The 54,335-nt window shown below is 39.4% G+C and carries 70 protein-coding genes, 3 tRNA genes and 5 pseudogenes (2 of these 78 cut by a window edge); 25 read left to right on the top strand and 53 right to left on the bottom strand.

Annotated elements, in window-relative coordinates; genetic code table 11:
* The 29 genes and pseudogenes from C228_RS0107340 to C228_RS0107210 all read right to left on the bottom strand — a co-directional run.
* A protein-coding gene (locus C228_RS0107340; protein WP_018652013.1) for a phage head morphogenesis protein crosses the window boundary here: on the bottom strand, window positions 1-925 show its 5' portion. The gene continues 419 nt to the left of window position 1, outside the view; only the first 925 of its 1,344 coding nucleotides appear in the window; the start codon lies at window positions 923-925; its stop codon lies beyond the left edge, outside the window.
* Window positions 912-2,491 (bottom strand): annotated as a pseudogene (locus C228_RS13440) (DUF935 domain-containing protein). The gene C228_RS0107340 and the pseudogene C228_RS13440 overlap by 14 nt, the downstream one beginning before the upstream one ends.
* 9 nt (window positions 2,492-2,500) lie before the next feature.
* Window positions 2,501-4,059, bottom strand: a pseudogene (locus C228_RS13435) (terminase large subunit domain-containing protein).
* Window positions 4,056-4,628 (bottom strand): DUF3486 family protein, encoded by a 573-nt coding sequence (locus C228_RS0107325; RefSeq protein WP_018652012.1) that lies wholly within the window; start codon window positions 4,626-4,628, stop codon window positions 4,056-4,058. Before C228_RS0107325 ends, C228_RS13435 begins: the two are co-directional and overlap by 4 nt.
* A gap of 33 nt (window positions 4,629-4,661) precedes the next feature.
* The gene (locus C228_RS0107320; RefSeq protein WP_018652011.1) at window positions 4,662-4,955 is read right to left on the bottom strand and encodes a VpaChn25_0724 family phage protein; all 294 of its coding nucleotides are present in this window, start codon (window positions 4,953-4,955) and stop codon (window positions 4,662-4,664) included.
* A 5-nt stretch (window positions 4,956-4,960) separates the two neighbouring features.
* On the bottom strand, window positions 4,961-5,290 hold the full coding sequence (locus C228_RS0107315; protein WP_245552757.1) for a DUF2730 domain-containing protein: 330 nt from the start codon (window positions 5,288-5,290) through the stop codon (window positions 4,961-4,963).
* The gene (locus C228_RS0107310; RefSeq protein ID WP_018652009.1) at window positions 5,287-5,514 is read right to left on the bottom strand and encodes a TraR/DksA family transcriptional regulator; all 228 of its coding nucleotides are present in this window, start codon (window positions 5,512-5,514) and stop codon (window positions 5,287-5,289) included. Before C228_RS0107310 ends, C228_RS0107315 begins: the two co-directional genes overlap by 4 nt.
* Window positions 5,514-5,651 carry a hypothetical protein gene (locus C228_RS13430; RefSeq protein ID WP_018652008.1) on the bottom strand — a complete coding sequence of 46 codons (138 nt, stop codon included), beginning with the start codon at window positions 5,649-5,651 and terminating at the stop codon, window positions 5,514-5,516. The genes C228_RS0107310 and C228_RS13430 overlap by 1 nt, the downstream gene beginning before the upstream one ends.
* Entirely contained in the window at window positions 5,644-5,910 is a 267-nt protein-coding gene (locus tag C228_RS0107300; protein WP_018652007.1) for a DUF2681 domain-containing protein, read from the bottom strand. The genes C228_RS13430 and C228_RS0107300 overlap by 8 nt, the downstream gene beginning before the upstream one ends.
* A complete protein-coding gene (locus C228_RS0107295) occupies window positions 5,910-6,131 on the bottom strand; it encodes a DUF2644 domain-containing protein (protein WP_018652006.1) in 222 nt (73 codons plus the stop codon). Before C228_RS0107295 ends, C228_RS0107300 begins: the two co-directional genes overlap by 1 nt.
* A 6-nt stretch (window positions 6,132-6,137) precedes the next feature.
* Window positions 6,138-6,683, bottom strand: coding sequence for an N-acetylmuramoyl-L-alanine amidase (locus C228_RS0107290; protein WP_018652005.1), 546 nt, complete (start codon window positions 6,681-6,683; stop codon window positions 6,138-6,140).
* A gap of 81 nt (window positions 6,684-6,764) precedes the next feature.
* Window positions 6,765-7,184 (bottom strand): Mor transcription activator family protein, encoded by a 420-nt coding sequence (locus C228_RS0107285; RefSeq protein WP_018652004.1) that lies wholly within the window; start codon window positions 7,182-7,184, stop codon window positions 6,765-6,767.
* Entirely contained in the window at window positions 7,181-7,651 is a 471-nt protein-coding gene (locus C228_RS0107280; RefSeq protein WP_026313234.1) for a gp16 family protein, read from the bottom strand. The genes C228_RS0107285 and C228_RS0107280 overlap by 4 nt, the downstream gene beginning before the upstream one ends.
* A complete protein-coding gene (locus C228_RS0107275; protein WP_018652002.1) occupies window positions 7,623-7,997 on the bottom strand; it encodes a hypothetical protein in 375 nt (124 codons plus the stop codon). The genes C228_RS0107280 and C228_RS0107275 overlap by 29 nt, the downstream gene beginning before the upstream one ends.
* Window positions 7,979-8,263, bottom strand: coding sequence for a hypothetical protein (locus C228_RS14820; RefSeq protein WP_245552756.1), 285 nt, complete (start codon window positions 8,261-8,263; stop codon window positions 7,979-7,981). Before C228_RS14820 ends, C228_RS0107275 begins: the two co-directional genes overlap by 19 nt.
* A 22-nt stretch (window positions 8,264-8,285) precedes the next feature.
* Window positions 8,286-8,441, bottom strand: coding sequence for a hypothetical protein (locus tag C228_RS14815; RefSeq protein ID WP_245552755.1), 156 nt, complete (start codon window positions 8,439-8,441; stop codon window positions 8,286-8,288).
* Between the two features lie 67 nt (window positions 8,442-8,508).
* On the bottom strand, window positions 8,509-8,778 hold the full coding sequence (locus C228_RS0107265; protein ID WP_018652001.1) for a DUF551 domain-containing protein: 270 nt from the start codon (window positions 8,776-8,778) through the stop codon (window positions 8,509-8,511).
* A 9-nt stretch (window positions 8,779-8,787) separates the two neighbouring features.
* Window positions 8,788-8,991, bottom strand: a complete 204-nt coding sequence (locus C228_RS0107260) for a hypothetical protein (RefSeq protein WP_018652000.1) — start codon at window positions 8,989-8,991, stop codon at window positions 8,788-8,790.
* Window positions 8,988-9,281 (bottom strand): hypothetical protein, encoded by a 294-nt coding sequence (locus tag C228_RS0107255; RefSeq protein ID WP_018651999.1) that lies wholly within the window; start codon window positions 9,279-9,281, stop codon window positions 8,988-8,990. Before C228_RS0107255 ends, C228_RS0107260 begins: the two co-directional genes overlap by 4 nt.
* 8 nt (window positions 9,282-9,289) lie before the next feature.
* Window positions 9,290-9,442 carry a hypothetical protein gene (locus C228_RS14335; RefSeq protein ID WP_018651998.1) on the bottom strand — a complete coding sequence of 51 codons (153 nt, stop codon included), beginning with the start codon at window positions 9,440-9,442 and terminating at the stop codon, window positions 9,290-9,292.
* Window positions 9,443-9,452: 10 nt separating this feature from the next.
* Window positions 9,453-9,665 (bottom strand): hypothetical protein, encoded by a 213-nt coding sequence (locus tag C228_RS0107245; protein ID WP_018651997.1) that lies wholly within the window; start codon window positions 9,663-9,665, stop codon window positions 9,453-9,455.
* A gap of 71 nt (window positions 9,666-9,736) precedes the next feature.
* Entirely contained in the window at window positions 9,737-10,354 is a 618-nt protein-coding gene (locus tag C228_RS0107240; RefSeq protein WP_018651996.1) for a DUF3164 family protein, read from the bottom strand.
* Window positions 10,355-10,363: 9 nt separating this feature from the next.
* Window positions 10,364-10,588, bottom strand: a complete 225-nt coding sequence (locus C228_RS14125; protein WP_081618472.1) for a hypothetical protein — start codon at window positions 10,586-10,588, stop codon at window positions 10,364-10,366.
* The gene (locus tag C228_RS0107235; RefSeq protein WP_018651995.1) at window positions 10,560-10,847 is read right to left on the bottom strand and encodes a hypothetical protein; all 288 of its coding nucleotides are present in this window, start codon (window positions 10,845-10,847) and stop codon (window positions 10,560-10,562) included. The genes C228_RS14125 and C228_RS0107235 overlap by 29 nt, the downstream gene beginning before the upstream one ends.
* Before the next feature lie 25 nt (window positions 10,848-10,872).
* Window positions 10,873-11,169 carry a hypothetical protein gene (locus tag C228_RS0107230; protein WP_018651994.1) on the bottom strand — a complete coding sequence of 99 codons (297 nt, stop codon included), beginning with the start codon at window positions 11,167-11,169 and terminating at the stop codon, window positions 10,873-10,875.
* On the bottom strand, window positions 11,169-12,086 hold the full coding sequence (locus C228_RS0107225; RefSeq protein WP_018651993.1) for an AAA family ATPase: 918 nt from the start codon (window positions 12,084-12,086) through the stop codon (window positions 11,169-11,171). The genes C228_RS0107230 and C228_RS0107225 overlap by 1 nt, the downstream gene beginning before the upstream one ends.
* The gene (locus C228_RS0107220) at window positions 12,083-12,289 is read right to left on the bottom strand and encodes a DNA-binding domain-containing protein (RefSeq protein ID WP_018651992.1); all 207 of its coding nucleotides are present in this window, start codon (window positions 12,287-12,289) and stop codon (window positions 12,083-12,085) included. Before C228_RS0107220 ends, C228_RS0107225 begins: the two co-directional genes overlap by 4 nt.
* Window positions 12,290-12,323: 34 nt before the next feature.
* Window positions 12,324-14,327, bottom strand: a complete 2,004-nt coding sequence (locus C228_RS0107215) for a transposase domain-containing protein (protein ID WP_018651991.1) — start codon at window positions 14,325-14,327, stop codon at window positions 12,324-12,326.
* A gap of 13 nt (window positions 14,328-14,340) precedes the next feature.
* The gene (locus C228_RS0107210; protein WP_018651990.1) at window positions 14,341-14,556 is read right to left on the bottom strand and encodes a helix-turn-helix domain-containing protein; all 216 of its coding nucleotides are present in this window, start codon (window positions 14,554-14,556) and stop codon (window positions 14,341-14,343) included.
* A gap of 182 nt (window positions 14,557-14,738) precedes the next feature.
* On the opposite strand from C228_RS0107210, the gene C228_RS0107205 reads away from it, so the two are divergent.
* The 4 genes from C228_RS0107205 to C228_RS0107190 all read left to right on the top strand — a co-directional run bounded on the left by C228_RS0107205 (window position 14,739) and on the right by C228_RS0107190 (window position 18,680).
* Entirely contained in the window at window positions 14,739-15,245 is a 507-nt protein-coding gene (locus tag C228_RS0107205; protein ID WP_018651989.1) for a DNA-binding protein, read from the top strand.
* Window positions 15,246-15,681: 436 nt separating this feature from the next.
* A complete protein-coding gene (locus tag C228_RS0107200) occupies window positions 15,682-16,227 on the top strand; it encodes a hypothetical protein (RefSeq protein WP_018651988.1) in 546 nt (181 codons plus the stop codon).
* Between the two features lie 38 nt (window positions 16,228-16,265).
* The gene (locus C228_RS0107195) at window positions 16,266-17,162 is read left to right on the top strand and encodes a hypothetical protein (RefSeq protein ID WP_018651987.1); all 897 of its coding nucleotides are present in this window, start codon (window positions 16,266-16,268) and stop codon (window positions 17,160-17,162) included.
* A 15-nt stretch (window positions 17,163-17,177) separates the two neighbouring features.
* Window positions 17,178-18,680: a lipase family protein gene (locus C228_RS0107190; RefSeq protein ID WP_018651986.1), complete on the top strand. Its 1,503-nt coding sequence runs from the start codon at window positions 17,178-17,180 to the stop codon at window positions 18,678-18,680.
* Window positions 18,681-18,932: 252 nt separating this feature from the next.
* On the opposite strand, the gene C228_RS13420 is transcribed toward C228_RS0107190, so the two are convergent.
* From C228_RS13420 to C228_RS0107170, 4 genes are all read right to left on the bottom strand, one after another.
* Complete coding sequence (locus C228_RS13420; RefSeq protein ID WP_018651985.1) at window positions 18,933-19,619, bottom strand: ParA family protein; 687 nt, start codon at window positions 19,617-19,619, stop codon at window positions 18,933-18,935.
* 67 nt (window positions 19,620-19,686) lie between these two features.
* A tRNA-Leu gene (locus C228_RS0107180) sits at window positions 19,687-19,772 on the bottom strand.
* 340 nt (window positions 19,773-20,112) lie between these two features.
* Window positions 20,113-21,666, bottom strand: a complete 1,554-nt coding sequence (gene xseA / locus C228_RS0107175) for an exodeoxyribonuclease VII large subunit (protein WP_018651984.1) — start codon at window positions 21,664-21,666, stop codon at window positions 20,113-20,115.
* Between the two features lie 34 nt (window positions 21,667-21,700).
* Window positions 21,701-21,777 (bottom strand) — tRNA-Met (locus C228_RS0107170).
* Window positions 21,778-21,990: 213 nt separating this feature from the next.
* Here C228_RS0107170 and mltA point away from each other — a divergent pair.
* Window positions 21,991-23,097 (top strand): murein transglycosylase A, encoded by a 1,107-nt coding sequence (gene mltA / locus C228_RS0107165; RefSeq protein WP_018651983.1) that lies wholly within the window; start codon window positions 21,991-21,993, stop codon window positions 23,095-23,097.
* Between the two features lie 95 nt (window positions 23,098-23,192).
* Here the strand turns inward: mltA and C228_RS13415 are convergent.
* Window positions 23,193-23,498: pseudogene (locus tag C228_RS13415) on the bottom strand (hypothetical protein).
* 146 nt (window positions 23,499-23,644) lie between these two features.
* Window positions 23,645-24,607 (bottom strand): tRNA 5-methoxyuridine(34)/uridine 5-oxyacetic acid(34) synthase CmoB, encoded by a 963-nt coding sequence (gene cmoB, locus C228_RS0107155; protein ID WP_018651981.1) that lies wholly within the window; start codon window positions 24,605-24,607, stop codon window positions 23,645-23,647.
* Window positions 24,608-24,810: 203 nt separating this feature from the next.
* Here cmoB and C228_RS15080 point away from each other — a divergent pair.
* The 3 genes and pseudogenes from C228_RS15080 to C228_RS15170 all read left to right on the top strand — a co-directional run.
* Window positions 24,811-25,255: pseudogene (locus C228_RS15080) on the top strand (site-specific DNA-methyltransferase); the annotation flags it as partial.
* A 324-nt stretch (window positions 25,256-25,579) separates the two neighbouring features.
* Entirely contained in the window at window positions 25,580-25,786 is a 207-nt protein-coding gene (locus tag C228_RS14805; protein WP_018651979.1) for a phage protein GemA/Gp16 family protein, read from the top strand.
* 186 nt (window positions 25,787-25,972) lie between these two features.
* A complete protein-coding gene (locus C228_RS15170; protein WP_245552759.1) occupies window positions 25,973-26,089 on the top strand; it encodes a Mor transcription activator family protein in 117 nt (38 codons plus the stop codon).
* 102 nt (window positions 26,090-26,191) lie between these two features.
* Here C228_RS15170 and C228_RS13400 read toward each other — a convergent pair.
* Window positions 26,192-27,181, bottom strand: a pseudogene (locus C228_RS13400) (alkaline phosphatase); the annotation flags it as partial.
* A gap of 167 nt (window positions 27,182-27,348) precedes the next feature.
* Between C228_RS13400 and C228_RS0107125 the strand changes: the two are divergent.
* From C228_RS0107125 to C228_RS0107115, 3 genes are all read left to right on the top strand, one after another.
* Complete coding sequence (locus tag C228_RS0107125; protein WP_026313232.1) at window positions 27,349-29,265, top strand: DNA topoisomerase III; 1,917 nt, start codon at window positions 27,349-27,351, stop codon at window positions 29,263-29,265.
* A 127-nt stretch (window positions 29,266-29,392) separates the two neighbouring features.
* A complete protein-coding gene (gene secG / locus C228_RS0107120) occupies window positions 29,393-29,719 on the top strand; it encodes a preprotein translocase subunit SecG (RefSeq protein ID WP_018651976.1) in 327 nt (108 codons plus the stop codon).
* A 22-nt stretch (window positions 29,720-29,741) separates the two neighbouring features.
* Window positions 29,742-29,827 (top strand) — tRNA-Leu (locus C228_RS0107115).
* Window positions 29,828-29,925: 98 nt separating this feature from the next.
* Here the strand turns inward: C228_RS0107115 and C228_RS0107110 are convergent.
* Window positions 29,926-30,111 (bottom strand): hypothetical protein, encoded by a 186-nt coding sequence (locus C228_RS0107110; RefSeq protein WP_018651975.1) that lies wholly within the window; start codon window positions 30,109-30,111, stop codon window positions 29,926-29,928.
* A 313-nt stretch (window positions 30,112-30,424) separates the two neighbouring features.
* Here C228_RS0107110 and degS point away from each other — a divergent pair, with 313 nt between their 5' ends.
* The 8 genes from degS to yciH all read left to right on the top strand — a co-directional run bounded on the left by degS (window position 30,425) and on the right by yciH (window position 36,937).
* Complete coding sequence (gene degS / locus C228_RS0107105) at window positions 30,425-31,453, top strand: outer membrane-stress sensor serine endopeptidase DegS (protein WP_018651974.1); 1,029 nt, start codon at window positions 30,425-30,427, stop codon at window positions 31,451-31,453.
* Window positions 31,454-31,483: 30 nt separating this feature from the next.
* A complete protein-coding gene (gene cmk / locus C228_RS0107100; RefSeq protein ID WP_018651973.1) occupies window positions 31,484-32,158 on the top strand; it encodes a (d)CMP kinase in 675 nt (224 codons plus the stop codon).
* Between the two features lie 98 nt (window positions 32,159-32,256).
* A complete protein-coding gene (gene rpsA / locus C228_RS0107095; RefSeq protein ID WP_018651972.1) occupies window positions 32,257-33,924 on the top strand; it encodes a 30S ribosomal protein S1 in 1,668 nt (555 codons plus the stop codon).
* 71 nt (window positions 33,925-33,995) lie between these two features.
* Window positions 33,996-34,277 carry an integration host factor subunit beta gene (locus C228_RS0107090; protein ID WP_005622991.1) on the top strand — a complete coding sequence of 94 codons (282 nt, stop codon included), beginning with the start codon at window positions 33,996-33,998 and terminating at the stop codon, window positions 34,275-34,277.
* Between the two features lie 52 nt (window positions 34,278-34,329).
* Window positions 34,330-34,620: a LapA family protein gene (locus C228_RS0107085; RefSeq protein WP_014991418.1), complete on the top strand. Its 291-nt coding sequence runs from the start codon at window positions 34,330-34,332 to the stop codon at window positions 34,618-34,620.
* The gene (gene lapB / locus C228_RS0107080; protein ID WP_018651971.1) at window positions 34,620-35,804 is read left to right on the top strand and encodes a lipopolysaccharide assembly protein LapB; all 1,185 of its coding nucleotides are present in this window, start codon (window positions 34,620-34,622) and stop codon (window positions 35,802-35,804) included. The genes C228_RS0107085 and lapB overlap by 1 nt, the downstream gene beginning before the upstream one ends.
* Window positions 35,805-35,853: 49 nt before the next feature.
* Complete coding sequence (gene pyrF, locus C228_RS0107075) at window positions 35,854-36,546, top strand: orotidine-5'-phosphate decarboxylase (protein ID WP_014991420.1); 693 nt, start codon at window positions 35,854-35,856, stop codon at window positions 36,544-36,546.
* Between the two features lie 79 nt (window positions 36,547-36,625).
* Entirely contained in the window at window positions 36,626-36,937 is a 312-nt protein-coding gene (gene yciH / locus C228_RS0107070; protein ID WP_018651970.1) for a stress response translation initiation inhibitor YciH, read from the top strand.
* A gap of 80 nt (window positions 36,938-37,017) precedes the next feature.
* Here yciH and C228_RS0107065 read toward each other — a convergent pair whose 3' ends face one another.
* The 5 genes from C228_RS0107065 to yjgA all read right to left on the bottom strand — a co-directional run bounded on the left by C228_RS0107065 (window position 37,018) and on the right by yjgA (window position 39,806).
* Window positions 37,018-37,458 (bottom strand): PNPOx family protein, encoded by a 441-nt coding sequence (locus C228_RS0107065; RefSeq protein ID WP_018651969.1) that lies wholly within the window; start codon window positions 37,456-37,458, stop codon window positions 37,018-37,020.
* A 49-nt stretch (window positions 37,459-37,507) separates the two neighbouring features.
* Window positions 37,508-38,221 (bottom strand): DUF554 domain-containing protein, encoded by a 714-nt coding sequence (locus tag C228_RS0107060; protein WP_018651968.1) that lies wholly within the window; start codon window positions 38,219-38,221, stop codon window positions 37,508-37,510.
* 2 nt (window positions 38,222-38,223) lie between these two features.
* On the bottom strand, window positions 38,224-38,796 hold the full coding sequence (locus C228_RS13395) for a UbiX family flavin prenyltransferase (protein ID WP_018651967.1): 573 nt from the start codon (window positions 38,794-38,796) through the stop codon (window positions 38,224-38,226).
* A 61-nt stretch (window positions 38,797-38,857) separates the two neighbouring features.
* Window positions 38,858-39,229, bottom strand: a complete 372-nt coding sequence (locus C228_RS0107050) for a SirB2 family protein (RefSeq protein WP_018651966.1) — start codon at window positions 39,227-39,229, stop codon at window positions 38,858-38,860.
* 46 nt (window positions 39,230-39,275) lie between these two features.
* Window positions 39,276-39,806, bottom strand: a complete 531-nt coding sequence (gene yjgA / locus C228_RS0107045; protein WP_018651965.1) for a ribosome biogenesis factor YjgA — start codon at window positions 39,804-39,806, stop codon at window positions 39,276-39,278.
* Window positions 39,807-39,912: 106 nt separating this feature from the next.
* Between yjgA and pmbA the strand changes: the two genes are divergently transcribed.
* Window positions 39,913-41,262: a metalloprotease PmbA gene (gene pmbA / locus C228_RS0107040; RefSeq protein WP_018651964.1), complete on the top strand. Its 1,350-nt coding sequence runs from the start codon at window positions 39,913-39,915 to the stop codon at window positions 41,260-41,262.
* Between the two features lie 278 nt (window positions 41,263-41,540).
* Here the strand turns inward: pmbA and ilvN are convergent, their stop codons facing one another.
* The 3 genes from ilvN to can all read right to left on the bottom strand — a co-directional run bounded on the left by ilvN (window position 41,541) and on the right by can (window position 44,777).
* Window positions 41,541-42,032, bottom strand: coding sequence for an acetolactate synthase small subunit (ilvN, locus tag C228_RS0107035; RefSeq protein WP_005622980.1), 492 nt, complete (start codon window positions 42,030-42,032; stop codon window positions 41,541-41,543).
* Complete coding sequence (locus C228_RS0107030; RefSeq protein WP_018651963.1) at window positions 42,025-43,749, bottom strand: acetolactate synthase 3 large subunit; 1,725 nt, start codon at window positions 43,747-43,749, stop codon at window positions 42,025-42,027. Before C228_RS0107030 ends, ilvN begins: the two co-directional genes overlap by 8 nt.
* Window positions 43,750-44,060: 311 nt before the next feature.
* Window positions 44,061-44,777, bottom strand: a complete 717-nt coding sequence (gene can, locus C228_RS0107025; RefSeq protein WP_018651962.1) for a carbonate dehydratase — start codon at window positions 44,775-44,777, stop codon at window positions 44,061-44,063.
* 466 nt (window positions 44,778-45,243) lie between these two features.
* Between can and C228_RS0107020 the strand changes: the two genes are divergently transcribed.
* Complete coding sequence (locus tag C228_RS0107020) at window positions 45,244-45,456, top strand: hypothetical protein (protein ID WP_155877783.1); 213 nt, start codon at window positions 45,244-45,246, stop codon at window positions 45,454-45,456.
* A 304-nt stretch (window positions 45,457-45,760) separates the two neighbouring features.
* On the opposite strand, the gene cspD is transcribed toward C228_RS0107020, so the two are convergent.
* Window positions 45,761-45,967, bottom strand: coding sequence for a cold shock domain-containing protein CspD (gene cspD / locus C228_RS0107010; protein WP_018651959.1), 207 nt, complete (start codon window positions 45,965-45,967; stop codon window positions 45,761-45,763).
* 107 nt (window positions 45,968-46,074) lie between these two features.
* Entirely contained in the window at window positions 46,075-46,647 is a 573-nt protein-coding gene (locus C228_RS0107005; RefSeq protein WP_018651958.1) for a YceB family lipoprotein, read from the bottom strand.
* A gap of 116 nt (window positions 46,648-46,763) precedes the next feature.
* Between C228_RS0107005 and C228_RS15000 the strand changes: the two genes are divergently transcribed.
* The 4 genes from C228_RS15000 to C228_RS14110 all read left to right on the top strand — a co-directional run bounded on the left by C228_RS15000 (window position 46,764) and on the right by C228_RS14110 (window position 48,949).
* Entirely contained in the window at window positions 46,764-46,898 is a 135-nt protein-coding gene (locus tag C228_RS15000) for a hypothetical protein (RefSeq protein ID WP_018651957.1), read from the top strand.
* Between the two features lie 71 nt (window positions 46,899-46,969).
* Complete coding sequence (gene tgt, locus C228_RS0106995; protein ID WP_018651956.1) at window positions 46,970-48,118, top strand: tRNA guanosine(34) transglycosylase Tgt; 1,149 nt, start codon at window positions 46,970-46,972, stop codon at window positions 48,116-48,118.
* Window positions 48,119-48,188: 70 nt separating this feature from the next.
* Window positions 48,189-48,707 carry a hemerythrin domain-containing protein gene (locus C228_RS0106990; RefSeq protein WP_018651955.1) on the top strand — a complete coding sequence of 173 codons (519 nt, stop codon included), beginning with the start codon at window positions 48,189-48,191 and terminating at the stop codon, window positions 48,705-48,707.
* A gap of 20 nt (window positions 48,708-48,727) precedes the next feature.
* A complete protein-coding gene (locus C228_RS14110; protein ID WP_081618471.1) occupies window positions 48,728-48,949 on the top strand; it encodes a sulfurtransferase TusA family protein in 222 nt (73 codons plus the stop codon).
* A 64-nt stretch (window positions 48,950-49,013) separates the two neighbouring features.
* Here C228_RS14110 and C228_RS0106985 read toward each other — a convergent pair whose 3' ends face one another.
* From C228_RS0106985 to C228_RS0106960, 6 genes are all read right to left on the bottom strand, one after another.
* A complete protein-coding gene (locus tag C228_RS0106985; protein ID WP_018651954.1) occupies window positions 49,014-49,619 on the bottom strand; it encodes a TIGR04211 family SH3 domain-containing protein in 606 nt (201 codons plus the stop codon).
* Between the two features lie 67 nt (window positions 49,620-49,686).
* The gene (locus C228_RS0106980; RefSeq protein WP_018651953.1) at window positions 49,687-50,949 is read right to left on the bottom strand and encodes an inorganic phosphate transporter; all 1,263 of its coding nucleotides are present in this window, start codon (window positions 50,947-50,949) and stop codon (window positions 49,687-49,689) included.
* Between the two features lie 16 nt (window positions 50,950-50,965).
* On the bottom strand, window positions 50,966-51,646 hold the full coding sequence (locus C228_RS0106975; RefSeq protein ID WP_014991437.1) for a TIGR00153 family protein: 681 nt from the start codon (window positions 51,644-51,646) through the stop codon (window positions 50,966-50,968).
* A 172-nt stretch (window positions 51,647-51,818) separates the two neighbouring features.
* The gene (locus tag C228_RS0106970) at window positions 51,819-52,577 is read right to left on the bottom strand and encodes an iron ABC transporter ATP-binding protein (RefSeq protein WP_018651952.1); all 759 of its coding nucleotides are present in this window, start codon (window positions 52,575-52,577) and stop codon (window positions 51,819-51,821) included.
* Between the two features lie 2 nt (window positions 52,578-52,579).
* Complete coding sequence (locus C228_RS0106965; protein ID WP_018651951.1) at window positions 52,580-53,527, bottom strand: iron chelate uptake ABC transporter family permease subunit; 948 nt, start codon at window positions 53,525-53,527, stop codon at window positions 52,580-52,582.
* Window positions 53,520-54,335, bottom strand: the 3' portion of a protein-coding gene (locus C228_RS0106960) for an ABC transporter permease (RefSeq protein WP_018651950.1). 138 nt of this gene lie beyond the right edge of the window; 816 of the gene's 954 nt are visible here — the last part of the coding sequence; its start codon lies beyond the right edge, outside the window; its stop codon occupies window positions 53,520-53,522. The genes C228_RS0106965 and C228_RS0106960 overlap by 8 nt, the downstream gene beginning before the upstream one ends.

The following is a 54,335-nucleotide window of genomic DNA, read 5'->3' as shown; positions in this document are numbered from 1 at the left end:
AACGGTTACTTGCACCGTGTTTGCCGAGATTCGTGTATACCCAATTCTCAAATGCTTTATGCCGCGCTTCGCTATTATTAATAGCCTGTATTGTTTGGCTACGTAAATCACGATTTTTTGCATCTAAAATTTTACGCACTAACGCCACATCACTGCCAAGCGCACTTTTGCCGACATTATGGCTCCAGCCGGGGTCAGTCTTTATCGTACCTTTGTCTGTCGTCAAATGATAGATTTTTGCGTGCGTTTCTTCGCCGGTCGCTTTATCAATGCCGGCAAGCGCCCAACTTTGCTTGATCTTGCCGTTAGATTGGCTGACTTCAAGCCCTTGTTTTTTAAGCCGTCTCTCGCTTAATGCGCGCACTCGACAGCGACAATGCCAACCGTTAGGCGGATACATCACCTCCCAAATCGGATCGTCATAGCGATAGACTTTCTCGTGCAACGCCAAATGGCTTGCACGGGTGCGACTATCTTTAATCGCTAGATATTGCCAATAAGGTTGTTCGTCAGAATTGGCGAGTTGTTCGGCGTAGCGTGCAGCATGATAAGCGGTAATTTTATTGGTACGCAAAATCGTTTTTAAGCGACGTGGGCTGCCAAGCTGTATAATTTGTTCAGTGCCGTTTAAATTTGATATTTTCGTTTTTCCCCACCAGCCTAAGGCTTCCAACTTTGGACGTAGATCGTTGATATATTCGCGCTCCGGTATACCTTTTTCTATCGCCTCTACGGTTGCCGTGCGAATTGTCTCTAAAATATCCATACGAGTGACTTTCGCGACAGTAAATGCGCGAGCATGCGCATCTTCTAACGCTTCCTGCCAATTCCAAGTAATAGCGTATCCTTTAGCTTTAATATAATCGACCGCAACTTTAGGCTCCATGTGTAAAAGTGCACGCATATTAAGATCATTGGTTGGCATATAGGCGTCCTATTAAGTCACTCACAAAAATTGCACGAGTTAGCATTTTTTCCAGCTCCTCATCGTCCAAATCATCATAAAGTTCGGTAAGTCGTTCTTGCGCAAATTCATAGCCGCCGGTTCTGATGGCATCTACAATTGGCTTTAACATCGGGTCGATAACTGATTCGTATTCTTGCGCCGTCGGTTCTAACTGGTCAATCATATCATCTGGGTCACGACGGATAGCATGAATATTAAGCGCACTTAATACCGCATTGTTCTCTTCCGGTTTCGGTTTATCCGTTTCTAGCGGTTTAAGCGTATCTCGACTTAAAATTGCTTCGTTGTCGCTGGCAATCGGGATTTGTACTTTGTCATGGCCCATTGCACCGGGATTTTAAAGCCGATGTCGACCAGTTTATTTAAGCCTTCGCTAAAGCGGTTAATGTCTTCGATTTCGGATAAATCAAACTCAAATTTAGGTATACGGCGCGCATTATTAAATGATTTCGCGTTAAGTGCGTAAAGCGGATAGACTAAATCGCGCGTAAGTGTGGCTTGTAGCCGTTTTAAATCGCTGTCGCGTAATTCTTGGCGAACCTCGTCGTGCACTTTGCCGAGAGCGTTTGTTGAGCTTTGACCGTCGGCTTGAGAGGTGAGCGTACCGCCTAAAATAGCTTTAGACATGGATTTTTCCGCCCACTCAATCATGGTCATAAAGGCTTTACTATCGCCTTCCGCCGCTTTTTCAAATTCTATTTCCATGCCACGGGGGATAATGCCACCAGCATTGTGACCGATACTCATCACTGCACGGAGTAATGTTTGTTTTTCGTTATTGGTTGCGCCTTCCGGGTATTTACCAAGGCGTAATGGCAAGCCGTAAATTTCTAAAAATTCAGCGAAATCACGCGCCGAATAATTTTTATAAATAAACGGAAAAATCAAGGTACGCACAAGTCCGGTGCGTGATAAGTAGCCGGTTTTCGCTTTAGCGATATGAGTAATCCAGCCGAATTTTGCTAATGCAATGCCGTCTACTGAGCCGTCGCGTAAACGTAGCGTATTGCGAGCGTGAACTGGTGTCATAAACCATGCTGGGTCACGCCATTGCACGTTGCGAATTAATTTTAACCCGCCAACTAAATTCGGTTCCCATTCGATTTCTTGACAAGCGAAACCCTTTAAAATAGCGTCGGATGCGTCAAAAATACAATCGTCTAGCCATACTGCATCGCGCAGGATTTCCTCTAACATTTCGGCGTCGCGTTGTTCTGCGCGACTCGCATTCGGCGGTGGTTGGATTTGCCAATCTACTGTTAATAATGCGGCTCGGCGTTTGCCGAGTTCCGATTGTAAATGCGCATCTTTCTCTTCCATATCTTCGGCAAGTTCGCTTTGTGCGACTAAATCGCCGAGTTCAGCAGCTCGCATAATACTTGCCGCTTTATTGGGAGTCAGTCCGCTTGCTGGATGATCGCTTACATGATTTTTTAAGTATCCCAGACGCGCCTCATTCTCTGTTTGCGGTGTATCGTCAAACACAAACGGATTGCCGTGAATGTCAACAATCTTGCTTTTCATAAAAAGTCCTTAAATATTATCCCAATCCGAGCCAAACGCAGCAGTTAAGTCTTCCATTTCGCTGTTTGAGTAATTAAAACTATAGCCGTTCGGCGTATCCGTATGTTTTGCAGGCAGCGGGATAAAATCAATTTCACCACCGGTCATATAACTTGCTCTAACAGCCATACAGTACGCTACTGCAGAGTCGCCATGACGTTTACCGCTTTTACCTTGTGAGCGTGATTTGTCAATTTTCGGCACACCGTTGATCACCACAATGTGCCCTTGGTCTAGAATAGTTTCCTCATCCTTTGGAATACGGATAAGGTCAGATTCATATAAAGCTTTATATTTAGGCATCCATTCACGGTACCATTTATCATTAAGTTGTACGGTTTCTACCATAGACGAACCGTAACGCAACAAGGCACTTTCGGCTAAATAGCCACCGTTGCCCGTTGCATCAAAGGCTGCGCCGATAAAACGGGGGAGCTTCGACAATACAAACAGCATAATTTGCTTTTGTTGGTCGTAAGGGCAGTTGCGGATTTCAAGGGTTAATTCAATATGGCGAGCGGTATTAGGCAAACAGGCACAAACACTAAATACACTTAAGTCGCCACTTCTTGCAAAGTCCACACCAAAACTGTGTCGGTAGTCTTTGTTTAGGCTTTCAAGCTGTGGCAATACGTCTTTTAATAACCATTCTGCGGTCATCACTTCACGTTCAGTTTCTGAATACGTGATAAATTTGTCATCACATTCAAAGCGTAAAATGACTTTGCTTTCATCGGCTGCACGATCAATTAAAGGACGAGGGATGTAGCCACCGGAACTACGTTTCGGCACGCAGTAATATTCTTCTAGAGCGTCTTCTTCAGAAGCTGTATTTTTTAATAAATCCGCTTATATAGACCATCTGCGCACGCATCATCAATTGTGATAGTATGTACAGAGTAGTCTTTTCTGCCAGCTCGACTATCAAGAATAAGTTGATTAAATAAATTATCTACTCCGTTGTGCGTTGAGATAATCCTGACTTTAGAACCCCACATAGTTAAAGCAAGAGCCGCTTTAATCAAAGCAGCTAAATCATCGTGGAAGGCAGCTTCATCAATCACAACAATGCCTTGCATACCACGTAAATTTGATGGTCGGCTAGATAATGCTTTAACCTTAAAACCTGATGCAAAATGAATTACAAAAGTGAGAATATCTTTCCCTTCTTTTTCATCAGTTAATACTTCTTCTTGTGTTTCGCTTGCAGCATAATTAAATGCTTTTGACCACATTGCAGCCGCATCAATGTATTCTCGTGCCATCTCTTTATTTGAGCCCACATAAAAAACATTATCGCCCCCATCTCTACGCATTGTACTAGAGACTAAAGCATTGTCAGCGGCTTCTGCCCACGTTAATCCACATCGCCGAGTTTTCTCAGCTATTTTTAGTTGACTATTGTCTGCAATCCATTTTTTTTGATAAAAAAGTAATAATTCTTTCGGATCAAATAAATGAAGATTATCTAAAAAGTCTTGACATTCTTTCGATAATTCATTTAAGGGGCGTTCATTCATTAATGTCATAATGCGATGCCTAAAATTTGTTCCTTAATCGTTTTGACTGTTTCTGCTGATAACCCAGCTTGTACCACAACTTTCTCAGCTGTTTCAGCCGCCTGCTGGGCAACTTCTTTACGGACTTTGCGTTCGCGTTCTTCAGATATGCTTTGAGCTTGTTCAATACGATTCGCAATCAAAGCAAGCTGATTCAAAAATTTAGGGTCTTTCGCTACTTTTTCATCAGCAGTAATGGTTAAATCAAATGCCATGGTTTTAACAGCTTCCATTAGTAGCTTACCAATATCTGACTGTGGTGCTTCGCCGAGTTGCTTTGTCCATACTTCAGCGACTTCACGTGCTTGACGAATTTTTGTCCCCATTTTTTCCATACGGGAAGCATAGCGGTTTAGTCCAGTTTTGCTTAGTTGCATTTCATTTGGTAAACCACAGTCAATAATCAGATTATTGATTTCTTCTAATATTTCAGCCTGTGAGAATTGTTTGTCTCGTAACATTGCTGCTAGCTGTGTCTTAATATTCGGTGGCAACAAATCAACTTTGCTGGCACGTCCACGTGTTGTTTTATCGCTCATTTAAACGCTCCTTAAATTTTGTTTAAAAACCGTTTAAATTTTTGGACGTGGGCGTTTTACACCGTCCACAAAAGCACGTCCCTGTGACACATCTAAACCACGTTGAGTAATGGTTGCGACCATATAGCCATCTTGTAAACGTTGCACTTTCACCAGACCTTGTTCTTCCAGCCAGTTCAAATGATTACGCACTAAATCACGGCTAATATCATGACCGTACAAGTCTAAGCAATCGCTAATAATCGATTCGTTTGCGTCATAACCTGCGTCCGCAAGAGAGCGCAAAATAACTAAGCGTTGGTCTTGCGTTAATAAATCTTTTAACATTCTTACTATTCCTTTAATTTAGCCTCTAGTAAAAGTCCAAGCTGATGACTGACTGCATCCATCTGACGGCTTGTTGCTTTGGTGTCGCCTTTAACATCAGTCACTAATGTTTTTAAACGTTCCACATCAACCGCCGTGGGTAAGTTTTCTACTTGTTTTTCCAGCATAGCAATACGGCTGTCGTGATTTTTAGCCACTTCTAGCAACTGTCCAATATCGTTTTTTTTCGCATATTTACTGTCAAGTTTCAGCCAAAATGCTCCAGCGACCACAGCGGCAACGGTGGAAATGACACCGAAATTGGCTCGTACAAATTCAAATAAATCATTCATCATCGTCCTGACTCCCAATCCTCTTGGCAACTAATGCAGCGATGAGCCGTAGGCTCTGCACGCAAACGAGCTACTGGAATCGGTAAACCGCATTCGCTACATTGACGCCCGGCTTGTGCGATAGCGTCAATTTCGTCATCTGATAACTCTGTCTCTAAATGCGGTGCGAGTTGCATTTCTAAAATCTGTTCTTCACATTCAGAAATGCGATCTAATAAATCTGGCATTACTCATCCTTTTGTTCTGCGTCTTTACAGATTTGGCGATAGGTGGTGTTATGCACTAAAATTTGTGCTAACGTTTCGGTCGTATCTTTACGGCTTGCTTTAATGACTGAAAAGCCCGCACAAGACGTATTAGTCACGTAAGTCACCGTCGGTGTGCAAGCGGTCAATAACCCCGTCACGGCTAGTGCTACTAATGTTTTCTTCATTTTGCTTTCTCACTTCAAAATTCTTTACTTTGGTTTCAGCTACCGCTTTAGCAGCTTTTAACTGTTCATTTTTCTGCAATAGCGCTTGATTTTTCTTTTTTTCTCGGCTGACTTGTACGCTTTTAAATACGCCCCAGCCTCCAAGTAATGCTACTGCTGATACAATAGCGGCAAGTTGAGTTGTAAACATTATTCTTCCTCCGAACGAGAACGTTTAAATGCGCTCACTGCGCCTTTCGTTGCGGCTGTGCCAACACATGCAAATAAAAACGTGCTAAACAGCTCGGGAACATAAGGCTTATCCATATATACGCAATAAATCATGATGATCAGGCTTGCTAAAAAGCCGAAAAATTGGATTGTTGCAGTCGTTGATAAGCGACCATCTCCGTTTGAAATCAAATCTTTCATGCTGTTTTAATCCTTATATAAGTGTTCTAAATTCACGACTTGCTCAGAATCAAGCCAAGACCATACGTCAAAACACGGGCAGTCTTTTAGCCATTCGTTTTTAGTGATCTTGCCATCGTTATTTAAGTCTGGAGATAAGTCACGATGACCATAGATTTTTGCTTTTGGATGCTTGGCTTCTAGTTCACGTAACAGCTTATGTAATGATTGCCACTGTGCTTCAGTATATTCAGCGTGATTTTTACCACTTGCACTAATGCCACCGATTAAACAGATACCAACAGAATTGCTGTTATGACCTTTTACGTGAGCGCCGATTTCGCCGACTTGACGACCTGTTTCAATAGAACCATCAATATCAATTACAAAGTGATAGCCAATATGTTTGAGATGAGCGTTAAAATTTTTTACCGCTACTGCTGAACGCTTATAGCCACGTTCTTTATGCCAGCTATCAATGACTTGAGCAGATGTTTTGTCTGCTTGTTTTAGTGATTTACCGTTCTGCGTTGCAGAGCAATGCACAACGATTTTGAAAATAGGTAAGGACATAAAAAAAACTCCCTTTAACAATTTAAAGGGAGTGTAAATCAATAAGGAGATAGGTTGGGTTTGTGGTGTATCAAACAAAAACTAATAAGACAACTCAGGCTGGAGTCGTTTTTTAATCAGTTTCCGCTGTTTACGGATAATCGCATAAATATGTGGTTCGGACAAGTTAAATCGTTTACTTAATTCCGGCATATTTTTACCGTTAAACTGATCAAAAATTGTATAATCACGTAATGCTTCTTTTAATCGATCACCACGCGGCAGATAGATAGCCTGCCCGCCTAAATAATGGGACATAACAAGCACGATCTTTTCGATGGTTTTATCATCAAAGCTTTTGCCTTGACGACGCAGTTCCGTCTTAATGACCGAGACTAAATCAGCAAGCACGCTTCCCCAATACTTACTTAATTCATCGTCAGGGATATTATCCAATTTATCAAACAACTGTCCGACTAGTTCGTGGTCGTCGGCAAATAAGTCTTGTTGATTGTCGTTCATTTTGTCATTCTCCCTTGCCATTTTTTCAGCATTTCGAGTAGTTGCGTTGCCTCTCGGTTATCTAAACTTTGTACATTAAGCTTAATTAATGCATGCTTTTGTCTTACTTGACCTTTAAACAATGATTTGTGCATAAATTTATTGAGTGCTTGCTCCGAGCCATCTTTGATAATGCCGCTTTTGTACATATCAATCCACACAGCACGGATTTTGTGCGCAATGTTAGATTTTACTCTGGCATTTTCTGTCACCGGTGACAGTCCTTTTTTCGGTTGTACTTTAAAGCCCTTCTTTTTCATGTGGTCGTACACCCGCATTAATTCGGCAATACCCATTTGACGGCAGCTGGTTTTACCGGTTAACTTTTCGAGCATAATTCGGTAGCTCGACTCATCCATCATAAGCTTTGTTTTCGCGACGTGGATGAGCTGAATGAGCTTAGGTCTTGTTAGGTTTAATTTCGACATGTACACCTCTTAACATTTGCTTGATTTGCTTAATATGATGCTCTGCTATTTGCGGGTCGATTTGCTGTTCGATTTTTAACGACTCCGGTACCACTCGACGCGGTAGTGCTTCAAACAATTCTTTTGGTGTTGGAAACCATTCACAGGTTTGCGCTAGTCTAATAAATGCCTCGTTAAATCTCGGTTCGTCTATTGCTTGCACAAACCGTTTTTTATAAGTGATCACCCTAAACCATGCTTCCATCGTGTGAGCGATTTCGTCTTCCTTCGGCGCATTTTTAAGTTTAAGCAACACCAACATGCTAAAGCCGTTAGCAATCGTCTTTTTTAACCATTGTTCGCCCATGCTTGTATCCCTTTTATCGTACTCAACGTTTTGCTGTGCGTCGGCGTTTTAGCCATGATTTGTCCTGCCGCTTGACCTTGCCAACAGCTGATCACTTCAAATAAATAGCCGTGATTCTTCATCGGCAGTTTTAAGTGATGACGGTTTGCCAGCATACTGTTTATCGCATAAATCCATGCATCAATCGGCGCAGGGTAGACCTTACCATCGCGTTTGATTTGTTGTGCCTGCACACAAGGTAGTAATTCGTTTAAAATCGCTGCCACACGGTCAAAACTCAGTGCTGACTTAGCCGGACGGAAATAGTCCCAAATAGCCGATTAACGCTTTACCTAGTTCACCGTTAAACGATAACGCAAGGCTAACTGCTTCGCTGGCTTTATCATGTGCAATAAGCGCGTCAAGCGAGTTAACCGCTCCACACACGGGACATTTACATTTCATGTTTAAACCTCGTTTAAAATCCATTATTCAGCCCACTTAATGGTGGTTAAATGGGCTGTAAATAAGCTTACTTGATAGGTGGTTTTGGCAAGGGTTGCCAGTGAGTTACTTTGTAACATTCACCGTTTTCGCTGTAAAAACGATTCCCATGTATCATATAGCCGATAAATTGATGCGGGATATCGTCTTGCTCTTCCAATCCATACAATAAACAATCGCCTGTTTTCTCAAAAAACTCATAAATAGGATTAATTTCTGGTAGCGAATCTTTAACTGATATCCAGTTATTATTTTTCTTGATTCGTATTCTTTCAACAAGATGCTTTTCTGCTTCCATTAATGTTATTTACAGATCCTCATTTTTTTGTTCTACATCTTTAATACCAAATAGTCCACAAGATGGCTCATACCATTCTTTAATTACCGAATGATGTTCGTGGTGTTCAACTGTTCTTCTTTTCACACCAATACAACGGTAACGATCTTTGGCTCCTTTACTTCGGCTTTTACGTTCAACAACGTCGCCACCACAGTTTGGACATCTAATCATTCTTCATCCTCATTTTCCCAATCTTCTTCCTCGTAAAGATCACTCAATGTTTTATTAATTGCTTTTTGCATACGTACTTTATAAGTCTCTTTACTATTTAAAAAAGCTAATTGCATTGAGGTTATTAATTCTTCATAACGTTCTAAAATATCAAAGCTATTTCCATTAAAATCCACTCTTGCAATACGTCCACCAAGCACGTCTGTTTTTGCATTAATCTCAACTTGGTTTAAGCCATTTTCATCTTTGAAAATTACTTCTAAGCAGATTTTGTATTCTTGTTCGATCATATTACCCCTTATTCAGTTCGCCAATCTTCTTCCGGCATTAAGTCTGTTACATCTTCTTTTGCCCACATATTTAAATAACGGCGAAAACCATAGGTTCTTGGGCGTTTTGCCGAGTAAACTCGATTCACTTCAAGATCTTGTTCTGTTAGTTTTTTAATCACTAAATACCTCCTAGTTAATCACTTTTTGAATTTCATTAAATCGCTGTTTAGATTCTTGTGTTGTAATCTTCGCTTTGAGTTCAAACGCTAATTTTCTGCCGTTATCCCAAAGTACGCCAGCGCCTTTAAAATCGCCTTCGTAAACGTACTTCATCGCTTCTTCAAAAAGCTCAATACAGTTCGCCATTTCTTGGCGAAGGTCTTGATTTTCTGTGATTGTCATTTTATTTCTCCTGTTTAAAACACATTATTAAGCCCCCTTTAAATTTGGTTTAAAGAGGCTTTAAATATGCTTTAAGCTGCCGCTACATCTAATGCAATCGGCACATATTTGCCATCTTGGTTTCGTTTATAAAAACGCACATAATCTTTACTACCGACGACTTGTACACTATCTGAAATAGCAGTCATTGCTTGATTCCAACGTTCATCATCAATTTCTACACGGCGGAGTGATAAAATCTTAGCGGTTGATAGGTTGCCTTCTTTATTCACTTCAAACGCATCTTCAATTAATGCTTTTAGCTCTGGCTTTGCCCCCTCTGACCAGTCGTGCAAACATTCATCAATCAAGGCTTTAGCTGCGTGGATACGTTCATCAAAGCGGATATGGTCTTGCACGGCTAACTGCATTTTGTACTCGCCATCATAAGTAAATAGGCTTACGTTGCCTTTCGCCCCACCGATTTTTACACCGTATTTTTCTGCCGAAAGGCTGATAAACGCACCAACATCATCAAATACTGAACGCTTAAATTTTGCTAATGCCGTGCTTTGCTCAATCGCTTTTTGTGCAAAATTACGCACTAATTCATCACGCACTTTATCGACTTCTTTTACTAAATTGTCCGGCTTTAAATTACCGTTTGCGTCTTTCCAATAAAGCTCGCCACCGATTTCTACTTTGCTCATTTCTAACTCCTAATGTTTTAATTTCGGGCAAGTGTAAGGGTAATGTTCTGCATTGATTTTCGGGGTAATGCTACCTTCTTTATGTCCGCTATAAACTAAGTAGATAACGCCATCAATACAAACCTCCCTAATTTGGTTGTAGTTATAAAACTTTAGACCGTTTTCTAATTGTCCAGATTTCTCACAACTAGCTAAACACATCACACTAATCAATATTGCTGCCATTTTTCGCATTTTTACCTCCCAGATACTCTAATGCTTCAATAAATTCACCAGCTTCAACCGTGTTATCAAACACTCGCCCTGATTTTGTTAACACAAAGTAATAACGGTTGGATTTGTCGATTGTTTGCATTTTTACGCACCAGTCGCCAGCATCCGTGGTATCAATAACTGCGTATTCTTTGCCATCTTCGACTTCTTCCCAAAGTAGCGGTGGTACTACGGCATAACTGCCGACTAATACGCTGCCTTGTTCGTTACTTGCTCTCATATTTAACTCCTATTATTAAGGTTGATTAATTTAAATAGCTGCGCCAAATCACTTTAATGCCTTCAACTATCATCTGATATTCAGCAAAATAGACACCGTCATTACCGTGCAAATACGCAATGGCTTGACCGGTTCTTTGCAGCTTTTCCGTATACATGTTCGCCTGTACACGCACACGCGGTTTAATTTTGTTAAAGTCGATACTTAATACGTATAGCCCCATTTTATTTAGTTCGGCTATGCATTTTTGCGTTTGGGATAAGTAGCCGAGCGCAATATTGTTACAACCGCCGTACACCGGGTGGGATTTTGCTTTTTGCATTAGTTCACTCCTTTCATTTGTGCTTGAGCCTGTAAAATCAGCTCTAAGGTAATTAAAGTGCCTTGCCCTTTGGCTGTCATGCCTGCAAGGCGTAAATATTGGGTTAAAGCACGTAAGCCGCCTGCTTTACCGCCGATGTCATAAAGCACGGTCATTAAATCTTTGTCGGTAATATCTAAGCCCCACGCCTGTGCAATCGCTTTAATATCACCTTTTGTACTGGCTTTAATCGGAGTGTTATTGCCTAATCGGTTCCATAACCGTGCATATTCGTGCGCTTGATTAACACCGCCTTGCATTTTGGTGTACACTTTGTCATTGCCGATTAAAGCAAAACCGATATCGGCTTTTTCTTGCAAATAACGTAATTCTTCAATGGCGTCATAAGTCAAATGATCGCTTTCATCTACAATGATTAATCCTTCTGTTCCTTTTATTTTTTCGTAAATCAGGCGACTTAGGGTATCTTTACGACGAGGGGCATCTTTAATACCCAGTTCTAATGCTAATTCATATAAGAATGCACTAAGACCAGCTCGGCTTGGGCTAATGGTCACCATCCACACATTTTGGTAACGCTTGGTATATTCTTGACAGGCTTTGGTTTTGCCTACACCGCTTGCGCCATAAATCGGTACGATGGTTTTACAGATTCGCGCTGCATCTAGAGCAAAAAACACTCGCTTCGCTGTCGGCATTTCAATAAAATGCGGGGCTTCTACAAATACTTTTTCTTTCTTCTCACACGTAGCAAGCCAGTTCTGTAAAGCATTTTCAACATTCTCCACCGTGCCGGCATATGTGCCTTTTAAATAAGTACTTAACGCCGCAGTCGAAATGCCGGACTGTGCAGCGATTTCACGCTGGGTGTAAATTTGGTTGTCTAAAAGTTGTTTGATTTGGTTGATTAATGTCATAATAAGGTGTCCTTTTTCTTTTGATCAAATGTGCGGTTTAACCACTCCAACATCTCTTCAAAGGTTGGTACTTGCCAACCTTCTTTTTTCCCTCTTGCGACAAGACGCTGGTAACATTCTTCAGCGGTTGGTTGGCTTTTTCGTAAATAATCGTGCATAAAATAGCAATACACATTGGCTTGGATTGGCTGTAATGTCTTCATTTTTAATACTCCTTAAAGTAGGATTTATGGCGATTTAAAGCCCTTTTGCTTTCTTCATTCTTGCCAGCTCGGTTTGCCAGCCTTGCTCAAACTCGCTAAGTTCATCGTCTTCAAGTAAGGTTTCAGGCTGGAGAGCATTGTTGCCACTAACCAACTGCCCCCAGCTAAACTCGATTTTTTCCATCGGTGCCACAAAATCCGCTTCCGGTTCGTCAAACTGTTTGCGATATTGTGTCATTTGGTGGTCGTTAAGTTTCTCGTGATTTTCCACCATATTTTTCGCAATACGGCGGTTTTGAGTTTCTAATCGGCGTTGGATACGTGCGCCTTCTTCACTGTCAAAGGCGGTTTTCTCTACACATTCTGCATCGCATAAATACACGCCGTTTAGGTCGTAGATATGGACGGTGCCGTGCAGGTTGTCCGGGTCATAGCGCACAATCACGCTGCCGACGTTGCCGCCAATTAATGCCGGCGCTTCGTAAATATTTTTTTGGTTGTTCAACGTATAACCGGCTTTTAGGGTAAATCTGCCGTGTTTATCTACTTTGGTGCTTTCGCCTAACATCATCAATTGGCGTAACTGTTCGTCGGTAGCAAACACTTGAGCAGTTTGCGCATAATCCCGCTCCCATAGCTGATTTGCGCTATAAATACCTTGCCCGAGTTCGGTTTCACGGTCGGCTTTATCGTTCCACAGGCGCACGCCTTGCTCTAAAATCTCTAAAAAGAGGGCTTTTGATACGCCTTTTTTAAATTGATAATCTTCGGTTTTCTCTGTGACCGACCAACCGGTAAAATACTTCTCTAGGCGTACATCGCCGTCAACATAAGCCGGCAAGCTATCCCGTTTAAAGGCACGCTCTATCGGTTTTGCTCGCCCGTTGCCGCGACCTTTAAACACTAAAGTACGAATCACCTTTATCCCTAGTCGGTCAAACATGCCGTCAATCACAATACCGTCTTGCTTTTGTTTACCGCGCTTGCGTTGCTGCGTGGTTTGCTTATCGGATGCGGCTCGGGTGTTATCCATTAAGATTTTCTTCGGGATGCCGTATTGTTTAATCATTCTTAATGTCGCTTGGCGAATTTGGTCGCCGTTTTCACTATCATCCGTGCAGTAAGCCAAAATGCGGCGGGTACGGACGTCTTGCCAAAACCAAGTTTTAGGGCGGATAGGGCGGCTGCTGTCTTCATACCAATCCACGAAGACGTTGTGCTGATAGCCATCGCCGTTGACGATTTCGTAAGCGTCCAAATGTTCAACGGTGCGAATTTGCGGTGCCGTCAGTTCCCTTAACTCGTGTTCACCTCCACGTGCGAGGGCAAGTTCGGCTGCGGTAAACTCCCGTTTAAGTTTGCGCTTGAACGTTTGTAAACTTGGGATGTCCCAGCCGTTTTCTTCGGCGGCAAGCGTCAATCGGTAATAACATGCGCTAAATTTAGGCTGGCTTTTACGTAAGTAATCTTTCAAAAAGAACTGCCACGCTAACTCCGGCACTTCTGCAAATCGGCTTTCCACCTCCAGTCCGGAGCGGTCGAGCAACATCGGCAGCCAATCCCGTTGTGGGAAGTTTTTCACTTTATACCACCAGCGTTTTAAACTGCCTTTGCTGATTTTTTCCGCCGTTTGCTCACTATTTTCAGCGTAAAACTCAACGACTTTGTCCATTGCGATCATCAGTGGTGCGCCGTTTTCAATCAGCCGAGCCAACTTCAACACCGCATTAAACCGCCGTTCCGCCCGTTTTTCCTGCTCAAAAGTCGCAGAGGACATGACGTTCCATGCGCTTTCACTCATTTGGGCTTGAGCAGTAGTTTTGTCTTCTGCTTTGTTCTCTGATTGAGTTTTCAATAGAATCTCGGCTTGGACTTCTTGAGGCAGAGAGGTGAAGGCGTATTCGTATCCAACTCCCCTTTTTCCTGCCACTTGGCGTTTTTCCCAGTTTTCAATCCTTGCCCTTTTATTTATTCCTTGAGGTGTATTAGGTAGACCGCCAAACTCAATAAGTTCTTGAGGGGAAAACCATTTATTCATATTCCCTTTCTCCCTAATCTGAGTAACGAGACGGCCATATTTCTTGTGGTTGAACACCTATAAAATCAGCAATGATTTTTTCACCTTTTGGATATTTTCTATCTAATGCGTTTCCCAATGTCCTAGGATGTAATCCAGCATCAATAGAGAGCTGTGCTAAAGTCCCACCTTTTTCCCTAATTGCGGCAACAATGAAAGCACGATGCATATCTTTTTTACTCTTTCTCATTATGTGATACCCTTACTTATTAAATTAAATCTCAAGAGTTACTCTTTAGAAACTAAACGCTTAAATTTTTAGAAACTCAAGCAGTTTCTGAAAAATTTTTAAAGAATTTCTCAAAGGTGTTTTATATCAATCAGTTAAATTAATTTATTTTTAGAAACTTCAAGTTTCTTAAAAGGTGATTTATGGGAAACTCAAAAGAATGGTTTTCAGCAGGTGAGTTATTAGGAATTGGTGAATTGCCAACTTCACCACAAGGGGTTAATAAAAAAGCCCGATCAGAGAACTGGAAAAAACGAAAAAAAGCAGGGGTTCAAGGAAATGCTGTTGAATACTATGTCGGCGATATGCCGGAAAACGTGCAAAGGGCATTGGGGTTTAAACCGACACAAAAAGAAACAGCACAAGAACCCTCATTAGAAAGTCAAGTGAATGAAAGGCTCAAAACCATAGATAAAATTATGGCGGCAGTAAGCACGCTTGAGCAAAAAGTAAAAGAGTTAGAAGAACCAACGCTAGACAGCCTGCCTGATACACTAGACAATGCGGAGAAGCGGCTTATACGCTGGTTTAGGCAATGTAATAAGGATAGACAAGCAATGTTACTTTCATCTGCGGAAGTGTTAGCTGATATGACTTTAAATGAACAAAAAGAGAGCGAGGAGCCATCTAAGGCTCGTGAAGTAGCTTAATGTTTTTCGGATAAAACCAAACTAGGGCAAAAAAAGCTATTTTTTTGCCCTACAGGTCTGTGGTCTAATGATAGGTCTGTTTTTTCCTTACCTCAAATCTTTTTCTTGATATTTCTCAAAAAAATTGCTTTTATTTAATAAATTTAAACGTTTTTAAACAGCTGTTAAACACTGTTTTTAATTTCTCATTTTATGTGGTTAAAATTGGATTTTTCACCAAAATTTTCCCATTCTATTTGTTCTTTTCTTTTTCTATATAAAAAGAGGCTGATATTCAATCAACCCCCATTCCATAAGGTTTTGACCCGCTTAATTCAATTTATTACAACATAGTTCCTGATTTCTCATTCTTAGTGGTTGGGTTCAGTCAGTTATATTACGCTGTTATACACCAATCGTATTAAATGATTGGCTGATTGCGTTACAGCAAGAGCGATTGGTACATCCCGCATTAGGTTTATGCTCTGCGATATTGTATATTACAAATTGCCCGAATCAACTGATTCATTGCCATTTTCAACAAGAGCAAAGGGGCGAATCTCCTCGTTTTGTTAAAATTCAACAGGACTTAATAACAGGTAAAGAAATAACGTCCACGGAAGCGCTTCAATTTATCCCGTCGAATGAGAATAAAGTGGAAAGCCAATGGCTGATTACCGAAAGACAAAAGAGTGGCTTATCTCGAGCAAGAGTAAATTATTGGATACATCGCCTTTGCCAAGTGTGGTTACCTCATCTAAACATAAGAAATAGTAATGATTGGATTGAGGGATATAAACAAATAGAAAGATTGGTCAATCTCTCTTTTCAATCTAACGTGACAACAGCGCATTTAATCGAAACATTCGTTAATTTATATTTTGAACATCATCATGGTTGGAAACGGAGTGAAACTAAAATGCTAGAGATTTTAAACAATAACCGAAGTGAGCATGAGAAGTTAGAGAATATAGCGAATGTTTTAATTGAAAATGAAAGGTAAATACAGTCATTGTATGGAATTTAAGAGGAAAATAGTTAATGGGGTTATTTAAATTAAGCAAGGGTCGAATAACACTTCTACTCTTTTTGGCGTTAATGGGTTATGGAGTTTATTGGTATTTTTTTGAAAGTTCATTTTACGTAGGTGAACCCGATTACAGTAAAACGCAATGGCGAACGTTTTACGGTAAAAAGACCCCGGGTTATTTACCTGAATATTGGACGACCTATTTTACCGATAAGAGAGCCCCGAATTGCCAAGAATCATTCAACATAACCTTTGAAGGTGAGCCAGTGGCAAGAAAGCAATATCGGGAATTTGTTGCGGAAGAGCAAGATGACGGAAAAACATATGTTATTCGCTATCCAGATAATTATTGGATAGGAAACTGTGAATACCGTAGTTATAGTGGACAGTTTTATGTGGAAGAGAAAAGTGATGATCCGAGATTAAGACAGGAACCGTACAACAATAAAAATCAATATTATCGATTTACGTTAATTCGAGGTGGGAAGATAGCAGATTTTTCTTTACGCCATGATAGCTATTTAGAAGAGAGAAGTCCTGACAGAGAATCAAAGACTTATCTTAACCAACCTAACTATGATGTGTTTTGTTTTAAGTGGTTATCTACGAGTATGGTAGATCAAAGCAAAGATAAATATGGAGTGAGTTGTGAATCTTATGAAAATCCTAAGAAGCATACCTTTAAGCCATTTGTTTTTTATACCCCAACTTATTGGAAAGAACATCCTGATATTGAGCTGAACTTAAAAATAAGTAATAAAACTTATTGCTGGGTAACATTAGAAGGAGAACAGCAATGCAGGGAGAGTCAAAATGCTACTTTGCCGAAAAGTCGTTTTGACTGGAAAATAAAAAAAGAGTGGTTTGAAGATTTTTATAATGAACAACCAAATAGTGATATTCCCTAAACTAGGAGAGTAAAAATGAATCATCTATGGAAAAATGTTCCGGTAATGAATGATTGCCGCAAAGTAGAGCATACATTATGGTTAAAATATACGGACAAATATAACTATATCAATGCCTATAATTTAGGCTATTTAGCTAAATTAGCCTATAGTCGGGTTGTTTTAGATAATACCAAACCTGCTAATTTAGATTTTCAACATTTTATAGATAAAGCTAGAGAGACGTTTAGAGATTGTGAAACACCTGATTTAAATAAAGTCAAACTCACTCAAATCAAAAATGAAAAAGGTGAAATCAGTTCGGGATTAATTCCGTTTATTACCCTAGTTGAGCCTGAAAAAGGTATTCAAGAGGATGAAACTGGATATGTTGAGGATAAAAGTGTCAGTGTGTCGGCTTTATTTTATATGGATGAAACCAGTGCGGTGATTGCGGTACGTGGCACGCAAGAAAGCAAAGATATTGGGATTGATGCCGATGCACTACAGGTTAAACCAGCGCATAATATCAAAGGAGAAGTGCATCAAGGTTTTTATCAGCAGGCTAATGCAATTATAAAAAATGAAAATTTTGATAGATTTATGAAACAATTTAAAGCCCAAAATAAAGACCTCTACATCACAGGACACAGTCTAGGCGGAGCGGTTGCCACGATTTTAAGTGCCTATTTGGTTGAACAGGGATTTAGACCTTTGCTTTATACTTTCGGCTCGCCACGGGTGGGTAATACTACGTTTGTGAAATATTACAACAATAAATTTACTCACTTTCGCCACGTCAATGATTTTGATGTAGTGCCAGTACTACCAGGTAGGGTGCTTGACGGCAATATTGATAAAATCATTAAGAATGCTATAAAAGCAGGATTAAAAGGGGAAGCAAGCCCTTTAATGGCAGGCGTGATGTCGATTTTCAATTGGCAAGGTGACAGTTACACTCATCACGGTAATTTATGCCAAATTATCGGTGACGGTGATGTAAAGATAATGTTGCCGTTTTCGTTACACGAAATCAGCCAGCTAAGAATGGCAGATATGAATGAAGAGCAGTTTAAGAAAAAAGAAGACAGGGTGCATTTAACCAAGCTAAATATTAGTTATCACAGTATGGATACCTATCTTTCTAATTTAGAACAAATTATCAAAGACCTTTATCATTTCTATAAAGTAGATAATCGTTGTAAGAGAGAAACTATCGAAAACTGTGCAGCCCATTCGTTACATTATTTTATACAGAGAAGTAAGACGAAATTAAATAATCGAATTAATGCATTGCAGGGGAAAATAGATAAAATAAATCAAGAAGTACAAGCTATTATAAAGAAAACGGGACATACTATTCCTCTTCCCACAAGTACTTTTAGAATACAGGAAAAGGAAATTAAATTATGCAGAGAGTTATTAAAGAAATTAGAACAAATAGAAAAAATTAAAATTGACCAATATGAACTTTATTCTCTGTATGTAGGACACCCAGATGTAGCCAAACAGTTAAATAGATTAGTGGGGGTGAAATAGATGATAAGCCCGTGTATAAAATTATTTTTCACTCAATAGACAAGCGGTGTGATTTGATGAAAGTTTTGCAAATTTTTCATTAAATCACACCGCTTGTTGATTTCTTAGCATTTACCGAGCTTCCTATCGGCAAATTATTTAAAAACCATGACGGATGTTGAAACGGCATTATCGTCACCGATTGCAGTTAAAGCGGGAGAAGAGCTAGGTTTAATGGGCGAATATAATCAAGCAGGGGAAAGCCAGCAAAAGTTACTTCATCTTGAAGTATTTAGCTATGATGATATAGAGGCATTCAGAACCAAAGTGTAAATGTTCTGAAACAAATTTCACATCATTAGTATGATCAACACAATTAATGACAGCTTTCAATGGAGGGAGGGTGAACCCAAAATTTGCAAAAGTCTGCAAATCTTGATACATCCCAATCGTGCCGCGAATAAATTCTTTTGCAGACAAAATATGTGGAAGGATAGGGCAAAAAAGAACATCCGCAGCTAATACAGACATATCTACGGTAATATCGCGAGTACCACGAGTATCTACAATGACTACATCGTATCCATCAATTTTACTTAGAAGTAAGCTAAAGCGAAGTGCACCATCTGGCGAATCTCGTAGCATAGGACTAATTTTATTTGATGGGTCGTTTGACTGAATCAAGTCAAGGTTAGGAATTTGTGTTTTGGAAATAATATGTGATGGTTCTACATCTCTAAAATGTAGAAATTCATAAGTACCACCAGGAGCCTGATAATCCAATGCATAATAAGAACTTAATGTCGGTTGGGTATCAGTATCAATGAGAAGAGTTTTTAAGCCATGTTCAGCGCAAAATGCACCAATATTTGCTGCATTTGTACTTTTTGCTGAGCCGCCTTTAGTTGAAGCTACAGTAATAACAAAGGGCTTATTTGAAGCGTTTTGTAATAAATTCATAATTTACTCACTTAACAAAGAAATTAACGTTAAGGAGTATTGGCTTTAAAAGGAAGGGTTTTAGGTATGGTGCCTGAGGTCGGACTCGAACCGACATGGTTATTCACCGGCGGATTTTGAATCCGCTACGTCTACCAATTTCGTCACTCAGGCTAAGAGTGGTTTTCTAGATTTTACCAAATTTTTTAGTGGTTCTACGCAAAGGATTTTGAACCCGCTGCGTCTACCAATTTCGCCACCCAGGCAAGGATGAATTCAGTGAATTTCTCAGAACTGAGAACGGATAGGATTATAGGGAAATTAGTCCGCTTATGCAAGGGATAAAAACGTATAAAACATTGTTTGCATTAAAAAGCAACACTTATTTTAACTTGAAAAACGAAGTTATTCACACAACTTGTGGATAACTTCGTGAACAACAATGCACTAGAACAAATAACACTTTGATTTGGCAAAGAAAATATTAATTAGAATAATGTAGATTATATTTTAATCAATTAATTTTAATGATTTCACTCACAATTTCACCTTGCGAAAGTTTGGTGGTGATTTGAGTTCCTATCTCAAGGTTTTTGGTTGAACGAAGAATTTTACCCTGTGATATTTGGGTTACAGAGTAGCCTCTCGCCAAAATTTTTAGCGGGCTTAAACCATCTATTTTTGTACAAAGCTCTTGGAATTTCTGCTGTTCTTTTGCTAATTTCTTTTCAATCGCAAACTGAAGTCGTTGTGCTAATTGTGCATACTGCTGATTTTTCTTTTCTATATAGTATGGCAACGGATTACGTTTCACTTGTTCAGTAACATGTTTCCACTGGTTTTGTTTGCGGATTAATGTTTGTGCTATCGCTTGAATTAGGCGATAGTTTACTTGTTTTAATTGTACTTGCTGCTGTTTTAACTGACGCTGTGGGTGCCGATTGGTTAAACGTAGCAACAATTGTGCGAGTTTCTGTTTTTCGGTTAAATAAGTTTTGTGTATTGCATTTTCTAAGCGATAACTAAATTGGGCTAATCGTTGCTGCTGCATTTGTACCTGACGAGCAGGATGTTGAGCATTTAAACGTAGTTTTAAACGCTCGAAATGTGCTTGTTTATCTGTCCACAAGCGGTCAAAAGCAAGACTTAATTTGTCAAATTGATGTTGTAGTTGGCGGATTAACTCTTGTTGATCTCGGCTAACCAATTCTGCTGCAGCAGAGGGGGTAGGTGCTCTTAGATCCGCAACAAAATCGGCAATCGTCACATCGGTTTCGTGACCTACCGCACTAATAACCGGAATATCCGAACGGAAAATAGCATGAGCGACCGCTTCTTCGTTAAAACACCATAAATCTTCTAGCGAACCGCCACCTCGTCCAACAATTAATACATCACATTCTCGGCGCCGATTAGCTAAATCAATCGTATTTACAATATCTTGTGTCGCTTCTTTACCTTGTACTAGAGTCGGATAAATAATGATCGCCAAGCTCGGATCACGGCGTTTTAGAATATTTAGAATATCCTGTAATGCTGCACCGCTTGAAGAAGTAATAATGCCGACCCGTTTGGCAAAAGGCGGAATGGCTTTTTTCTTTTCTTGTGCAAAAAGCCCTTCGGCAGCCAGTTTCATTTTTAGTTGTTCAAATTGTTGTTGTAACAAGCCGCCACCGGCAGGTTGCATACTTTCAATAATGATTTGATAGTCACCGCGAGGCTCATATAAACTAACGCTGGCACGCACCAGTACTTGCATACCGTTTTGCGGGCGAAAAGTGACTCGTTGGTTTTTCATTCTGAACATCGCACCACGCACTTGAGCATTTTCGTCTTTAAGCGTGAGATACCAATGTCCGGAAACTGGTTGGCTAAAATTGGAAATTTCACCGGTAAGCCAAACTTGTCCTAATTCCATTTCAAGTAAATTGCGTACAGAGTAGTTAAGTTGTGTGATGGTAAGAATATTGTTCATATCTAGAAAGCTGCCAAGGATTTTGGGAAAGTCTACTGGTAAAAGAAGATAAGGTGCAAGCGGTAAATTTTCATTTATTTTTTGCAGATACAAAAAAGCCCCCGATATTATCGGGGGCTAGGAATCCTGGTTGCGGGGGCCGGATTTGAACCGACGACCTTCGGGTTATGAGCCCGACGAGCTACCAAGCTGCTCCACCCCGCGTCTGTATGCGGTCTATAATACTCGTTTTTAGCATCATTGCAAGCATAATTTATCGAAATTAGTTTGTTTGACTGAATTTGAAACAGAAATAGCATAAAATATCGTAAATTAAGGCTGTGTAAAGGATAAAAATTTAGTATCGTTTTAACGGGAATTTTGATACGCTAACCTCTTTTCTATTAATCTGTTATCAATCATTACTTAAGGTTTTTTATGAATTGGAAAGCATATAAAACGTGGGCAAAAGTAACAGCGGTTGCACTTTTGGTTGCAAGCTGTTCTTCAGATAATGTAAACAAAGGGCAGCGTGGGCAGCGTGCTTATCAAGCCGAATACGCAAGGTTTGGTGCGGTATATAAAGGTCGTCAATATATTCCGCATAATTTTGTCAGCACACCGAAGGTAGAGGCAAATGGATCTATTGTTAATTTCCAAGACTTCTTAAAACAGCTAAATAATGTACGTGCGTATGCCGGCGGTATTACCGGTCGTTATGCAGGCACTTATGGCAAAGTTTCCTCATGGATCGCTTCGGGCGGTAAAGTATCGGATTTAGCCCGTTATAATATTCATGCGTTACAAATGCGTGGTGAAGATGGTTTTCAAAACGTGCTAATGACCGGCTACTATTCTCCCGTTATTCACGCACGCCGTACACCTCAGGGTAAATATCAACACCCAATTTATGCGATGCCAAGCCAAAAACGCTTCACTCGTTCACAAATTTATGACGGCGCATTGGAAGGCAAAGGTTTAGAACTTGCTTACAGCGATTCAATGTTAGATAACTTCTTACTTGGCGTGCAGGGTAGCGGTTATGTTGATTTCGGTGACGGTCGTTTAAATTATTTCGCTTATGCAGGTCAAAACGGCTTTAAATATACAAGTGTTGGTCGTTTGTTAGTTGAAGATGGTGAGATTCCAAAAGAGAAAATGTCTATTCAAGCAATTCGTGAATGGGGAGAGCGTAATCCGCATCGTGTACAAGGTTTATTAGAACGTAACCCGTCTTATGTTTTCTTTAAAAATGACCCGACCGGTCAAGTAAAAGGTTCGGCAGGTGTACCATTAGTCGCATTAGCATCGGTGGCTTCGGATAAAAGCCTTGTGCCGTCAGGCAGCGTGTTATTGGTTGAAACGCCGTTAATCGATCATGCCGGTAACTGGACTGGCAAACACGAATTACGTTTAATGGTGGCATTAGATGTCGGTGGTGCGGTAAAAGGTCATCACTTTGACTTATACCAAGGTATTGGTGATGAAGCAGGCCATAAAGCCGGTTTGATGAAACACTACGGACGTGTTTGGGTATTAAACTAATCTCTCATTGTAACAAGCGGTTGATTTTTGCAAAAAATTTGCAAATTTTGACCGCTTATTAGCTTTTAGATATAGCCTCCGCAACTGCTACAACACTAGTCCTCTTTATTTACTGCTTGATAAGAATAGCGAATAATCTCTTCCTCTAATCGCCCATCTTGTTTGATAAAACAATCACTTCACTATTCAATATTTTCCACAATCCAATCGTCTTCATCCAAGCCTTCTAAATAAAGCTCATCATCCAGAACCATATAGTTATAAATCCCTTTTGTGACCATATCTTCATCTTGACATTCTTTCGGAAGAATGAGTTCTCTGCCGTTATAATGAATGATCCAATGACCCAAACACATAACTTGTTGTTTACGGCTCCAAGCGACAGTAAAAGGGTTCGACATAATTTATACTCCATTCGTTTTTTAAAATTTTAAAACTGACGAAAATAGGGGGATATACAAAAAATGGGGTAAATTGGAACGAGTTTGATTTAGTTCAAAAGAATAAAGCCTCAGCAATGTGAGGCTTTAGCAGCTAGGTATATGTGTTAGGCATTGGCTAAAATCACCGCACGTTTCGGTGCAGGATAGCCTTCAATGGTTTTACTATGATCATTTGGATCGAGGAAATCGACCAAACTCTCATTCTCTAACCAATCGGTTTTGCGTTGTTCTTCCTGTGTAGTAACAGCTTGATCAACACAACGGACATTTTTAAAACCAACCTTTTCTAACCAATTAATTAGGCAAGCTACCGATGGAATAAAATAAACATTTTTCATTTTGGCATAGCGATCGGCAGGCACAAGACAAGTATTCACATCGCCATCAATTACTAACGTTTCCAACACCAATTCACCGCCTTTCACCAGTTGTGCTTTAAGCTGTGAAAGATGATCTAACGGTGATTTACGATGATAAAGTACCCCCATTGAGAAAACCGTATCAAAAGCGGCTAACGGTTGCATTTGCTCAATTCCAAGCGGAATTAGATTTGCTCGGCGGTCATTACCGAGTAACTTACGCACCACTTCAAATTGGCAAAGGAATAATTCGGTTGGGTCAATTCCTACCACCATTTTTGCGCCTTCGCCAATCATACGCCACATATGGTAACCACTACCACAACCAACATCTAAAATGGTACGGTCTTTCAGTGGGGCAAGGTGTGGAAGGACACGATCCCATTTGAAATCGGAACGCCACTCGGTATCAATATGAATCCCATGCAAATGATAAGGACCTTTACGCCAAGGCATCAGCTGTTTTAAATGATGAGTAAGCCGTTTGGTTTCGCCAACGGAAAGCGGAATGTGCGGAATAGATTCCACTTTATCTTTCAAATTAATACAAGCGGTTGAATTCGGCATAAAATCGACAATTTTTGCCCACTTTGCATAATCACTATGCGTAGTTTTTTCCCATTGTTTTAATTGTAAAGGCAAAGTTTCCAGCCAAGCGGAAAGAGGAGTTGTAGCGATTTGTTGATAAAAAGGACGAAAGTCAATCATAGAAATTTTTGTGTCATTAAAATAAAGCCGACATTCTAGCAAAATTTGCAAAAAAATCTAAAAATTTAACCGCTTACTCTTTGTTTAAAAGAATTTGTAGAATAAGCTTTTGAATTTTTTCAAAGGGACATCATAATGTCTAATAGCACAGCCTTGCCAACTTTTCGCTTAAAGATCAATAACTTTCTCAATTAAAAGCGCTTGTGTCTGAAATTTTTAGCGAGGGCAAAATTGATTTTGATAAGTTTCAACAGATTTTCTCTGACAACATTTCTACCGAACCTGACCGCTATCATCTCAATTACAAATACTAACACAAAAAACACTCACACCTTGTATAGAAGAGAGTGCGAATTTCGAACAAATGCAAAATATCTTTATTGAAGGCGAAAATCTTGAAGTATAGAAAGCCTTACAAAAATCCTATTTCAATTCGATCAAAATGATCTACATCGCCTCACCTTATAACACAGGTAATGACTTCGTTTACAACGATAATTTCGCCCAAAGCCAAGCTGACTATCAAGCTCAAACTGGCGAAGCAGGCGAAGATGGTTTGTTCAAAAAGCCTTTCGCAAAAATGCCAAAGAGAATGGGCATTTCCATAGCAACTGGCTGAATATGATGCTCTCTCGTTTGCATCTTGCCTGAAATCTACTCAAAGATGACAGCGTGATTTTATCACCCATTGATGAAGTGATTGGTTCTTGATGCCTAAGCAGTTGCTGGAAACCTTGCCGTGGCGTGAATATCCTGAGTTGCTACCGTCACCGCTGAAAACAGCGGAGGAATTAGCCGAAGAACAGGCGCAAATGGTACGTAATGCGTAGCGATTAAAAGAAATTTTAAGAGGTAAACGATGAGAAAACGATTATTGCAGCTGGTGTATATTGCTAAAAGTTAGTTGAAGTAAGCTATTCAGATTTAGTAAAACTGGTCCAAATACTGCAGTAAAAAGGTGCAAAAATTCTCTTGCCGAATGGCACTTCAGCACTTTCAGCTTTGCAGCGAAATTTATGGGCAGTGTGGAAAACGGGCGTGAAGGAAAGTACGTCAGCAGCGTTGAATGCGTATGTGAAGCGGTATTATGCTGAGGTCGATTGGTGTGAGCTGGATGGTGAGCAGACGGCTTCGATAATTGAGCAGCTTAAACAGTGGAAAAAACGAGTAGGTAAATGATGATAGATACCAAATTTGATAATAATGACTTTCAAACCAAAACCTCCGCTTTATTGGCAGATATTTGTAAAATATACGGTAACGGCGGTGCGTGAGTGCTTTCCTGATATTGATACTGATGGTATGATTGTAGCGTTGAAAACAGGGTATAGCTGAGGTGGATGGAATGTGTATGTGCCGAAATCAATGTCACTTTTCACCTGTGAGCGCGAGAAGCAAATTTTCAACGAGTTCACCGGTAATAATCACACCCATCTTGCCAAAAATACAGGCTTTCTTTGCCGTAGATTTACAAAACTGTGAAACGTGTGCAGAAAGAAGAAATTGCAAAAAGACAGTTTGATATGTTCGCCCAATACCTAAAAACAAACCCAGTGGTCGTAAAAAGTCGCTGGGTTTTCTTTTTTCTGTATGTGTGAAGAAGCCTTTATCATTTTTACTCACGACATTTAACGCGCCTAAGATCGTAGTGGCTAAATCCGGTTGATTTTCAAGTAAATTTCCTGTAGTAACGCCATCTTGATTAAATTGTAATGTTGCATTATTTGGTGCGGTACCGAGAATTTTTTGTTTACCGTTAAAATCTAATTTACCTTCAGCAAGCGCAGCAAAATCTGCTTTACTGTTAACTAATTTGTAATCGGTTTTGCCTGCTACTAAATTTTCCCAAGTTTCTTTACCGCCAACAAAACGGAAGTCCTTTTCAGATTTAGGTTGAATAGCTTTACCATTTTGATCGAAATAAGGGTGACCTGCGCCCATAATGACGGATGCTCGTCCGGATTTAACCGCTTCTTGAGCGATCTCAGCGTAATTATTGCGGTTTACATTATGTGATAAGAATTCTGTCGGTGTCGCGTGACTCCATTGTACTGAGCGGATTACCCCGAGCGAACGGCCTGATTCCACTACATCTTCACCAATATTTTTAATACGCGTGTCGTTATTCGACCAGTTAATCGCATTGTTATAGGTTTTTTGTCCGCTAGCGAGCGTAGTAGCTGCTGCAGCGCTGTCGGTAAAGTCGGTTTGAGCATATTCGTATCCGCTGAAATGGCTGGTGTAGTTAGTGAGATTACCTTTGTGCTGATAAGCGGATTTATCTTTGTTCCAAAGACTTTTCGGATCGAATTTAACTGAGTTTTTAAGTAAATGGGTCGGTTTGGTGGAAGTGTTTAGCGGGTAAGTTGAAGCAAATAATTCCACATCAAATTTATCATAAACTTCTTTACCTAATGCACCATGGCGAAAATGACTTGCCGCTTTCCAAGTATTAATGCCAGTACCATCACTGATCAATAAAATCACATTTTTTGCAGAGTTAGGTGATACTTGTTCTGCTTGTGCAACAGCACTTGCTGCAATAAAAACAAAAGCGATTTTTGATAGCTTCATAAAAACTCCTTAAGGTTGCTATATAATTCGGCACGAAGTTTACTGAGGAAATATGACAATTTGAGAAATGGGGGCAGATACAGATCTTGTCCAACCTATTGCTTTTTAAAAAGAAAAATCAGACAATTTTGCCTAATAAAAGCAGAATGATGTTAGAGAAAAGAACTTTGAGAGTATTTTTAGCGGAAAAACCAAGTTTAGCAAGGGCAATCGCAGATGTGTTGCCTAAGCCACATACCCGTGGAGACGGTTATATTCAATGTGGCGAAAACGATGTGGTAACTTGGTGTATCGGTCATTTATTAGAACAAGCAGAACCGGATGCTTATGATGAGCGTTTTAAAATGTGGCGTATGGAACATTTACCGATTATTCCGCAACAATGGAAATTAGTGCCGAAAAAAGAAACATTGAAGCAGCTACAAGTGGTCGAAAAATTGGTAAAAAAAGCAGATGTATTGGTAAATGCTGGCGATCCGGATAGAGAAGGGCAGCTACTCGTTGATGAAGTGTTTAGCTACTTGAATATTGCGCCAGAAAAACGTAATCAGATTCAACGTTGTTTGGTTAGCGATCTCAACCCGAGTGCAGTAAAAAAAGCGATTGATAAATTGCAAAATAATCGTGATTTTATACCGCTTGCAACTTCTGCCTTGGCACGTGCAAGAGCTGATTGGTTATATGGCATTAATATGACACGTGCTTATACCTTACAAGGCCGTTGGGCAGGTTATCAGGGTGTATTATCGGTCGGACGTGTGCAAACTCCAGTGTTAGGTTTGATTGTGCGCCGAGATCTGGAAATTGAACATTTCGTACCGAAAGACTATTTTGAAGTATTAGCCCATATTATTGTACCGGAAACCCAAGAACGTTTTACCGCACAATGGCAACCAAGTAAGGCTTGTGAAGATTACCAAGATGAAGATGGTCGTGTGTTATCCAAAAGTTTGGCGGAAAATGTGGTTAAACGCATTACCGACCAAGCCGCATTGGTAATGGACTATCAAGATAAAATTGAAACTGAAACCGCTCCATTACCTTATTCATTATCGGTGTTACAAATTGATGCGGCACGTCGTTATGGGCTGTCGGCACAGGCGGTGTTGGATATTTGTCAGAAACTATACGAAACGCATAAGTTGATTACTTATCCCCGTTCGGATAACCGTTATCTACCGAATGAACATTATGCCGAGCGTTTTAAAGTGATGGCGGCAATTGCACATCATCTGAATGAGTATAAAGAAAAACCAGAGGTAGTTGATCCTGAAATTCGTAATCGCTGTTGGAATGATAAAAAGGTTGAAGCGCACCACGCAATTATCCCGACAGCTCGTCAAGGCTCGGTACAACTAACAGAAAACGAAAAGCGTATTTATCAATTGATTGCCCGTCAATACTTAATGCAATTTTGTCCAGATGCAGAATATCGCAAAGGTAAAATTATGTTGGAGATCGCTGGTGGAACCTTTAGTGCGCAAGCTCGAAATTTAATTATTGCTGGTTGGAAAGCATTACTAGGCAAAGAAGACAGTGACGAAGTATTAGAGCCGTTGTTGCCAGTTGTAAAAAAAGGGCAGCAATTACACTGTGAAAAAGGCGAGATTGTCAGTAAAAAAACTCAGCCGCCTCGCTATTTTACCGATGCAAGTTTATTATCAGCCATGACCGGTATTGCGCGTTTTGTACAAGACAAACAGCTTAAAAGAGTATTGCGTGAAACAGATGGTTTAGGGACAGAAGCCACACGTGCCGGTATCATCGAATTGCTGTTCAAACGGGGGTTTTTAGTTAAAAAAGGACGTAATATTCATAGTACAGAAGCTGGGAGAATTTTAATTAGTGCGTTGCCGGATGAAGCAACTCAGCCGGATATGACCGCACATTGGGAAATGCAATTGACGGACATTAGTAAAAAGCAAGCGAGTTATCAGCAATTTATGGTTGAGTTAACGAGCAAGCTGCCGGAGCTGTTGCACACGGAAAAACAGAAATTGCAAAATTTGAGTCGAATTCAACCACCTGTATCTTATCGCAAGCGGTCAAATTTTAAGAAAAATTCACAAGCTGCTGAAAAATAAGGCAAATGTATAATTGAAATAAAAAAATCGCTTGCAAGAAGTTTGCTAGATCTATATTATGTACACCATCGCAAGTTGATTTTAATCTTAAAATCTTAAATTTATCGCGGAAAAATAGAGAGTTTAAATGTTAAACGTACTAACAATTATTTATCTCGTTGTTGCAATTGCATTAATTGGATTTATTTTAATGCAACAAGGTAAAGGTGCTGATGCAGGCGCTTCTTTTGGGTCAGGTGCTGCTGGAACAGTTTTTGGTTCAGCAGGTTCAGCAAATTTCTTATCAAGAACAACAGCGATTTTAGCAATTATCTTTTTTAGCATTAGCTTACTTATCGGTAATTTAAATTCACATCAAGTGGTGCCAAAAAGTCAATTTGAAGATTTAAGTGGTGTTCATCAAAAAATAGAGCAGCCTGCAAAAGTAGAAACCCAAAATAACGATATTCCTTAATAATTTTGGAATAGAATGAAAAGCTCTGGTGGTGGAATTGGTAGACACGCTATCTTGAGGGGGTAGTGTCCATAGGATGTGCGAGTTCGAGTCTCGCCCAGAGCACCAAATATAAGAGCCTAATCGAAAGATTAGGTCTCTTTATATCCTAAAAGAATAGCCTGTTTATTACAGGCTATTTTGGTTTATAGGTATATTGTAATTTTTTAAATCGATTGATTATCTTCTACTTTCTCAACTAATTTCTCACCTTTGCCAGTAAGAGCAAATAAAATACATAATAAACCTAAAGTAAATGCAGCCCAGCCGAAAATGATGGCATTCCATCCTTCCGCCACATAGCTAATTGCCGCACAGCTTATCGTTAATAAAGCCGTTATAAATGTTCGCATTACAGCTCCGATACATTTGTTATTTTTATAAATAGTTAAATAAGACCTAAGGAGTATAGAGTTACTCCACAAAAGATTCAGCATTAAATTATGATCGTTTAATAACTGATCAGACGCCCTTGAAAGGGCGCACCATTATAACGATTTTTTGAGAATGCACAATTAAAAGTACACAAAAGTAGCAAATATAATCAGATTTATCTTCTCTCTCTGAGAGAGAATGTACGATAAAGGTAAGGAATGACTTGTTCTAAACAAGAAAATTCTTATATAATATCAAGTTCATTATGTTAGGATAATTAAAGGACTGAGAATGAAGAAAAAAGCAATGCAGGCAGTGGGTTTCGGACTTTTTTGTGCGTTTTTAATTCTCTATATTGCTCCTTTAGTCAATAATAAGATTCACGCTATAGGGCAATCAAATATTGCTATTGCCAGTTATCATGATGCGGTGAAGTTAGCCTCTCCAGCTGTAGTTAACGTATACAATCGTTCCCCAAGCCAAAATGGCGAAAATTTCGAGGTGAAAAATTTAGGTTCAGGTGTAATTATGACCGCTGATGGTTATATTTTGACAAACAAGCATGTTATTCAAAATGCGGCGCAAATCATTGTCGCATTACAAACAGGTAAAATTTACGATGCAGTCTTGGTCGGAGACGATACGCTCACCGATTTGGCTGTGCTGAAAATTAAAGCGGAGAATTTGCCGACAATTCCTCAGAATGACGAACGTCCGATTCGTATTGGTGATATAGTGTTTGCAATAGGTAATCCATTTAACTTAGGTCAGAGTATTACACAGGGCATTATCAGTGCGACAGGACGTAATGCTTTAACTGACAGTGGGCGTCAGAACTTTATTCAAACGGATGCTTCGGTAAATCGAGGTAATTCAGGTGGTGCATTGATAAATTCAGCCGGTGAATTAGTTGGAATCAATACCTTAAGTCTGGGAAAAACCAGTGATGAATTAGCGGAAGGATTAAATTTTGCTATCCCAATCAATTTGGCAAAGCAAATTATGGATAAAATTATCAAAGATGGTCGGGTTATTCGAGGTTACTTTGGTGTAAATAGTTCGCTTTATTCTGCTGCTAGTCAGGAAAAGACTAAAGGGGTGTTAATTACCGGCGTTGCGGAAAATGGCCCCGCGGCGCAAGCGGGGATTGAAGAGAATGATCGTATCTTGAAAGTGGGAGATATGGATGCAGAGTCGCCAACCCAAATGATGGATTTACTTGCAAATATGAAACCGGGTACGCAAGTTAAAGTACAAATTTTACGTAACGGACAGGTTATGGAAGTAAATGTAATTATCGGTGAATTCCCAGAATTATAATGTTTTTGTCACTTTAGGTAGGAACAAAGAATGAGCAATTTTATTATTACTGTTGATGGTCCTAGTGGTGCTGGCAAAGGTACATTATGTCATGCATTAGCAGACAAATTAGGGCTTGATTTTTTAGATTCAGGCGCAATTTATCGAATTACCGCATTAGCAGCATTAAAAGCGGGTATTGCATTAGATGATGAAGAACGTCTAGCTGAAGTAAGTCGTCACCTCAATGTAAAGTTTATTCCTGAAAATGGCGAGATCAAAGTTATATTAGACGGTGAGAATGTAGGTGATCAAATTCGTACTGCTGAAGCTGGACAAAATGCTTCAAAAGTAGCGGTTTTCCCCAAAGTACGAGATGCTTTATTACAACGTCAGCGTGATTTCAGTTCTCCGAACGGTTTAATTGCGGATGGGCGAGATATGGGGACAGTAGTATTCCCTGAAGCCCAAGTAAAGTTATTTCTTGATGCAAGTGCTGAAGAACGCACAAAAAGACGTGTAAAACAGTTGCAAGAAAAGGGATTTAATGCTAACTTTGACAAGATTTTAGTCGAGATTAAAGAGCGAGACTTTCGCGATAGAAATCGCTCGGTTGCGCCTTTAGTTCCGGCTAAAGATGCGTTATTGTTGGATTCGACAAATCTGTCGATTGAAGAGGTAATTGCTCAGGCAATAGAGTATATTGCGAAATTCAGAACAATTTAATGTTTATTTTGCTAAACATAGGATGTGTTTGGTGATTATTACTAACCCCATTTAACAGGATGTTAGATGGATGTTCATTTTTATTTAAGAAGAAAATTATGTCAGAAAATTTTGCTCAACTACTTGAAGAATTCCTAGCAACAGAAGCTCGTTTAGGTTCTGTCGTTAAAGGTACTGTTGTAGCTATCCAAAAAGGCTATGTAATCGTTGATACAGGTTTCAAATCTGAATCATCAATTCCAGCTGAAGAATTCACAAATGCTCAAGGCGAACTTGAAGTTCAAATTGGCGACCAAGTAGACGTGGTTCTTAAAGCAGTTGAAGATGGCTTCGGTGAAACAGTAGTTTCTCGTGGTGATGCAAAACGTAACGAGGCTTGGATTGCTTTAGAGAAAGCATTTGAGGAACAAGCTACAGTTATCGGTTTTGTTAACGGTAAAGTAAAAGGCGGTTTTACTGTTGAATTAAACGGTGTTCGTGCATTCTTACCAGGTTCGTTAGTTGATACTCGTCCAGTTCGTGATTCTTTAAACTTAGAAGGTAAAGAATTAGAATTCAAAGTAATCAAACTTGACCAAAAACGTAACAACGTAGTTGTTTCTCGTCGTGCTGTAATTGAATCAGAAAGTAATCAAGATCGTGATGAAGTATTAGCGAACTTAGTTGAAGGTTCTGTAGTTAAAGGTACAGTTAAAAACTTAACTGACTACGGTGCATTCGTTGATTTAGGTGGTGTTGACGGCTTATTACACATCACTGATATGGCTTGGAAACGTGTTAAACACCCAAGCGAAGTTGTTAATGTAGGCGATGAAGTAACTGTCAAAGTATTAAAATTTGACAAAGACCGTACTCGTGTATCATTGGGCTTAAAACAATTAGGTCAAGATCCATGGGCTGCAATCGCTCAAAACCACCCAGTAAACAGCAAATTAACTGGTAAAGTAACTAACTTAACAGACTACGGTTGTTTCGTTGAAATTTTAGATGGCGTTGAAGGTTTAGTTCATGTTTCAGAAATGGATTGGACAAACAAAAACATCCATCCATCTAAAGTTGTTAGCGTAGGTGATGTAGTTGAAGTAATGGTACTTGAAATTGATGAAGAACGTCGTCGTATCTCATTAGGTTTAAAACAATGTAAGGAAAACCCCTGGGAACACTTCGCAGCAACTCACAACAAAAACGATAAAGTGACAGGTAAAATCAAATCTATCACTGATTTCGGTATCTTCATCGGTCTTGAAGGTGGTATCGATGGTTTAGTTCACTTATCTGACATTTCTTGGAATGTTTCAGGTGAAGAAGCTGTTCGTAACTACAAAAAAGGCGACGAAGTAGAAGCAGTTGTATTACAAGTTGATGCAGTGAAAGAGCGTATTTCTCTAGGTATCAAACAATTAGAATCAGATCCGTTCACAAACTTCGTAGACAGCACTAAAAAAGGTGCTATCGTGACTGGTAAAGTTGTAGAAGTTGATGCTAAAGGTGTTAAAGTCGAGTTAGAAGGTGGCGTGGAAGCGTTCATTCGTGCTAACGAAGCAGCTCGTGATCGTATTGAAGATATCACAACAGTAATTTCTGTTGGTGATTCAATTGAAGCGAAATACACTGGTGTTGATCGTAAATCTCGTGTTGTTAATTTATCTGTTCGTGCGAAAGATGAAGCTGAAGAATCAGCAGCAATCGCTCAAGTGAACAAACAACAAGAAGTTGAGATGCCAAACGCAATGGCAGCTGCTTTCCAAGCAGCTAAAGGCGAATAATTAGCGTCTTTCTAATTGAAAGCGGGTATGTGAAAGCATATCCGCTTTGATTTAAATAATCAGGAGAAACTATGACGAAATCAGAACTTATTGACAATTTAGTATCACTTAATCCGACATTACAAGTAAAATCTGTAGAAGATGGCGTAAAAGAGCTTTTAGAGCAAATTATGTTGTCTTTAGAACAGGGTGAACGAGTTGAAGTAAGAGGATTTGGTAGTTTTTCTTTACATTATCGCCAGCCTCGCCTAGGTCGTAACCCTAAAACAGGTGAAAGTGTTAAATTAGATGCGAAATATGTTCCTCATTTTAAAGCGGGAAAAGATTTGAAAGAGCGTGTTGATTTAGCATAAATAGTTATGGTGTAACTATTTGGTTTACCTATCTAAATAGAGGAAAGAGACGATGAAATATATTTTAGGTATTTTAATTACCTTAGCCGTAATTATGGTTGCGGTAACCATTGGTGCAAATAACGATCAATTGATCACTTTCAATTATGTTCTTGCGCAGAGCGAATTACGTTTATCTAGCCTCGTTGCTATTTTATTTGGTTTTGGCTTAATTTTAGGTTGGTTAATTACGGGTGTATTCTATTTGCGTCTTAAATTACAAAATATTGCACTCAATCGGCGAGTGAAAAGACAGGCGCAGCAAATTACAGAATTAACGACCACTACGCCAAAGGCTGAGTAATGCTTGAACTACTGTTCCTTTTACTGCCGATTGCCGCTCTTTATGGGTGGTATATGGGACAAAGAAGTGCAAAAAAGGATCAAGAATCTATCAATAATAAATTTTCCCGTGATTATGTTACGGGGCTGAATTTTCTTTTATCTAATCAGCAGGAAAAGGCGGTTGATCTTTTTCTGTCGATGCTCCAAAAACAAGAATCTGAAAATCAGATTACTACCGAATCTCAATTTGAAGCTGAACTTACACTCGGGAATTTATTTCGTTCCCGTGGTGAGGTTGATCGTGCTTTACGTATTCATCAAGCTCTTGATGCGAGTCCACATTATTCTATAGAACAGAAATTACTTGCTAAGCAGCAGCTAGCTAAAGACTTTATGGCTGCCGGTTTTTATGATCGTGCTGAAAATTACTATATTTTATTACTTGATGAACCTGAGTTTGCTGTTAATTCGTTAACACAATTAATGGTGATTTATCAGAAAACTAAAGAATGGAAGAAAGCGATCAATGTTTCCGAAAAATTGTTAAAAATTGAGCCGGATACAGATAAAGTGCCATTAGCGCACTATTATTGTGAATATGCTCAAACGATAAAAATGGAAAATGTTGAAGAGCATTTAAATGCTTTAAATAAAGCGTTGGAGTATTATCCGCTTTGTGCGAGAGCCTCTATTTTGTTAGGCGATTATTACTTAGAGCAATATCAGTTCAAACGTGCCTTGATGCATTTTGAACACCTTCTTTTACAAGATCCAAATTATATTAGTGAAGTTTTACAGAAAATTAAGGCTTGTTATATTGCACTTGATGACTTGGTTAATTATGAGCTGTTTCTTATCCGAGCGAATCAAATTAAACATAATAGCAGTGTAGATATCGCATTAACCGAGTTTATTGAGCAGAAAGATGGGATAACGGCAGCGTACTCAAAGCTTTATCAACAATTGAGCCAATATCCTAATATGTTAACCTTTCATCGATTTATTCATTATCAAATTAATGAAGCGGAAGACGGAAGAGCGAAGGATAGTTTAGTGCTTTTACACAACATGGTCGGTGAGCGCATTAAAAAGGGTTTCCAGTACCGTTGTTTGAACTGTGGCTACCAAAGTTATCGCCTTAGTTGGTATTGTCCTTCTTGTCGCCAATGGGAACAAATTAAACCGATTCACAGTATTTATTGATACATAAACACGCAAGTATATTTATAAACTGAAAATTGAGGAGTCCAATATGGATAATAAAATTATTGTTGCCTTAGACTATGAAACAGAGCATGAAGCATTAAGCTTTGTGGATCAGGTCGATCCATCTCTTTGCCGTTTAAAAGTGGGTAAAGAGATGTTTACTACTTTAGGGACAAATTTTGTTAAACAATTACATGAGCGTAAATTTGATGTTTTCCTCGATTTAAAATATCACGACATTCCAAATACTGTGGCGCGTGCGGTGCGTTCTGCGGCTGATTTAGGCGTGTGGATGGTCGACTTACACGCTTCTGGCGGTTTAACCATGATGGAAGAAGCGAAAAAAATTTTAGAGCCATACGGTAAAGATGCACCGTTATTAATTGCGGTAACGGTATTAACCAGTATGGAGGATTTAGATTTGTTACAAATCGGGATTAATGCGTCACCGATGGAACAAGTTATTCGCTTAGCGCATCTTGCACAACGTGCCGGTTTAGACGGTGTGGTTTGTTCTCCGCAAGAAGTAGAAGTGCTGCGTACGCATTGTGGCAAAGACTTCAAACTAGTGACACCGGGTATTCGTCCGGAAGGTTCGGATTTTGGAGATCAGCGTCGAGTAATGACACCAAAACAGGCAATTGATACCGGCTCGGATTATTTAGTGATTGGTCGACCGATTACCCAAGCTCAAGACCCATTAGCAGTGTTAAAATCAATTAATGCTTCTATTCGTTAATTGATAATTGATTGTGTAAGGTGGGCTGTACGTCCACCTTTTTTATTTTAAGTGGTCAAATTTTTAGGATTTTTTACGAATGACATTAGTATATTCAACAGAAATCGGACGTATTATACCTGAGAAAGTAAAAGCGGAGCGTCCGAAAGGTGATGGTATTGTGCGTATTCAGCGTCAAACTAGCGGCAGAAAAGGTAAGGGCGTGTGTGTGATCAGCGGATTAGATTTGGATGATGTTGAACTCAAATTATTAGCGGCAGAACTGAAAAAACGCAGTGGTGTTGGTGGCTCAGTAAAAGATGGATTGATTGAGATTCAAGGCGATAATCGAGATTTACTGAAACAAATTTTGGAACAAAAAGGCTTCAAAGTAAAATTTGCCGGTGGTTAATCATTGTTATAAAAGCGGTTGAATTTTACTCATTTTTTGTAAAATTTTAGCCAAATTCAACCGCTTGTTTTCTTAGAAAACTAGACTTTTTCTCTTTCCCAAATGGTTTTTTTTGCGAAAACCAATTTATTCCCAGTGTGTTTGATCATCTCAAAGCGAATTTCCCATACATCACTCGGTTTTAAGTGGGCGATTGGATGGCGAGTATAATAGCAATCTAAAGCCTCTTGGCGAGCTGTTGAATCAATTAAACAGGTGCAATGCGCTGAGAACTGAACACCTTCAATGCCGGTAAGTGTTTCAACTTGAGCGGCAATTGTGCCTACAATATGTGAGTTTTCTTGCATCAACAGACCGTGGCGAGTGTTTTTATTGGTAAGAATGATTAAGCGAACTTGTTCGCTATCGAAAGCATAAAAACAGTTTGCCGCCCAAAAGTCATTTTCACCATAGACAGCAAAACTCACAACATGATTTTGGTAGATAAAGTGGCTGATATGGGAGGGAAGTTTCTGTATCATATATTCTTTTAGAATATCCTGCTAGAATAGTAGGATATTGCGTCTATTATTAAGCTACAAACATTTGCCAAAAATAAGAGAAAGGCATCACTAAAATCAGTGCCGGCAGCATATTGGCAACGGCAAAATGTTTGATACCGCAGATACGTAAGCCGGTTGCGAGCATAATAAAGCCGCCGGCAGTTGAGAAGTCGGCGAGCATATTTGGTGTAGTGAGTGGCATAATCAAGCTGGCTAATAATGCTAAGCTAACTTGCACGAGAATCAATGGCACGGCAATGCTTGAAACCGCATAACCCAAAGTAGCGGCAAAAATGCCGGCAGTGAAGAAATCTAAGATCGCTTTAATAAACAATACGGATGGGTCGCCGGTCATGCCTTCTTTCATTGAGCCGAATACGCCCATACCGCTGGCACAGAACAAAATTAAAATCGCCACAAATTGATTTAAGAATTCTTGGTGTGAAACACCGGATGGAGGGAAAATTTTATCCACCATACCTCGCATTTTGCCGGCTAAGCTACCGATACCTTTTTCTAAACAAATTAACTCACCGATAATTGTTCCAACAATTAATGCCAATATCACGGCAGACATATTTTTTGCGCCGATAATCAACATAATTCCCAAGCCCATTGAGCAAAGCCCAAATAGCGGAGGTAAGTTACTTTTCACTCGCTCTGGTAATTTTGCACCTAAAAATGCACCGATAAGTCCACCGATTAATACGGCGGCACCATTGACATAAGGGCCTACGAGCATTCTTACTCCTTATTGTTGGTTTCGCCCCAGCGAGGCATTGGTAAATTGAAATCAAATAGATCTAATGCTTTAGAAACACTGTGTGTTACCAGCTCATCTATTGTAGTTGGATTTTGATAGAAAGCGGGTACCGGCGGGAAAATGATGCCGCCCATTTCTGTGACTCGGCGCATATTATCAATATGAGCTAAGTTAAATGGGGTTTCTCGTACCATTAGCACCAATTTACGGCGTTCTTTTAATACGACATCTGCCGCTCGAGTTAAAAGATTATCGCTAAAGCCGAGCGCAATCGCTGAAAGTGTACGAATTGAGCAGGGGGCGACCAACATACCGAGGGTTTTAAAAGAACCGCTGGCAATACTTGCGCCGACATTGTGAATAGAGTGTACTTGTGAAGCTAAATCTAGCAGCTGTTCCCGCTCAATATTCGTTTCTAATGAACGAGTCATTTCTGCCCCTTTAGTGAGTACTAAATGGGTTTCCACATCAAGCGATTTAAGTAATTCAAGTGCTTTATAGCCGTATTGAAAGCCGCTTGCACCACTAATACCAATAATAATTCGTTGTTTCATAAGTAACTAAAAAAGCGGTCGAATTTTGCAAAAAAGTTGCAAATTTTGACCGCTTATAAGATTAGCGTAAGGTCGCTACCAACATGGTTAACATAAAGCTTACCACGGCTAAGATAAAGTTCTTAAGCGAGAACGGTTGTGATTTTTTAAATGCCTTCGCACTGAACACGATATAAAGCACTAAAAACGCAATTTTAGGGATAAGCCATTGCATTTCATTTAAAGCATAAATACCGTTCGAAAGTAAAATCACTAACAGGATGATACCCGAAACAAGTAATAGCGTATCAATAAGGTGTGGTGCAATACGTAAAATTTTATATTGGCGCCACTCCACCATTTTTGACGCCAGTACGCCACGTGTCAGTAACAAGAGCAAACTGATATAGGCAAAGCCTACATGGGCTAATACTAATTGAGGAAAAAATCCCATAATCACTCCCAGATTAAATAAAAAAATAAGCAGTCAAAATTGCAAATTATTCTGCAATTTCAGTTTTTAAATATTGGAAAATCTCACGATAGTTTTTAGCCGGTTTATTCGCCTCACGTTCTTTTTGCGCACTACGAATCAAGTTGCGTAAATGCTGGCGATCTAATTGCGGATACTCGTTCAGTAAATGATTTAAAGACGCATCGCCCATATTGACTAGTTGATCACGCACTAATTCCAGCTTGTGTAGTAACGCTTGCTGTTGGTTATGGCGATTTTTTACTTTATCCAACGCTTCTTGGATCGGCTCCGGATCACGATTACGCAATAATTTACCGATAAACTGAATTTGGCGGCGGCGAGCTTCCAGTTTGAAGCTCTGCGCTTGACGAATAGCGTCTTTCAAATCTTCGTCAAGTGGAATTTTTTCGAGGTTTTGCGGGGTTAATTCAATTAATTCCGCCCCGAGTTTTTTTAGATGTTCTGAATCTCGTTTAATTTCGCTTTTACTCACCCAGATGATTTCTTCTTCCTCATCCGTCCAATCAATTGTATTTTTGCTACGTTTTTTAGCCATTGTTATTCCTTCAATCGTAAAAATACCGTATTCTAACAGAAATTTAAGGTAGAATATACGCATCGTCCTTAGCCATTTTTAATTATCAATTTTAAGTTAACAAATCATGTCATTAACAACAAAACAAGATCTCCAAAAACAAGAGCAAGAACTTCGTCAAGCGGTTGAATTTGCCCTTAATTTTGCAAAAAAATCAGGAGCAGAAGCGGAAGTCGGGGTAACAAAAGTTGCCGGACTTTCGGTTTCAACCCGTTTAGAACAAACAGAGAATATCGAATTTAATAATGACGGTTCGCTCGGCATTTCGGTATATGTCGGAAAGCGTAAGGGCAATGCGTCAACTTCGGATTTACAATCGCAATCGATTCAACGCGCGGTCGAATCTGCATTAGCGATCGCAAAATATACTTCGGAAGATGAGTGCGCCGGTTTAGCTGATGAAGAGATGATGGCATTTGATGCGCCAGATTTAGAACTTTATCACCAAGCGGATATTTCGGTAGAACAAGCGGTTGAATTGGCCTTAGAAGCGGAACACCATGCTTTAAATGCAGATGAGAAAATTGTGAATAGTGAAGGAGCAACCTTTAATTCACATAGTGGTGTACGCGTGTATGGTAACACGCACGGTATGTTGCAAAGCTATCTTTCAAGTCGCTATTCGCTTTCTTGTAGTGTGATTTCTGCCTATGAAGATCAATTGGAACGTGATTATGAATACACGATTTCACGCGAATTTGACAAATTGCAATCACCGGAATGGGTCGGTCGTCAGGCGGCGTTTAAAGCGGTTGATCGTTTGAATCCGCAAAAGATCAAAACTTGTGAAGTACCCGTGATTTTCTACAATGATGTAGCAACCGGTTTAATCGGGCACTTAGCCGGTGCAATTAGTGGTGGCGCTTTATATCGTAAATCAAGTTTCTTATTAGATAAGTTAGGTACACAAATTTTACCAAGTTGGTTTGCAATCTCTGAACGTCCTCATTTATTACGTCAGTTAGCTTCATCCGCTTTTGACAGTGAAGGGGTTATTACGCAAGATAGAGAAATTATTACTGATGGCGTATTGCAAACTTATCTGATGACCAGCTATTCGGCACGTAAGATGGGCTTAAAAACGACCGGACATGCAGGCGGTATTCATAACTGGTTAGTCAAACCAAACCGAATAGGCGGTTTGGACACACTTCTAAAAGAGATGGGAACCGGTTTATTGGTGACTGAATTTTTGGGCTCAGCAATTAATGCGGTAACCGGCGAGTATTCACGTGGTGCTGCTGGTTTTTGGGTGGAAAACGGCGAGATTCATTATCCAGTGGCAGAAATTACCATTGCCGGTCAGTTACAAGAAATGTATAAAAACTTAGTCGCAGTTGCTGATGATATTGAGCATCGCTCAAATATTCAAACGGGCTCAATTTTATTAGATAAGATGAAGATTTCCGGTGAATAAAATTTACACCGTTTGAGAATAATTCTTATTGACATTAACAAGGCTGTTACTTAAAATAGACTCTGTTACATTTTAGGGTAATGTAACACTGCTAAATAACTTTATCGTCATCTGAAGTTATAAAGCAATTAGGGTAAAAGTAAATTCGTTAGGTCAAAATGGCTAGTCCGTAAGGGCTAGCTATTTTTTTATGTTAAATTTTGCAAAACATTGGCTAAATTTGACCGCTTGTATTGTAAGCAAAAGAAAAGGCGAACTCTTGTTCGCCTTGTAAAAAGTTATAAACAGTTCTTATCGCCACGAGAAAGACTAATAACGCCTGAGCGTACAATCTCAACTACGGTCGTTTCTTGTTTTACCGCTTCAATAAAGGCATTCAGTTTTTCACTGGTACCAGATAATTGAATGGTATAGAGCTTCGGCGTAATATCCACGATTTGTCCCCGGAAAATATCTGCCATACGCTTTAATTCGTCACGAGCTGAACCTGTCGCTCTCACTTTCAACAATAACACTTCACGTTCAATGTGCTCGGTAGGACTTAAATTTGATACTTTGAACACATCAATCAGTTTATGTAATTGTTTTTCGATTTGCTCAAGCACGTTTTCATCTCCTTGAGCCACAATCGTCATACGAGAAAGTGTTTCGTCATCAGTCGGTGCAACGGTTAAACTTTCGATATTAAACCCACGTTGAGAAAAAAGACCTACCACACGGGATAATGCACCTGATTCGTTTTCGAGTAATACTGATAATGTTCTACGCATCTGTTCGCTCCGTTTTGCTTAAAATCATCTCATTCATTGCACCGCCACGAATTTGCATTGGGTAAACGTGTTCGGTTTCATCTACTTTTACATCAACAAACACTAATTTGTCTTTAATTGCAAAGGCTTGAGTGAGTTTTTCTTCTAATTCACTCGGGTGATCAATCGTAATACCGATATGACCGTAAGCTTCAGCTAATTTTGCGAAATCAGGTAATGAATTCATATAAACTTGTGAATGTCGACCTGAATAAATCAAGTCTTGCCACTGTTTTACCATACCTAAGAAGCGGTTATTTAAACTCACAATCACAACCGGTGTGCCATATTGTTTTGCGGTTGAGAGTTCTTGGATATTCATTTGGATTGAACCGTCACCGGTGACACATACCACGGTGGCTTCCGGATGGGCAAATTTTACACCGATTGCAGCTGGTAAACCGAATCCCATTGTGCCGGCACCGCCTGAATTAATCCAACGGCGAGGTTGCTCAAACGGGTAGTGAAGAGCTGCGAACATTTGGTGTTGACCGACATCCGAAGCAACATAGGCATCACCTTTGGTGATTTGATGAATTAATCGGATCACTTGCTGCGGCTTGATTACATCTTTGCTTTCTTCAAAACTGAGGCATTGGCGTGCTTTCCATTCATTGATTTGTTGCCACCAAGCGGTCAAATCCGCTTGATTTTTTGCAAGATTTTCTTCTTCCAACAAGCTGAGGAATTCTTCTAATATATTTTTCGCACTACCTACGATCGGAATATAAGCCGGTACGGTTTTTGAAATAGAAGCCGGATCGATATCAACGTGAATGACTTTTGCATTCGGGCAATATTTCGCCAGATTATTCGTGGTACGGTCATCAAAACGTACACCGATCCCGAGAATTAAATCACTTTCGTGCATTGCGTTATTCGCTTCATAAGTACCGTGCATACCCAACATTCCTAAGAATTGTTTATTCGAAGCTGGGAAAGCGCCTAATCCCATTAATGAACTGGTAACCGGCAAGTTTAATTTCGTTGCAAAATCGGTCAGTTGTGTTGCACATTCTGCAGAAATAACTCCACCCCCGATATATAACACCGGTTTTTTAGCCACTAATAGGGCTTTTAATGCCTTTTTAATTTGCCCTTTATGACCTTGTACGGTCGGGTTATATGAACGTAATGAAACCTCTTTCGGATATTCATAGGTAAATTTATTTGCCGGATTAACCATATCTTTTGGAATATCAATTAATACCGGGCCAGGGCGGCCGGTTGACGCAATATAAAAGGCTTTTTTGATGGTCGACGGAATATCTTCCGGATTCTTGATCATAAAGCTATGTTTCACCACAGGGCGTGAAATGCCTAGCATATCGCATTCTTGGAATGCATCACTACCGATTAAACCGGAAGGTACCTGACCGGTTAAGATCACAAGCGGTACAGAGTCTGCGTAAGCGGTGGCAATGCCGGTAATCGCATTGGTTGCTCCGGGGCCGGATGTTACTAACACACAACCGACTTTACCGGTTGAACGGGCATAGCCATCAGCCATGTGTACCGCAGCTTGCTCATGGCGTACGAGAACGTGATTGATATTATCAAGCGTATGAATGGCATCATAAATATCTAATACCGAGCCACCCGGATAGCCGAAAACGTATTCTACGCCTTCGTCTTTCAAGGATTGAACAACCATTTCTGCTCCGGAAAGTTTTTTCATTGAATCCTCCAACGATTTTTTAAGTGAAATATTGTGTTTGCTCTATATGTAAATGGATTTTGCTAAAAAATAAAATGTTTGTCTAGAGGTGAGAAAGTGTTCTAAAAGGTGGTTGATTGGTTTAATATGCTATATATTTAAAATATTTAGGATTTTATAAAATAAAAAGGCGATTTTTTCTAAAAAAAGATATTTTTAACCAAATTTTATAAAATGAGGAGAATTAAATCTTTTTTGTGAAGATAAGTAAAAATACTCAGAATAGGTAGGAAAGAAAAATAGTGTGAATATGCCACACTATTTCAAACATTTTAATCAAAGTAAGCGTTTTCGAGTTGAGCCGCTTGTTCAGGTTGTTCATTTGCAATCATTTCTTCCACCTCGGTGGTAAGTTTGGCAATCGCATTGCGGTAGGTAATTTCAAGAGTTTCTGTACTCGTTGCCATCACGCCTTGATCATTTAAGAAACCATCGTTGACATCATATACCCAGCCGTGAATCGACAGTTTCTTACCTCGACTCCACGCCGCTGTAACAATTGAGCTGCGTCCTAAATTGTAAACTTGTTCGGCAACATTTAAACGGGTCAGCATATTGGCGCGTTGTTCAGAAGGAAGATTACCGAGCAAATAGCTGTGTTTGAACCAGAGATCACGAATGTGCAAGAGCCAGTTGCTAATTAAACCATAATCTTCAACCGTTCCCATCGCCGCTTTAATACCGCCGCAATTGGTATGCCCGCAAATGATGATATGCTTGATATCTAATACATCGACAGCATACTGTACGACAGAAAGGCAATTTAGATCGGTATGAATAACTAAGTTTGCTACATTACGGTGAACGAAGAGTTCCCCTGGGCCTAAGCCGGTTAATTTTTCAGCGGGAACACGGCTGTCTGAACATCCTATCCAAAGATAGGTCGGTTTTTGATGTTCGGCAAGCTGTTTAAAGTAATCTGATTGCTCATCTTTCATCTTAGTTGCCCAAGCATGATTGTTGGCAAACAGTTGTTCGATTTGTTTCATCATGTTCCTTAATATTGTTATCAAATTGTTAGACATTCTAGCATAAAGCTGTTCAAAATAAAAAAGCGGTTGAATTTACAAGATTTTTTGCTACTGTGAGAAATAAAATTCTTATCGAGCACACTAGAAAATATTATGAGCTCAGCACTTCAGCTTTTTTTAGCTGATATAAAAAATGCCCGAATATTAGATTAGCGAGCAAGATCTCATTGAATTTTGTGAAAGCTTAGTAGTACAGACGTTTCCCCTTCCTTGACTGTTATTTCTGTTTATTTGAGGAAACAGGCTTTTACAACGTTTACCTGAGTTTTGTGTTATAACAGTCCTTTGATGCTGAAGCTTGTTATCTTAATTTTGTGCAAGGAAACTCGCTTCTTTTTAGCATTGTGGTCGGTTTGATTTATAATAAAGCCGAGCAAATTCCAGAAGAACTAGCTGCTCACAAAGCTAGAAAACCATGGTATCGATGGGAAGATTTGGTATATTGGAAGAAGTGGTGGCAGTAGTTGCTTTTGCTTCCGATGATGCTATATTTGTAACTAGTTCGGATTATGCGTTAGAGAGCGGTATAAATGCTTCCTTGAGTTCACAAGCGGTCATTTTCTCCCAAATTTCTGCAATTATTTCAAGGATAATTTCAGTGAAAAAACGACTGCGTGTAGATATAGCAACCAGCTAATGGATAGACGTGATGTGAACTGGGCATTTTTCGATCCGCCAGCACTTTATGCTGTGGATCGAACAAAATTATGTATGCTTAAAACGGTAATTTAAGCGATATTTTCGTCGCTGATTTAGCCTGTGCGTTTGGCAGATGAGATATAAAATAAAGCGTATTTTCAGCATGTTGCCGTTGTGGAAGATTGTTAGTTTTTAAAAGCCACGTCACGTTAATATTAATAAAAGGTGATTTCTAGCTATAAAATAAAAAATCCTCGTGGTTGAAAATTCACGAGAATTGTAATAAAACCTTTGTTATTGCGTTATTCTACAACTGTAATTTTGGACGCTGATGCACCACGTTCACCTTTAATGAGTTCAAATTGTACTTTTTGTCCAACTTTGAGTGAACGATATCCTTCACTCTGAATTTCTGAAAAATGGACAAAAATATCACCTTCAAAAGATTCACAAGTAATAAAACCAAAACCTTTTGTATTGTTGAACCATTTCACGATGCCAATTTCCATAATAATCTCCTGTCCTATGGCGTTAATAATACACCGTAAATTTTAGTCAAAAATGTTATTGGAGCAACGTGCAATTTTCAAAAATTAGCACTAGATCACAAAATTTCTTAAAACACGGAAGTTTCTAGTTTTAATGCGCCTTTTTCGACCACAATCGCTTTACCAAATTTTTTCACTAACGCTTCTTTGGCTTTGCTTTCATCTAAGGTATAAACCGGTGTGTTATTCAGAATATTTGCTAGTCCGTCCATTAGCATCGGCAGAAAAATTTGTAGGTCATCTTGATATTTTTCAGGTGTAGCAGAGTAGCTCAGTAAACGAATATCCTTTAAATATAAAGCACCTTTTTCTGCATCGTAGAAAGGTGTGGTGTCCATATTCAGATAGAGTTTAGCATCATATTTTTTGCCTTTAGCTTGCAAGATGCCGTCAATGATGCCGGAAACTGCGACTTTTTTCTCATCCGTTTGTCCGATTTGGGTGGTAAGGTTGTAAAGGCGATAGTCTAATTGAAAGAGCCCCGTAATTCCGACTCTATCCTTTAACGGAATTTTTTCCGCTAAACGCGTTTCGAGATATTGGTTAATTTCTTGTTCGTTGATACTGAATGCATGTACATTACTGATAAGCGATAGCAGTAATAATGTACCGGTGAGTAAAAGTTTAAACGCTTTTTTCATTATACTTCCTTCTGTCCAAGATAGCTTATTCTAGTTTTGTTAAGCAAAAAAGAGTAGAATAACGCTCTTTTAGTTTGGATCGGACTATAACAATTCCGTTCAATGAAGGAAACAAAATGATTAAAAAAATTATCATTTGCCTCTGTGCTTTTGCTTTAGCTAGTTGTGCTGTCGGTGGTAGTGCGAGTGTTGGTGGTGGTTCAAATGGTGTGGGTGCGGGTTTCAGTTTAGGGACAGGAATCCGCTTTTAGTTTGCAGATAATAAGCGGAATATGACCGCTTGTTAGTGTGTTTATAGACTGTTTATCTATAAGGAATGTTTATGAAATATGAATTAAAAACAACCAGCGGCAATGCACGCCGTGGCCGTTTGACATTTTCTCGTCCGAAAGGCGAGTATGTGGTCGAAACACCAGCATTTATGCCGGTTGGTACATACGGTACGGTAAAAGGAATGACACCGGAAGAGGTGGTGGCAACCGGTGCGCAAATTTTATTAGGTAATACTTTCCATCTGTGGCTACGCCCAGGGCAAGAAGTGATGAAATCACACGGTGATTTACATGACTTTATGCAATGGCATGGTCCGATTTTAACCGATTCAGGTGGTTTCCAAGTATTTAGCTTAGGCAAATTACGTAAAATTAAAGAGGACGGCGTAACTTTCCAAAACCCGATTAGCGGTGAGAAAATTTTCCTTTCGCCGGAAAAATCAATGGAAATTCAATACGATCTCGGTTCGGATATCGTAATGATCTTTGATGAATGTACCCCGTATCCAGCAACGTTTGATTACGCTAAAAACTCAATGGAAATGTCATTGCGTTGGGCAAAACGTAGTCGTGATCGTTTTGACGAGTTACAAAATCCACGTGCGTTATTCGGCATCGTACAAGGCGGTACTTACGAAGAATTGCGCAAGATCTCAGTTGAAGGTTTAGTCAATATCGGTTTTGACGGTTATGCGGTCGGCGGTTTAGCGGTGGGCGAACCGAAAGAAGAAATGCATCGTATCCTTGAATTTACAACACCGTTATTGCCACAAGATAAACCTCGTTATTTAATGGGCGTAGGTAAGCCAGAAGATTTAGTTGAAGGTGTACGTCGTGGTATCGATATGTTCGACTGCGTAATGCCAACGCGTAATGCACGTAATGGTCATTTATTTGTCAGCAACGGTATTGTGAAAATTCGTAATGCAAAATATAAAACCGATACAACACTATTAGATCCGGAATGTGATTGCTACACCTGCAAAAACTATACGAAAGCGTATTTATATCACTTAGATAAATGCGGTGAAATTTTAGGTGCGCGTTTAAATACTATTCATAACTTACGCTATTATCAACGCTTAATGGCACAGATTCGTCAAGCGATTGAAGAAGATTGTTTTGATGATTTTGTGGTTGAATTTTATGCCAAAATCGGCAAAGAAGTTCCACCATTACAATCAGAAGTGAATAAATAATTTTACATTGGTTATGGCACAAGTTTAGACTTGTACCTTTTTCTCACTTATTTATTGCATAGAGGTAATTATGCAACAGCTTGAACCACAGCAATTTGCGAGTTGGTCTGAACCAATTGAGATGTTATACGCTTGTCATAGCAAGGTAAAGCGTTTTTGCAAACAGTTACACATTTTGCCGGAATATTTGGCAAAAAATGGGGTTAACCAAGCAGTTAAAAATGATGTACAGCAGATTCTCAACTATTTCAATCTTTCCGCTCCGTTGCACCATGAAGATGAAGAGTGTGATTTTTTCCCAGCATTGCTTCAAGTTCAACCGCAAGCACAAGCAGAAGTTGATGAGCTGGAAAGTCAACACGAGTTATTACATCATAATTGGGCATTACTTTCTGTACAATTAGAAGCGTTAGTCGCAGGTGAGCGAAACGAAATTGATCCGGAACTTATTGCACGTTTTATTGCAGAATATGAGGTTCACATTGCGATTGAAGAGCCGCTTTTTGAATTAGGGCGTTCTCACTTAGCACAATTGGAACTGGAAAAAATGGGCAAAATTATGGCAGCACGTAGAAAAGCATCACCATAAATAACGGCATTTCCCTATTAATGAATGTATATCAATTAGATTTAACTGCATATAGCTGCCCCATGCCCTTATTAATGGCAAAAAAAGCGTTAGCGAGTTTACCCGTCCATAGTACATTAGTGATTTGTATAAATTTAGCGAGTAATCAGGATGACTTTAAGCTGCTGTGTGAACAATATGGATATCAGTGGCTAGGTTATCAGAATGGGGATATAAGGCGGGTTATCATAATAAAAAAATAAGCGGTCTATTTTTGTAAAAGTTTTACCAAAAGAAACCGCTTGTTTATTTAATAACTCATCACTTTTATGACCAGCCGTTATTACGTCTACGGCGAGGCAGAATAAATGGAATAAATAGACCGAGTAATAAACCCGCTGCTAATACAGAACCACCATAGATGAACCATTGAATAACAATTTCACGCTTCTCAGAATCATGCATTGTTTCTAAGTCGCGATTTTTATTCTTCAATACTTCCAATTCACGTTTAAGTTGTGCATTTTGATCAAGTAATTCACTACTTTGCTGCTCAGCTTGTTGACTACGACGTTGCATTTCAACGGTACGTTGTTGCCAATCGCTGTCAATCTTACCTAATTTGGTGCTTAAATCCTTCACTTGTTGCTGTAGTTGAGGGATTAAATCTTTTGGACTTGCTGTTTGAGAAATTTCTGAAGCAAGTACCCAGCCTTCACGATTTTTGCTATCACGAATAAGAACAAAGCGATCTTTACGGCCTAACACCGTTACTTTTTCTCCTGCTTGAATAGCACCTGAGATTTTATATTGATCACCAGCTCCTTTACGCATATAAGTACTGAGGTTTTCAGTAATATAATCTGCCGAAAAAGCAGGAAGAGAGGTTCCGAGTAATAAACAAGCGAGTAGGGTCGACTTTCGTTTTAGCATAATCGATGTTCCTTTTAGTCAGTAAAAAGGAAAAACACACTAATGTACTTTTCCCAGAGTTAAAAAATTAATAGAAAATCGCTAATAAAATTTCATAAATCGCAATAGCGATAATTGCGCCAGCAGGTAATGTGATTACCCATGAAGCAACAATATTGCGAATAATACCTAAGTTTAATGCCGCAATACCTCGTGCAAAACCAACACCTAAGATTGCACCAACGATGGTTTGCGTTGTTGAAATCGGTAAACCGGTACCAGAAGCGATAACTACAGTGGTCGCACAAGCAAATTCAGCAGAGAAGCCACGGCTTGGCGTTAAATCAGTAATACCGGTACCCATAGTACCCATGACTTTGTAACCCATGATAAGCATACCGGCAGCAATACCTGCAGCACCTAAAGGAAGAATCCAAGGTGCTAATGCCGCTTTGCCGCTTACCATATCGCCGCTTTCTACGATTGATACCACTGCTGAAAGAGGACCTACCGCATTTGCTACATCATTTGAACCGTGTGCGAATGCCATTGAACAAGCGGTTAGTAGCATTAAGATACTAAATACTTTTTCTACACCACCGAATGCCGCACCCTGAGCACGTTTTGCAAATGCTTCGCTACGGAAGTAGAAGTAACAAGTGATAACGGCAATCGCAGCGATAACTGAAGAGATTAACATGGTTTCTGTAGTAGTTAGATGTAAACCAACGTGCTTCAGACCTTTAGTCATTGTAACGATACTTAAAATAAAAGCAGTTAATGCCATATAGAAAGGACCGTATTTTTGTGCATTTTTCATTGGCTCAGCCGTATCGAAGATCAATTTCTGTGTACTGGTGAAAACCCAGTAAGCAACGATACCGGCAATAACTGGTGTAATAAACCAGCTACCTACGATTCCACCTAATTGTGCCCACTGCACGGCATCACTACCTACTGTTAAGCAACCGAAACCGATAATTGCACCAATGATAGCGTGTGTTGTTGAAACTGGCCAACCCATTTTGGATGCGATTAATAACCAAAAACCGGCAGCAAAAAGCGCAGACATCATGCCTAATACCAAGACATCAGGTTTGTCAGCGAAAAGTGAAACGTCAATAATACCGCTTTTAATCGTTTCGGTTACTTCGCCACCTGCAAGATAAGCACCGGCAAATTCAAATATCATTGCAATAATAATTGCTTGACGTGCAGTGATCGTACCAGAGCCTACTGATGTTCCCATTGCATTAGATACGTCATTGGCACCAATACCAAAAGCCATAAAAAAACCAAAAAGGGCAGTAATAATGACTAACGTAGAGCCATATTCTTGAAGTAATTCCATTAGAATCTCCTTAATATTATGCTTTGGCCAGCATTAGCTCGATACGCGATCCTACACGTTGAGCTTGGTCAGCTAAAATGCTAACTCGTTCAATACATTTATATAAAAACATTACATCAATCGGGTTAAGATCATTTTCAACAGTTCTTAATGTACGGCGCAATACGATTTGAAGCTGATCGGTATCGTCTTCAATTTGATCTAGTTCTAAAATCATATTGTTTACAAATTTTAGTTCACGACCGCGAAAGCCTGTCTCCAATAGTTCGTCTAATTCAGCAAGTACTTTGCGAACTTGGCGAGTGGAATCAAGACTACGAGAAAGAAACTGCTTGAAAGGTTCTTGCATCGGCTCAGGAATCACTAATTGACGGCCGATGATACGGCCAGAAATATCTCTTGAGTAATTTGCTACTTTATCTAATTGAGTCACTAACTCTAACAAGTCGGTTCGTTCTACCGGTAAGAATAAACCGCGAGGAAGTTTTAAACGGATTTCACGTTTTAAAGCATCTGCACGACGCTCTAAATCGATAATTTGCTCACGTACTTCAGCTGCCTTTTCCCAATCTTTTTGGAAAGTTGCTGCAAAGAACGGTTCGAGAAGTTCACTACATTCAGTCACTTTTACAGACAGTTTTTGTAGTGGTTTAAGTGGCGATTGTGCGAATAAACCTAAAATGTTATTCATTGCCATAGGGATATCTCCATTGTGATTAAATTTACTCAATTTTATACAAGACAAAGTCTCTTTTATTTTACTTTATACAAGCTAAAAGATCACTGGAAAATAGAAAAATAAGCGGTCTAATTTGTAAGATTTTTTACCAATTAAACCGCTTGAAATATATTTATTAAAATTTAATCAATTAAATATGGTGAATAACTAAGCGTTTGCCATTATGTTCAAGGACTTCCGCATCCAGATTAAATACAGTTTTTAAATTTTCTGGCGTAATAATTTCCTCCGGTGAACCGGTCATAATAATCTCACCGTTCTTCATTGCCACAATAGTATCGGCATAAGCTGCTGCCATATTGATATCATGTACAACCATTATTGTAGTCAGTTGTAATTCATCGGTGAGTTTACGTAGTAAGCGCATTAATTCTCTTGCATGAAACATGTCCAAATTATTTAATGGCTCATCAAGTAAAACATGCTGCGTTTGTTGGCAGAATGTCATTGCAATTAAAGCTCTTTGGCGTTGACCTCCAGAGAGTTCGTTTAAAAAGCGATCTTTAAATTGCTCAAGTTCGAAACGTTGTAACGCTTTTTCGATAATTTGCTTATCTTGTTCTCTGATTTTTCCTTGATGATGCGGATAACGACCGAACATTAATAAATCTCGTACAGTAATACGGCTATGGATGACATTATCTTGCGTTAAAATAGCAAGATGTTGTGCAATTTTACGCGAATCTGTTTCCATAATATTGTAATTATTTAACCAAATTTGACCGCTTTGTATATTTTGCAATCGGGCAATTAGGGACAGTAGGGTAGATTTACCCGCGCCGTTTGCACCGATAAGAGCGGTAATACCACCATTAGGAATATGTAAATTAATATTATTTAAAATAGTCGTATTGCCAATTTTATGAGAAAGATTTTTAATATCGATCATCGTTATTTCTTCTGTTGTTTCAAAATCAAATAAATAAATACTATACCGCCGAAAAACTCGATGACTACGCTAAGTACCCCTTGCATTCCTAGCAGTTGTTCGAACACAGCTTGCCCTAACACTAATGTTGTTGCAGAGATAAAGAATATCATCGGGATACGTACACTGTGTGCGATCACAGGACTAAGTGCATTAACGATCGCACATACTAATAAGCCTAAAAATAGGATTGGGCCGACTAACGCGGTAGAAACTGATACCAACAATGCACAGCAGATCAGCAGTTGGAGAGAAAATGTATGGTAATTGATCCCTAAATTGATCGCACAATCTCGTCCCAGCAGCAGAACATCAAGTTTATGACGTTGCTGCCAAATCCATAAACTACTAAGTATAGCAATGATTACGCCAATCCACAGTAATGTCAGATTGACACTATTAAAGCTGGCAAAAGATGAGCCTTGTGCAACGGCGAATTCTTCGGGGTCGATCATCCGTTGTAGCAAGTTATTCAGACTTCTGAACAACACACCAAAAATCACACCGACTAGAATCATTCGGGTTAGATCATTATGTTCTTTAGTGAGCGTTTTAAATAATAGAAGTGAGCCGCATAACATCAGTATGCTTTCGAAAGCAAACTTATTCGCAATATCTAATTGTGTAAAGCCAATACCGCCAAAGATAAAGATCAATATGGTTTGCGTAAGCAAATAAAGCGAATCAAATCCTAGAATGCTTGGCGTGAGAATCGGGTTATTTGTCAATGTTTGGAATAACAATGTTGATATACCGATCGTATAAGCAATTGTTAAAAGCAACAAAAGCTTTTTCCCTCTGAACGGCAAGATAAAATCCCAATTACCATTAGCATTAAACGTCATAAAAAATAACGTACTTGCAGCTAAGATAAGTCCTAATAGAATAAGTAAAGATGTAGATTTACGCATGACGCTTCCCTCTAAATAAGAAATAGAGGAATACGACAGTACCGCAAATACCGAAGATGGTGGAAATTGGTACTTCATAAGGAGTATTAATAATTCTGCCAATGATGTCACAAACTAAAACGAGATTTGCACCCAGTAATACCACGGTGGGGAGGTTTTTACGTAAGTGGTCACTGGCTAAACGAGAGACAATATTCGGTACGACTAAACCGATAAAGGGAATTTGCCCGATGGTTACTACGACAACAGCGGTAATAAGTGCAACAGTAATTAAGGAAAACCATATCATTCGGCGATAATTAATACCGAGGTTAGTGCTAATATTTTGCCCTAGACCAGTGATACTTAATTGATCCGCTGTAATATAAATGACAACAGCGAGCACAGAGGTAAGCCATAACAATTCATAACGACCAGCTAAAACGCCAGAAAAATCACCGGAAAACCAAATGGATAACAGCTGTAGTGAATCAGTCTTGTAAGCAATGAAGGTGGTAATCGCTTCAATAATATTGCCAAATACAATTCCTACGAGCGGAACCATTAGTTTTTGGTGGGGTGGAAGATTGCGTAGTAGGAGCATAAAAATTCCCATACCAATCAATGCACAACAAGTGGCAAAAGACATTTTTGCAACAAGCGGTGCAGCAGGAAAAATAAGGCTGATAGCTAATACGCCAAATGCAGCACTTTGGCTAGCACCGATCATGCTTGGTTCAATAAAACGGTTTTTTAATACAATTTGTAATACCATGCCAGCAATACTCAAGGTTGCACCGACTAAAATAATGGCAAGGGTACGAGGAAG

The organism is Actinobacillus capsulatus DSM 19761 (assembly GCF_000374285.1).
GTDB lineage: Bacteria > Pseudomonadota > Gammaproteobacteria > Enterobacterales > Pasteurellaceae > Actinobacillus > Actinobacillus capsulatus.
The sequence above is the reverse complement of the archived record's forward strand: the minus strand, read 5'-3'. Positions and strand labels throughout refer to the sequence as shown.

Coding starts and splice junctions, on each gene's coding strand:
- C228_RS0107325 (WP_018652012.1), bottom strand. CDS start 4,628: ATGAGCGATAAAACAACACGTGGACGTGCCAGCAAAGTTGATTTGTTG.
- C228_RS0107320 (WP_018652011.1), bottom strand. CDS start 4,955: ATGTTAAAAGATTTATTAACGCAAGACCAACGCTTAGTTATTTTGCGC.
- C228_RS0107315 (WP_245552757.1), bottom strand. CDS start 5,290: ATGATGAATGATTTATTTGAATTTGTACGAGCCAATTTCGGTGTCATT.
- C228_RS0107310 (WP_018652009.1), bottom strand. CDS start 5,514: ATGCCAGATTTATTAGATCGCATTTCTGAATGTGAAGAACAGATTTTA.
- C228_RS0107300 (WP_018652007.1), bottom strand. CDS start 5,910: ATGTTTACAACTCAACTTGCCGCTATTGTATCAGCAGTAGCATTACTT.
- C228_RS0107295 (WP_018652006.1), bottom strand. CDS start 6,131: ATGAAAGATTTGATTTCAAACGGAGATGGTCGCTTATCAACGACTGCA.
- C228_RS0107290 (WP_018652005.1), bottom strand. CDS start 6,683: ATGTCCTTACCTATTTTCAAAATCGTTGTGCATTGCTCTGCAACGCAG.
- C228_RS0107285 (WP_018652004.1), bottom strand. CDS start 7,184: ATGAACGACAATCAACAAGACTTATTTGCCGACGACCACGAACTAGTC.
- C228_RS0107280 (WP_026313234.1), bottom strand. CDS start 7,651: ATGTCGAAATTAAACCTAACAAGACCTAAGCTCATTCAGCTCATCCAC.
- C228_RS0107275 (WP_018652002.1), bottom strand. CDS start 7,997: ATGGGCGAACAATGGTTAAAAAAGACGATTGCTAACGGCTTTAGCATG.
- C228_RS14815 (WP_245552755.1), bottom strand. CDS start 8,441: ATGAAATGTAAATGTCCCGTGTGTGGAGCGGTTAACTCGCTTGACGCG.
- C228_RS0107265 (WP_018652001.1), bottom strand. CDS start 8,778: ATGGAAGCAGAAAAGCATCTTGTTGAAAGAATACGAATCAAGAAAAAT.
- C228_RS0107260 (WP_018652000.1), bottom strand. CDS start 8,991: ATGATTAGATGTCCAAACTGTGGTGGCGACGTTGTTGAACGTAAAAGC.
- C228_RS0107255 (WP_018651999.1), bottom strand. CDS start 9,281: ATGATCGAACAAGAATACAAAATCTGCTTAGAAGTAATTTTCAAAGAT.
- C228_RS0107245 (WP_018651997.1), bottom strand. CDS start 9,665: ATGACAATCACAGAAAATCAAGACCTTCGCCAAGAAATGGCGAACTGT.
- C228_RS0107240 (WP_018651996.1), bottom strand. CDS start 10,354: ATGAGCAAAGTAGAAATCGGTGGCGAGCTTTATTGGAAAGACGCAAAC.
- C228_RS14125 (WP_081618472.1), bottom strand. CDS start 10,588: ATGCGAAAAATGGCAGCAATATTGATTAGTGTGATGTGTTTAGCTAGT.
- C228_RS0107235 (WP_018651995.1), bottom strand. CDS start 10,847: ATGAGAGCAAGTAACGAACAAGGCAGCGTATTAGTCGGCAGTTATGCC.
- C228_RS0107230 (WP_018651994.1), bottom strand. CDS start 11,169: ATGCAAAAAGCAAAATCCCACCCGGTGTACGGCGGTTGTAACAATATT.
- C228_RS0107225 (WP_018651993.1), bottom strand. CDS start 12,086: ATGACATTAATCAACCAAATCAAACAACTTTTAGACAACCAAATTTAC.
- C228_RS0107220 (WP_018651992.1), bottom strand. CDS start 12,289: ATGAAGACATTACAGCCAATCCAAGCCAATGTGTATTGCTATTTTATG.
- C228_RS0107215 (WP_018651991.1), bottom strand. CDS start 14,327: ATGAATAAATGGTTTTCCCCTCAAGAACTTATTGAGTTTGGCGGTCTA.
- C228_RS0107210 (WP_018651990.1), bottom strand. CDS start 14,556: ATGAGAAAGAGTAAAAAAGATATGCATCGTGCTTTCATTGTTGCCGCA.
- C228_RS0107205 (WP_018651989.1), top strand. CDS start 14,739: ATGGGAAACTCAAAAGAATGGTTTTCAGCAGGTGAGTTATTAGGAATT.
- C228_RS0107195 (WP_018651987.1), top strand. CDS start 16,266: ATGGGGTTATTTAAATTAAGCAAGGGTCGAATAACACTTCTACTCTTT.
- C228_RS0107190 (WP_018651986.1), top strand. CDS start 17,178: ATGAATCATCTATGGAAAAATGTTCCGGTAATGAATGATTGCCGCAAA.
- C228_RS13420 (WP_018651985.1), bottom strand. CDS start 19,619: ATGAATTTATTACAAAACGCTTCAAATAAGCCCTTTGTTATTACTGTA.
- mltA (WP_018651983.1), top strand. CDS start 21,991: ATGAATTGGAAAGCATATAAAACGTGGGCAAAAGTAACAGCGGTTGCA.
- cmoB (WP_018651981.1), bottom strand. CDS start 24,607: ATGATTGACTTTCGTCCTTTTTATCAACAAATCGCTACAACTCCTCTT.
- C228_RS15170 (WP_245552759.1), top strand. CDS start 25,973: ATGTCACTTTTCACCTGTGAGCGCGAGAAGCAAATTTTCAACGAGTTC.
- secG (WP_018651976.1), top strand. CDS start 29,393: ATGTTAAACGTACTAACAATTATTTATCTCGTTGTTGCAATTGCATTA.
- C228_RS0107110 (WP_018651975.1), bottom strand. CDS start 30,111: ATGCGAACATTTATAACGGCTTTATTAACGATAAGCTGTGCGGCAATT.
- degS (WP_018651974.1), top strand. CDS start 30,425: ATGAAGAAAAAAGCAATGCAGGCAGTGGGTTTCGGACTTTTTTGTGCG.
- cmk (WP_018651973.1), top strand. CDS start 31,484: ATGAGCAATTTTATTATTACTGTTGATGGTCCTAGTGGTGCTGGCAAA.
- rpsA (WP_018651972.1), top strand. CDS start 32,257: ATGTCAGAAAATTTTGCTCAACTACTTGAAGAATTCCTAGCAACAGAA.
- C228_RS0107090 (WP_005622991.1), top strand. CDS start 33,996: ATGACGAAATCAGAACTTATTGACAATTTAGTATCACTTAATCCGACA.
- C228_RS0107085 (WP_014991418.1), top strand. CDS start 34,330: ATGAAATATATTTTAGGTATTTTAATTACCTTAGCCGTAATTATGGTT.
- lapB (WP_018651971.1), top strand. CDS start 34,620: ATGCTTGAACTACTGTTCCTTTTACTGCCGATTGCCGCTCTTTATGGG.
- pyrF (WP_014991420.1), top strand. CDS start 35,854: ATGGATAATAAAATTATTGTTGCCTTAGACTATGAAACAGAGCATGAA.
- yciH (WP_018651970.1), top strand. CDS start 36,626: ATGACATTAGTATATTCAACAGAAATCGGACGTATTATACCTGAGAAA.
- C228_RS0107065 (WP_018651969.1), bottom strand. CDS start 37,458: ATGATACAGAAACTTCCCTCCCATATCAGCCACTTTATCTACCAAAAT.
- C228_RS0107060 (WP_018651968.1), bottom strand. CDS start 38,221: ATGCTCGTAGGCCCTTATGTCAATGGTGCCGCCGTATTAATCGGTGGA.
- C228_RS13395 (WP_018651967.1), bottom strand. CDS start 38,796: ATGAAACAACGAATTATTATTGGTATTAGTGGTGCAAGCGGCTTTCAA.
- C228_RS0107050 (WP_018651966.1), bottom strand. CDS start 39,229: ATGGGATTTTTTCCTCAATTAGTATTAGCCCATGTAGGCTTTGCCTAT.
- yjgA (WP_018651965.1), bottom strand. CDS start 39,806: ATGGCTAAAAAACGTAGCAAAAATACAATTGATTGGACGGATGAGGAA.
- pmbA (WP_018651964.1), top strand. CDS start 39,913: ATGTCATTAACAACAAAACAAGATCTCCAAAAACAAGAGCAAGAACTT.
- ilvN (WP_005622980.1), bottom strand. CDS start 42,032: ATGCGTAGAACATTATCAGTATTACTCGAAAACGAATCAGGTGCATTA.
- C228_RS0107030 (WP_018651963.1), bottom strand. CDS start 43,749: ATGAAAAAACTTTCCGGAGCAGAAATGGTTGTTCAATCCTTGAAAGAC.
- can (WP_018651962.1), bottom strand. CDS start 44,777: ATGAAACAAATCGAACAACTGTTTGCCAACAATCATGCTTGGGCAACT.
- C228_RS0107020 (WP_155877783.1), top strand. CDS start 45,244: ATGGGAAGATTTGGTATATTGGAAGAAGTGGTGGCAGTAGTTGCTTTT.
- cspD (WP_018651959.1), bottom strand. CDS start 45,967: ATGGAAATTGGCATCGTGAAATGGTTCAACAATACAAAAGGTTTTGGT.
- C228_RS0107005 (WP_018651958.1), bottom strand. CDS start 46,647: ATGAAAAAAGCGTTTAAACTTTTACTCACCGGTACATTATTACTGCTA.
- C228_RS15000 (WP_018651957.1), top strand. CDS start 46,764: ATGATTAAAAAAATTATCATTTGCCTCTGTGCTTTTGCTTTAGCTAGT.
- tgt (WP_018651956.1), top strand. CDS start 46,970: ATGAAATATGAATTAAAAACAACCAGCGGCAATGCACGCCGTGGCCGT.
- C228_RS0106990 (WP_018651955.1), top strand. CDS start 48,189: ATGCAACAGCTTGAACCACAGCAATTTGCGAGTTGGTCTGAACCAATT.
- C228_RS14110 (WP_081618471.1), top strand. CDS start 48,728: ATGAATGTATATCAATTAGATTTAACTGCATATAGCTGCCCCATGCCC.
- C228_RS0106985 (WP_018651954.1), bottom strand. CDS start 49,619: ATGCTAAAACGAAAGTCGACCCTACTCGCTTGTTTATTACTCGGAACC.
- C228_RS0106980 (WP_018651953.1), bottom strand. CDS start 50,949: ATGGAATTACTTCAAGAATATGGCTCTACGTTAGTCATTATTACTGCC.
- C228_RS0106975 (WP_014991437.1), bottom strand. CDS start 51,646: ATGGCAATGAATAACATTTTAGGTTTATTCGCACAATCGCCACTTAAA.
- C228_RS0106970 (WP_018651952.1), bottom strand. CDS start 52,577: ATGATCGATATTAAAAATCTTTCTCATAAAATTGGCAATACGACTATT.
- C228_RS0106965 (WP_018651951.1), bottom strand. CDS start 53,527: ATGCGTAAATCTACATCTTTACTTATTCTATTAGGACTTATCTTAGCT.